This is a genomic window from Phreatobacter sp. (assembly GCF_016793595.1).
Taxonomy (GTDB): Bacteria; Pseudomonadota; Alphaproteobacteria; order Rhizobiales; family Phreatobacteraceae; genus Phreatobacter.
Genome location: NZ_JAEULY010000028.1, coordinates 1 through 48,187, shown reverse-complemented (window position 1 = coordinate 48,187; position 48,187 = coordinate 1). Strand labels below are relative to the sequence as shown.

The 48,187-nt window shown below is 66.6% G+C and carries 52 protein-coding genes and 1 pseudogene; 33 read left to right on the top strand and 20 right to left on the bottom strand.

What is annotated here, in order from left to right; all coding sequences use genetic code 11:
- The 10 genes from JNK84_RS22285 to JNK84_RS22240 form a co-directional block, all read left to right on the top strand.
- The coding region (locus JNK84_RS22285; protein ID WP_293428288.1) for a Flp family type IVb pilin at positions 1-128 on the top strand (128 nt) is incomplete at its 5' end.
- Between the two features lie 90 nt (positions 129-218).
- On the top strand, positions 219-356 hold the full coding sequence (locus JNK84_RS22280; RefSeq protein WP_293428382.1) for a hypothetical protein: 138 nt from the start codon (positions 219-221) through the stop codon (positions 354-356).
- A gap of 79 nt (positions 357-435) precedes the next feature.
- Positions 436-942, top strand: a complete 507-nt coding sequence (locus JNK84_RS22275; protein ID WP_293428380.1) for an A24 family peptidase — start codon at positions 436-438, stop codon at positions 940-942.
- A 161-nt stretch (positions 943-1,103) separates the two neighbouring features.
- Positions 1,104-1,928, top strand: coding sequence for a Flp pilus assembly protein CpaB (gene cpaB / locus JNK84_RS22270; protein ID WP_293428378.1), 825 nt, complete (start codon positions 1,104-1,106; stop codon positions 1,926-1,928).
- Positions 1,925-3,430 (top strand): type II and III secretion system protein family protein, encoded by a 1,506-nt coding sequence (locus JNK84_RS22265; protein WP_293428376.1) that lies wholly within the window; start codon positions 1,925-1,927, stop codon positions 3,428-3,430. Before cpaB ends, JNK84_RS22265 begins: the two co-directional genes overlap by 4 nt.
- 25 nt (positions 3,431-3,455) lie before the next feature.
- Positions 3,456-3,902: a CpaD family pilus assembly lipoprotein gene (locus JNK84_RS22260; RefSeq protein ID WP_293428374.1), complete on the top strand. Its 447-nt coding sequence runs from the start codon at positions 3,456-3,458 to the stop codon at positions 3,900-3,902.
- Between the two features lie 3 nt (positions 3,903-3,905).
- Positions 3,906-5,171 (top strand): AAA family ATPase, encoded by a 1,266-nt coding sequence (locus JNK84_RS22255; RefSeq protein WP_293428372.1) that lies wholly within the window; start codon positions 3,906-3,908, stop codon positions 5,169-5,171.
- A gap of 27 nt (positions 5,172-5,198) precedes the next feature.
- A complete protein-coding gene (locus tag JNK84_RS22250; RefSeq protein ID WP_293428370.1) occupies positions 5,199-6,674 on the top strand; it encodes a CpaF family protein in 1,476 nt (491 codons plus the stop codon).
- A 4-nt stretch (positions 6,675-6,678) separates the two neighbouring features.
- Positions 6,679-7,656 (top strand): type II secretion system F family protein, encoded by a 978-nt coding sequence (locus JNK84_RS22245; RefSeq protein ID WP_293428368.1) that lies wholly within the window; start codon positions 6,679-6,681, stop codon positions 7,654-7,656.
- Between the two features lie 15 nt (positions 7,657-7,671).
- On the top strand, positions 7,672-8,646 hold the full coding sequence (locus JNK84_RS22240; RefSeq protein WP_293428366.1) for a type II secretion system F family protein: 975 nt from the start codon (positions 7,672-7,674) through the stop codon (positions 8,644-8,646).
- A 16-nt stretch (positions 8,647-8,662) separates the two neighbouring features.
- Here the strand turns inward: JNK84_RS22240 and JNK84_RS22235 are convergent, their stop codons facing one another.
- The 5 genes from JNK84_RS22235 to JNK84_RS22215 all read right to left on the bottom strand — a co-directional run bounded on the left by JNK84_RS22235 (position 8,663) and on the right by JNK84_RS22215 (position 13,321).
- Entirely contained in the window at positions 8,663-9,265 is a 603-nt protein-coding gene (locus JNK84_RS22235) for a hypothetical protein (RefSeq protein ID WP_293428364.1), read from the bottom strand.
- A 67-nt stretch (positions 9,266-9,332) separates the two neighbouring features.
- A complete protein-coding gene (locus JNK84_RS22230) occupies positions 9,333-10,502 on the bottom strand; it encodes an MFS transporter (protein ID WP_293428388.1) in 1,170 nt (389 codons plus the stop codon).
- Positions 10,503-10,664: 162 nt separating this feature from the next.
- On the bottom strand, positions 10,665-11,039 hold the full coding sequence (locus tag JNK84_RS22225; RefSeq protein ID WP_293428362.1) for a DUF423 domain-containing protein: 375 nt from the start codon (positions 11,037-11,039) through the stop codon (positions 10,665-10,667).
- Between the two features lie 78 nt (positions 11,040-11,117).
- On the bottom strand, positions 11,118-12,272 hold the full coding sequence (locus JNK84_RS22220; RefSeq protein WP_293428360.1) for a DUF2778 domain-containing protein: 1,155 nt from the start codon (positions 12,270-12,272) through the stop codon (positions 11,118-11,120).
- Positions 12,273-12,430: 158 nt separating this feature from the next.
- Positions 12,431-13,321 carry an AraC family transcriptional regulator gene (locus JNK84_RS22215; RefSeq protein WP_293428358.1) on the bottom strand — a complete coding sequence of 297 codons (891 nt, stop codon included), beginning with the start codon at positions 13,319-13,321 and terminating at the stop codon, positions 12,431-12,433.
- A gap of 194 nt (positions 13,322-13,515) precedes the next feature.
- On the opposite strand from JNK84_RS22215, the gene JNK84_RS22210 reads away from it, so the two are divergent.
- From JNK84_RS22210 to pdeM, 4 genes are read left to right on the top strand one after another with little or no spacing between them, the layout of a single operon-like run.
- A complete protein-coding gene (locus tag JNK84_RS22210; protein ID WP_293428356.1) occupies positions 13,516-13,917 on the top strand; it encodes a LysE family translocator in 402 nt (133 codons plus the stop codon).
- A gap of 48 nt (positions 13,918-13,965) precedes the next feature.
- The gene (locus JNK84_RS22205; RefSeq protein WP_293428354.1) at positions 13,966-14,112 is read left to right on the top strand and encodes a hypothetical protein; all 147 of its coding nucleotides are present in this window, start codon (positions 13,966-13,968) and stop codon (positions 14,110-14,112) included.
- A gap of 59 nt (positions 14,113-14,171) precedes the next feature.
- Positions 14,172-16,748, top strand: coding sequence for a ligase-associated DNA damage response DEXH box helicase (locus JNK84_RS22200; RefSeq protein WP_293428352.1), 2,577 nt, complete (start codon positions 14,172-14,174; stop codon positions 16,746-16,748).
- 3 nt (positions 16,749-16,751) lie between these two features.
- The gene (gene pdeM, locus JNK84_RS22195; RefSeq protein WP_293428350.1) at positions 16,752-17,459 is read left to right on the top strand and encodes a ligase-associated DNA damage response endonuclease PdeM; all 708 of its coding nucleotides are present in this window, start codon (positions 16,752-16,754) and stop codon (positions 17,457-17,459) included.
- Here pdeM and JNK84_RS22190 read toward each other — a convergent pair whose 3' ends face one another.
- From JNK84_RS22190 to JNK84_RS22165, 6 genes are all read right to left on the bottom strand, one after another.
- Positions 17,460-18,059 (bottom strand): class I SAM-dependent methyltransferase, encoded by a 600-nt coding sequence (locus JNK84_RS22190; protein WP_293428349.1) that lies wholly within the window; start codon positions 18,057-18,059, stop codon positions 17,460-17,462. It abuts the gene before it with no gap.
- A gap of 93 nt (positions 18,060-18,152) precedes the next feature.
- Positions 18,153-18,875, bottom strand: a complete 723-nt coding sequence (gene dnaQ, locus JNK84_RS22185; protein WP_293428347.1) for a DNA polymerase III subunit epsilon — start codon at positions 18,873-18,875, stop codon at positions 18,153-18,155.
- Positions 18,868-19,470 (bottom strand): dephospho-CoA kinase, encoded by a 603-nt coding sequence (coaE, locus tag JNK84_RS22180; RefSeq protein ID WP_293428345.1) that lies wholly within the window; start codon positions 19,468-19,470, stop codon positions 18,868-18,870. The genes dnaQ and coaE overlap by 8 nt, the downstream gene beginning before the upstream one ends.
- Before the next feature lies 1 nt (position 19,471).
- The gene (locus JNK84_RS22175) at positions 19,472-20,302 is read right to left on the bottom strand and encodes a shikimate dehydrogenase (protein WP_293428343.1); all 831 of its coding nucleotides are present in this window, start codon (positions 20,300-20,302) and stop codon (positions 19,472-19,474) included.
- Positions 20,299-20,895 carry a Maf family protein gene (locus JNK84_RS22170; RefSeq protein WP_293428341.1) on the bottom strand — a complete coding sequence of 199 codons (597 nt, stop codon included), beginning with the start codon at positions 20,893-20,895 and terminating at the stop codon, positions 20,299-20,301. Before JNK84_RS22170 ends, JNK84_RS22175 begins: the two co-directional genes overlap by 4 nt.
- Positions 20,892-21,743: a pyruvate, water dikinase regulatory protein gene (locus JNK84_RS22165; RefSeq protein ID WP_293428339.1), complete on the bottom strand. Its 852-nt coding sequence runs from the start codon at positions 21,741-21,743 to the stop codon at positions 20,892-20,894. The genes JNK84_RS22170 and JNK84_RS22165 overlap by 4 nt, the downstream gene beginning before the upstream one ends.
- 349 nt (positions 21,744-22,092) lie before the next feature.
- On the opposite strand from JNK84_RS22165, the gene hemE reads away from it, so the two are divergent.
- The 8 genes from hemE (at position 22,093) to JNK84_RS22125 (ending at position 31,014) form a co-directional block, all read left to right on the top strand.
- Positions 22,093-23,148: a uroporphyrinogen decarboxylase gene (gene hemE / locus JNK84_RS22160; RefSeq protein WP_293428337.1), complete on the top strand. Its 1,056-nt coding sequence runs from the start codon at positions 22,093-22,095 to the stop codon at positions 23,146-23,148.
- A 23-nt stretch (positions 23,149-23,171) separates the two neighbouring features.
- Positions 23,172-23,666: a protoporphyrinogen oxidase HemJ gene (gene hemJ, locus JNK84_RS22155; protein ID WP_293428335.1), complete on the top strand. Its 495-nt coding sequence runs from the start codon at positions 23,172-23,174 to the stop codon at positions 23,664-23,666.
- A gap of 255 nt (positions 23,667-23,921) precedes the next feature.
- Positions 23,922-25,187 carry a transcription termination factor Rho gene (gene rho, locus JNK84_RS22150; RefSeq protein WP_293428333.1) on the top strand — a complete coding sequence of 422 codons (1,266 nt, stop codon included), beginning with the start codon at positions 23,922-23,924 and terminating at the stop codon, positions 25,185-25,187.
- A 46-nt stretch (positions 25,188-25,233) separates the two neighbouring features.
- The gene (gene mnmE, locus JNK84_RS22145) at positions 25,234-26,565 is read left to right on the top strand and encodes a tRNA uridine-5-carboxymethylaminomethyl(34) synthesis GTPase MnmE (protein ID WP_293428331.1); all 1,332 of its coding nucleotides are present in this window, start codon (positions 25,234-25,236) and stop codon (positions 26,563-26,565) included.
- A 125-nt stretch (positions 26,566-26,690) separates the two neighbouring features.
- Complete coding sequence (mnmG, locus tag JNK84_RS22140) at positions 26,691-28,568, top strand: tRNA uridine-5-carboxymethylaminomethyl(34) synthesis enzyme MnmG (RefSeq protein WP_293428329.1); 1,878 nt, start codon at positions 26,691-26,693, stop codon at positions 28,566-28,568.
- Positions 28,561-29,223 (top strand): 16S rRNA (guanine(527)-N(7))-methyltransferase RsmG, encoded by a 663-nt coding sequence (rsmG, locus tag JNK84_RS22135; protein WP_293428327.1) that lies wholly within the window; start codon positions 28,561-28,563, stop codon positions 29,221-29,223. The genes mnmG and rsmG overlap by 8 nt, the downstream gene beginning before the upstream one ends.
- 31 nt (positions 29,224-29,254) lie before the next feature.
- Positions 29,255-30,061: a ParA family protein gene (locus JNK84_RS22130; protein ID WP_293428386.1), complete on the top strand. Its 807-nt coding sequence runs from the start codon at positions 29,255-29,257 to the stop codon at positions 30,059-30,061.
- Positions 30,062-30,135: 74 nt separating this feature from the next.
- A complete protein-coding gene (locus JNK84_RS22125) occupies positions 30,136-31,014 on the top strand; it encodes a ParB/RepB/Spo0J family partition protein (protein ID WP_293428325.1) in 879 nt (292 codons plus the stop codon).
- Between the two features lie 86 nt (positions 31,015-31,100).
- Here the strand turns inward: JNK84_RS22125 and holA are convergent, their stop codons facing one another.
- The 3 genes from holA to leuS are packed head-to-tail and all read right to left on the bottom strand — an operon-like array spanning position 31,101 to position 35,295.
- Entirely contained in the window at positions 31,101-32,135 is a 1,035-nt protein-coding gene (gene holA / locus JNK84_RS22120) for a DNA polymerase III subunit delta (protein ID WP_293428323.1), read from the bottom strand.
- Positions 32,136-32,138: 3 nt separating this feature from the next.
- Positions 32,139-32,666 (bottom strand): hypothetical protein, encoded by a 528-nt coding sequence (locus JNK84_RS22115; RefSeq protein ID WP_293428321.1) that lies wholly within the window; start codon positions 32,664-32,666, stop codon positions 32,139-32,141.
- Position 32,667: 1 nt separating this feature from the next.
- Positions 32,668-35,295 carry a leucine--tRNA ligase gene (gene leuS, locus JNK84_RS22110; protein ID WP_293428319.1) on the bottom strand — a complete coding sequence of 876 codons (2,628 nt, stop codon included), beginning with the start codon at positions 35,293-35,295 and terminating at the stop codon, positions 32,668-32,670.
- Positions 35,296-35,477: 182 nt separating this feature from the next.
- Between leuS and JNK84_RS22105 the strand changes: the two genes are divergently transcribed.
- A complete protein-coding gene (locus JNK84_RS22105; RefSeq protein ID WP_293428317.1) occupies positions 35,478-36,149 on the top strand; it encodes a YggS family pyridoxal phosphate-dependent enzyme in 672 nt (223 codons plus the stop codon).
- A 9-nt stretch (positions 36,150-36,158) separates the two neighbouring features.
- A complete protein-coding gene (locus JNK84_RS22100) occupies positions 36,159-37,070 on the top strand; it encodes an MBL fold metallo-hydrolase (protein ID WP_293428315.1) in 912 nt (303 codons plus the stop codon).
- Positions 37,071-37,073: 3 nt separating this feature from the next.
- Here the strand turns inward: JNK84_RS22100 and JNK84_RS22095 are convergent, their stop codons facing one another.
- The 5 genes from JNK84_RS22095 to soxA form a co-directional block, all read right to left on the bottom strand.
- Positions 37,074-38,177 carry a YeeE/YedE family protein gene (locus tag JNK84_RS22095; RefSeq protein WP_293428313.1) on the bottom strand — a complete coding sequence of 368 codons (1,104 nt, stop codon included), beginning with the start codon at positions 38,175-38,177 and terminating at the stop codon, positions 37,074-37,076.
- A gap of 48 nt (positions 38,178-38,225) precedes the next feature.
- Positions 38,226-38,600 (bottom strand): ArsR/SmtB family transcription factor, encoded by a 375-nt coding sequence (locus JNK84_RS22090; protein ID WP_293428311.1) that lies wholly within the window; start codon positions 38,598-38,600, stop codon positions 38,226-38,228.
- On the bottom strand, positions 38,600-38,926 hold the full coding sequence (locus JNK84_RS22085) for a thioredoxin fold domain-containing protein (protein ID WP_367272382.1): 327 nt from the start codon (positions 38,924-38,926) through the stop codon (positions 38,600-38,602). Before JNK84_RS22085 ends, JNK84_RS22090 begins: the two co-directional genes overlap by 1 nt.
- A 136-nt stretch (positions 38,927-39,062) precedes the next feature.
- The gene (gene soxX, locus JNK84_RS22080; protein WP_293428307.1) at positions 39,063-39,680 is read right to left on the bottom strand and encodes a sulfur oxidation c-type cytochrome SoxX; all 618 of its coding nucleotides are present in this window, start codon (positions 39,678-39,680) and stop codon (positions 39,063-39,065) included.
- Between the two features lie 11 nt (positions 39,681-39,691).
- Positions 39,692-40,522, bottom strand: a complete 831-nt coding sequence (gene soxA, locus JNK84_RS22075; RefSeq protein WP_441343288.1) for a sulfur oxidation c-type cytochrome SoxA — start codon at positions 40,520-40,522, stop codon at positions 39,692-39,694.
- A 196-nt stretch (positions 40,523-40,718) separates the two neighbouring features.
- On the opposite strand from soxA, the gene soxY reads away from it, so the two are divergent.
- From soxY to JNK84_RS22030, 9 genes are all read left to right on the top strand, one after another.
- Positions 40,719-41,183 carry a thiosulfate oxidation carrier protein SoxY gene (gene soxY, locus JNK84_RS22070; RefSeq protein ID WP_293428305.1) on the top strand — a complete coding sequence of 155 codons (465 nt, stop codon included), beginning with the start codon at positions 40,719-40,721 and terminating at the stop codon, positions 41,181-41,183.
- 15 nt (positions 41,184-41,198) lie between these two features.
- Positions 41,199-41,528: a thiosulfate oxidation carrier complex protein SoxZ gene (gene soxZ, locus JNK84_RS22065; protein ID WP_293428303.1), complete on the top strand. Its 330-nt coding sequence runs from the start codon at positions 41,199-41,201 to the stop codon at positions 41,526-41,528.
- A gap of 63 nt (positions 41,529-41,591) precedes the next feature.
- On the top strand, positions 41,592-43,289 hold the full coding sequence (gene soxB, locus JNK84_RS22060; protein WP_293428301.1) for a thiosulfohydrolase SoxB: 1,698 nt from the start codon (positions 41,592-41,594) through the stop codon (positions 43,287-43,289).
- Positions 43,290-43,318: 29 nt separating this feature from the next.
- The gene (soxC, locus tag JNK84_RS22055) at positions 43,319-44,596 is read left to right on the top strand and encodes a sulfite dehydrogenase (protein ID WP_293428299.1); all 1,278 of its coding nucleotides are present in this window, start codon (positions 43,319-43,321) and stop codon (positions 44,594-44,596) included.
- Complete coding sequence (locus JNK84_RS22050; RefSeq protein ID WP_293428297.1) at positions 44,580-45,290, top strand: c-type cytochrome; 711 nt, start codon at positions 44,580-44,582, stop codon at positions 45,288-45,290. The genes soxC and JNK84_RS22050 overlap by 17 nt, the downstream gene beginning before the upstream one ends.
- Positions 45,287-45,613: a c-type cytochrome gene (locus JNK84_RS22045; protein ID WP_293428295.1), complete on the top strand. Its 327-nt coding sequence runs from the start codon at positions 45,287-45,289 to the stop codon at positions 45,611-45,613. Before JNK84_RS22050 ends, JNK84_RS22045 begins: the two co-directional genes overlap by 4 nt.
- 37 nt (positions 45,614-45,650) lie before the next feature.
- Positions 45,651-46,181 (top strand): DsrE family protein, encoded by a 531-nt coding sequence (locus JNK84_RS22040; protein WP_293428293.1) that lies wholly within the window; start codon positions 45,651-45,653, stop codon positions 46,179-46,181.
- Between the two features lie 26 nt (positions 46,182-46,207).
- Positions 46,208-47,482, top strand: coding sequence for an NAD(P)/FAD-dependent oxidoreductase (locus JNK84_RS22035; protein ID WP_293428291.1), 1,275 nt, complete (start codon positions 46,208-46,210; stop codon positions 47,480-47,482).
- A 111-nt stretch (positions 47,483-47,593) separates the two neighbouring features.
- A complete protein-coding gene (locus tag JNK84_RS22030; RefSeq protein WP_293428290.1) occupies positions 47,594-48,043 on the top strand; it encodes a c-type cytochrome in 450 nt (149 codons plus the stop codon).
- Between the two features lie 19 nt (positions 48,044-48,062).
- Here the strand turns inward: JNK84_RS22030 and JNK84_RS22025 are convergent.
- Positions 48,063-48,187, bottom strand: a pseudogene (locus tag JNK84_RS22025) (IS5/IS1182 family transposase); the annotation flags it as partial.

Below are 48,187 nucleotides of genomic sequence, written 5' to 3'. Positions count from 1 at the left end.
GCGCCACCGCCATCGAGTACGGCCTGATCGCCGCCGGCATCGCCGCCGTCGTCATCGTCGCGGTCAACACCATGGGCACCAACACGCTCAACGCCTTCAACAAGGTCAACACGAACTTCAAGCAGTGATCTGACGATCGCTCGCGAAGACGAATGCGGCCCGCCCAACGGCGGGCCGCCTCTTTTTCAGTTCCGACCCTTTGCAGTGACGGTGCCGGCATGACGAGGGGCGTACCACCTCGGATCGCACAGACCGACCGGCGCGCCGCGCCGGACGAGATGGCCGGCCTTGTCGCGCTATCGCTGGTCGCCGGCCTCGCGGCCGCCCTGGCCGTGCTCTGGCGTTCACTGGTCTGAAACCCGTCGCCGTGATGATGGCGTCCGGGCTGGGCGCCGAAACCAAGACGGATCGCGCCCGCCTTCCCGGGAGGAAGCCATGTCCGACCTCGCCATCCTGCTGATCTTCCCCGCGATGATGGCGTTCGCGGCGGCGAGCGACCTGTTCACGATGACAATCTCGAACCGGGTGTCCTTCGTGCTGATCGGCGGCTTCTTCGCGCTCGCCCTGATCTCCGGCATGGCCTGGGCCACGATCGGCATGCATGTCGCAGCCGGCGTGCTGGTTCTGGTGATCGGCTTCGCCTGTTTCGCCTGCGGCTGGATCGGCGGCGGCGACGCCAAGCTGGCAGCCTCCACGGCGCTATGGCTCGGCTGGTCGCAGCTGCTCGAATATGCGCTCTACTCGTCGCTCCTCGGCGGCCTGCTGACCCTCGGTCTCCTGTCGCTGCGCGGCGCGCCGTTTCATCCGCCGCTGCTGATGCGCGAGGGCTGGTACGCCCGAATCACCGACGCCAAGACCGGAATTCCCTATGGCATCGCGCTGGCGGCAGCGGGTCTGATCCTCTATCCCTCCAGCTTCTGGATGACTGGCGCGCTGCACTGAATCTCCGGCGCGCGCGAGGCCGGTGACTTTTCGTTAAGTCAAATTGCTCACCGGCGATTAACCATAAGTTGACCTTTCCCTGATCGAATCCGGCCTCATGACGAGGGCCTGTCCGCCCTCGCCGCGTGAGGGTCGGTCCAATGCGTCTGAAGCCTGCACAGATGGTGGTCATCGCAGTCGCTCTCGGCGCCGGCGGGTTCGCCGCTATCCTGATGGGTGGCCGCAGGCCGCCGCCGGCGGAGGTGCAGCAGGCTGCGCCCGCCCCGGAGGTGCCGTCCCTCGACGTGCTGGTCGCCAATGTCGACCTGCCGCTTGGCAAGATCATCCAGCCCGGCGACGTCGCGTGGCGCCGCTGGCCCGACGATGCCGGCACGGCCAATTTCATCGTCCGCCGCCGGGGTGACGCTGGCGCCGCCTCCATGGATGAGACGGTCGGCTCCATCGTCCGCTCTGCCTTCATCGCCGGTGAACCGATCCGCGCCGCACGCCTGGTCAAGGGCAATCGCGGCTTCATGTCGGCGATCCTGACGCCCGGCATGCGCGCCATCGCTGCCCCGATCGACGATCCCTCGCGGGGCGCCGGCGCCTTCATCCTGCCGAACGACCGCGTCGACGTGATCCTGGCCCGTCGCAACGGCAGCGCAGCCGCGCAGGCCGACGGCATGACCCACACGACCTCCACCGTGCTGCGCAACGTGCGGGTCCTCGCCGTCGACCAGGTGGTCGAGGAGCGCGGCGGCGAGAAGACCATCGTCGGCCGGACCGCGACGCTCGAACTCACGCCGGCGCAGTCCGAGACCCTGGCGCTCGCCCGCGAGCTTGGAACCCTGTCGCTGGCGCTTCGCAGCCTTGCCGATTCCTCGGTCGCCAACCTCGCCGGCGAAGGCGCGGGCGACGGCGAGGCCCTGTTCGGCAGCCAGGAAGGCCGCATGACCATCGTGCGCCACGGCGTGCGGTCCGTGACCACCCCGCAGGGGAATGAATGATGCGCTCGTCCTTCCACTCCGCTCCCGCCGCCGCGCCGCGCCGCGCCGCGAAGGTTCTCGCCCGGGTCGCCGGCGCCGCCATCTGCGCCCTCGTCTGCACGGCCGGCCTCGGCGAGGCCGTGGCTCAGGGCAGCACCACCGCGCGCCAGCAGCGGCCGGTCAGCGGCAACCAGATGGTCACGCTCGGCGTCGGCAAGTCCATTCCCGTCGAGCTTCCGCGCGATGCCCGCGACGTCATCGTCGCCAACCCCGCCATCGCCAATGCGGTCGTGCGCTCGGCCCGCCGCGTCTTCCTGATCGGCGTCGCCGTCGGGCAGACCAACGTCTTCTTCATCGATGCCGAGGGCCGGCAGATCGCCGCCTATGACATCGAGGTCGGCCGCGACCTCGGCGGTCTGCGCCAGACGCTGCGCAGCGTACTGCCGAACGCCAATATCGAGGTCCGCTCGGTCAACGACTCGGTCGTCGTCTCGGGCTCGGTCGCGACTCCGCTCGAGGCGCAGCAGGCGATGGACGTCGCCGCGCGGCTGGTCGGCGACGAGAAGAAAGTAGTCAACGCCATCTCGATCCGCGGCCGCGATCAGGTCCACCTCAAGGTGACCGTCGCCGAAATCCAGCGCACGCTGATCCGCCAGCTCGGCGTGCGCATGGATGCTTTCGATCCGACGTCGGCCATCGCCGGCGCGACCGGCAACGGCCTCGGCAATGCCGGCGGCTTCGTCTATGGCCTGCTGACCTCCGGCCGGTTCAACGTCAACAATATCGATCCCTCGCCGAACTCGATCCAGATCGGTTCGCGGGTCGGCAACAACGTCGTCACCAGCACGATCCGCGCCTTCGAGGAAAACGGCCTCGTGCGCACGCTGGCCGAGCCGACGCTGACGGCCATTTCCGGAGAGCAGGCCAAGTTCGTCGCCGGCGGCGAGTTTCCGGTGCCGACAGGTCGCGACATCACCGGCAACATCACGCTTGAGTTCAAGCCGTTCGGCGTCATCCTCGCCTTCACGCCGGTCGTGATGTCGGAGGGGCGCATCAGCCTGCGCGTCGGCGTCGAGGTCAGCGAGATCAACAACGACGTGTCGGTCCGCCTCGCCAGCGGCAGCAACTCCCAGGGCATCGTCGTGCCCGGCCTCAGGACGCGCCGTGCCGACACGACGATCGAACTGCCCTCCGGCGGCTCGATGGTCCTCGCCGGCCTCCTGCAGGAGCAGACCCGCCAGGCGATCGGCGGCATGCCCGGCGCCATGAACATTCCCGTCCTCGGCGCGCTGTTCCGCTCGCGCGACTATCAGCGCGGCCAGACCGAGCTGATGGTCATGGTCACGCCCTACATCGTGCGTCCCGTCTCGGCCAATCAGCTCGCCCGGCCCGACGACAACTATCAGGACCCGTCCGATCCGGCCGGCATGTTCATCGGCCGCCTCAACCGCATCTACGGAACCGCCGGCGCCCCCGCTCCCCGCGGACGCTTCAACGGCCCCGTCGGCTTCATCCGCGACTGATCAGGCTCCAAGCCAGAGGTTTCCCATGTCCCGCGTGCCCAACCGCCTCCCCGTCGCGAAGCTGGCCGTGATCGGCGCCGCCTTCGCTCTCGGCGGCTGCCAGTCGGTCGCCTCGATGCGCGATCCCTATCCGCACGACTACCGCCAGCGGCATCCGATCATGGTTGGCCCGCAGGGCGCCTATGTCGCCTCTCAGTGCGGCCTCTGGCCGAACGACCTCGGCGCGGCGCCTGGCTCCGACAGTCACCTGAACCGTCCGAGTTGGAACCACGGCTGCGCCTTCCAGCACAATCTGGCGGCGATCGTCGCCAATCCCAACGACCTGCTGGGCCCGCGCCAGGAAACCGAGATCGACGCGGCCCGCCGCCAGACGATCATGGGCCGGCATCGCCAGGGCACGGCCCCCGGACCGCAGATCGACCATCAGCCGATCCGGTCGCTCACCGACATCAAGCGCGAAATCAAGGGGTAGGACGTGGCGGACGAGGCAACGCTCCCGTCGGAGGCGCAGGGCGAGCAGATCGCGCCCGTTCCGCGCATCTCCCTGCAGGCTTTCTGCGAAACATCGGAACTGGCCGGCATCATCGCTGAGGCAGCCGAAGACAGGCGCATGGACAAAGCCCATGTGCGCGTCCAGATGGGCGGGGCTCCCGCGGCTGTGGAGGCGTACCGCACCGCGCCCACACCCAATGTCGTGATTCTGGAGACGACCGGCCGCAAGGGCGAGATTCTCGGCCATCTCGACGAACTGGCCGACGTCTGCGACGCCACGACCAAGGTCATCGTCATCGGCCAGGTCAACGACATCGTGCTCTATCGCGAGATGATGGCGCGCGGTGTCAGCGACTACATGATGGGGCCGACCGGCGTCCTCGACATCATCCGGACGGTCTCGGGCCTTTACGCCTCCGACGGCGCCAAGCCGGTGGGGCGGACCATCGCGATCATCGGCGCCAAGGGTGGCGTCGGCGCTTCGACCATCGCGCACAATCTTGCCTGGGCAATTTCGAAGGATATCGGCACCGATACCTGCATCGCCGACATGGACCTCGCCTTCGGCACCGGCGGTCTCGACTTCAACCAGGACCCGCCGCAAGGCATGGCCGACGCCGTGTTCTCGCCGGACCGCGTCGATACGGCCTTTGTCGACCGCTTGCTGTCACGCTGTTCGGACAATCTCTCGCTGCTGGCGGCCCCCGCCACGCTGGAGCGCGTCTACGACCTCGGGCCCGAAGCCTTTGACAGCGTCATCGACATCCTGAAGGCGACCGTTCCCTCGATCGTTCTGGACATGCCGCATGCCTGGACCGGCTGGACCAAGCGCGCGCTGGCCACCGCCGACGACATTCTCGTCGTCGCCGCGCCGGATCTCGCCAACCTGCGCAACGCCAAGAACATCATCGACCTCCTGCGCGCGTCGCGGCCGAACGATGCGGCGCCGCGCTACATGCTGAACCAGACCGGCGTCGCCAAGCGTCCGGAGATCAAGCCGGCCGATTTCGCCAAGGCGCTCGAATCCGAGCCCGTCGCGGTGATCCCGTTCGAGCCGCAGCTGTTCGGCACGGCCGCCAATAACGGCCAGATGCTGGCCGAAATGGAGCCGGGGCACCGGGTGTCCCAGCAGTTCACCGATCTCGCCCTCGCGATGACCGGACGCCACGACACGCGGAAGGCGCGAGCCGGCCTGCTCGGACCGCTGGCGCCGATCCTCGAGAAACTTCCATTCCGCAAGAAGGCCTGACGGCCCGGCCAACCTGTTCGAGGCAGCATGTTCGGTAAGCGCGGCACCACCGGATCGGGATCGGGGTTCCCCCCTCAGGGCGGAGCGACGACGATCGAGCGCGCGGTCACGCCCGCCGCGCCGCGCGCCGCGGAACCGGTGAAGATGCCGAGCATCGCCTCGCCGCCCATGGCGCCGGCCCAGGCCGCGCCGGCGCCCGAGGACCGCCAGCGGTCGTCGAGCTTCTACGAGACCAAGAGCCAGGTTTTCGGCGCGCTGATCGAGGCCATCGACCTGTCGCAGCTCGCCAAGCTCGACGGCGTGTCCGCGCGCGAGGAAATCCGCGACATCGTCAACGAGATCATCACGATCAAGAACATCGTGATGTCGATCGCCGAGCAGGAGGACCTGCTCGAGGACATCTGCAACGACGTTCTCGGCTATGGCCCGCTCGAGCCGCTGCTCGCCCGCGACGACATCGCCGACATCATGGTGAATGGGCCCAACACGGTCTATATCGAGGTCGCGGGCAAGATCTCGAAGACCGGTATTCGGTTCCGCGACAGCTCGCAGCTGATGAATATCTGCCAGCGCATCGTCAGCCAGGTCGGTCGCCGGGTCGATGAATCCTCGCCGATCTGCGACGCCCGCCTGCCGGACGGCTCGCGCGTCAACGTCATCGCACCGCCCCTCGCCATCGACGGCGCCGCCCTCACCATCCGCAAGTTCAAGAAGGACAAGCTGACGCTGGAGCAGCTCGTCAAGTTCGGCTCGATCTCTCCCGAGGGCGCGGAAATCCTTCGCATCATCGGCCGCGTCCGCTGCAACATCGTCGTCTCCGGCGGCACCGGCTCGGGCAAGACGACCCTTTTGAACTGCCTGACGCGCTACATCGATTCCGACGAGCGCATTATCACCTGCGAGGACGCCGCGGAACTCCAGCTGCAGCAGCCGCACGTGGTGCGCCTCGAAACCCGCCCGCCGAATCTCGAGGGCGAGGGCCGCGTCACCATGACCGACCTCGTCAAGAACTGCCTGCGTATGCGCCCCGAGCGGATCATTGTCGGCGAGGTCCGCGGACCCGAGGTCTTCGACCTTCTTCAGGCGATGAACACGGGCCACGACGGCTCGATGGGCACGATCCACGCCAACTCGCCGCGCGAGTGCCTGTCGCGCATGGAATCAATGATCGCCATGGGCGGCTATTCGCTTCCCGCCAAGACCGTGCGCGAGATCATCGTCGGCTCGGTCGACGTCATCGTCCAGGCCGCCCGTCTGCGCGACGGCTCGCGCCGCATCACCCATGTCACCGAGGTTCTCGGCCTCGAAGGCGACACGCCGATCACCCAGGACCTTTTCGTCTACGAGATGCTGGGCGAGGACGAGAACGGCAAGATCGCCGGCCGCCACCGCTCGACCGGCATCGGCCGGCCGAAATTCTGGGACCGCGCCCGCTATTACGGCGAGGACAAGCGACTGGCTGCGGCGCTCGATGCCGCCGATGTCGGCGAAGCCGTGAGGTGAGCCGATGGAATTCGATGCCATTGCCATTATCGGCCTCGCCACGGTCTGTGCGGGCGGCCTGGCCTATGCGCTGATCTATCCGTTCCTCTCCGGCGAGGTGAAGGCGGACCAGCGGCTCGATGCGGTCGCGCAGACCGCCGCGCGCCCGGTGCGCGGCAAGCTCGACGAGCAGACCGTCAAGCGCCCGAGCGTCGAGGAAACGCTGAAGGAACTCGACCGCCGCCAGAAGAACGCCGCGCGCCCCCCGCTTCAGACCCGCATTACCCAGGCGGGCCTGACCTGGACCAAGAAGCAGTTCTACATTCTGTCGGCCGTGCTCGGCGCCGTTGGCTTCATCATGCCGCTGATGGCCGGCCTGTCGCTCATACCGGCGCTCGCCTCGGCGGTGGCCTTCGGGTTCGGCCTGCCGCAATGGATCCTCAATTTCATGAAGAAGCGGCGCATGGCCGCCTTCCTGAACGAACTCGCCAACGCGGTCGATGTCATCGTCCGCGGCGTCAAGGCGGGTCTGCCGATCGGCGACTGCCTCAGGATCATCGCGACCGAAGCGCAGGAGCCGGTTCGCTCGGAGTTCAAGTTCGTGGTCGAGCAGACCGCGCTCGGCATCCCGCTGCACGAGGCGGTGCTCAAGCTCTACGAGCGCATGCCGGTGGCCGAGGCGAACTTCTTCTGCATCGTCATCTCGATCCAGCAGAAGGCCGGCGGCAATCTCTCCGAGACGCTCGGCAACCTCGCCAAGGTGCTGCGCGACCGCAAGAAGATGAAGGCCAAGATCGTCGCCCTGTCGCAGGAGGCCAAATCCTCCGCCGCCATCATCGCCTGCCTGCCGCCGGCAGTGATGATCTTCGTCTACATGTCGACCCCGCAATACATCTCGCTCCTGTGGACCACGGAACTCGGCCGGCTGATGCTCGCCGGCTGCCTTCTGTGGATGTTCACGGGCGTGATGGTCATGCGGAAAATGATCAACTTCGACTTCTAGAGGGGCTCGCCGACCATGCTGGGCCTCATAATCGAGAAGCTCCACGACCGCGATTTCATGATCCAGATGCTCATCGCCATCGCGGTGGGCGCGACCGTCATCACCTTCGCCATGCCGCTGTTCGCGGGCGACAATCTCGGGCGACGCATGAAGGCGGTGTCGGTGGAGCGGTCGCGCATCCGCGAGCGCGAGCGCGCGCGCATGGCCAACGGCGAGCGGGTTACCGTCCGACAGACCCCCAAGGCCTGGATGATGTCGATCGTCAATGGCCTGCAGCTGACCAAGCACCTCGCCCAGGACGAGGCGCGCGAGAAACTGATCCAGGCCGGCTATCGCGGCCAGGTGCCCTACATCGTGTTCCTGCTGTTCCGCATGGTGGTGCCGATCGTCACCTTCCTGCTGGCGTTGATCTATCTCTTCGTGATCAACGACATGCAGCAGCCGGCCATCGTCCGCGTGCTGATCGCGTGCTTTGCCGCCTATGTCGGCCTGCAATTGCCGATGCTGTTCCTCAAGAACCAGATCGACCGCCGCAAGACCTCGATCCGGCGCGCCTTCCCCGACTCGCTCGACCTGATGCTGATCTGCGTCGAATCCGGCATGTCCATCGAGGTGGCATTCAAGCGCGTCAGCCAGGAGGTCGGCTCGCAGTCGATTCCGCTGGCGGAGGAGCTGACCCTGACCACCGCCGAGCTCAGCTACCTGCAGGACCGGCGCCTCGCTTACGAGAACCTCGCCAAGCGCACCGATCTCGATGGCGTCAGGGCGGTGTCCATGGCGCTCATCCAAGCCGAGCGCTACGGCACGCCGCTCGCCAACACGCTACGCGTGATGGCGCAGGAAAACCGGGACATGCGCATGTCGGAGGCCGAGAAGAAGGCGGCCTCGCTGCCGCCGAAGCTGACCGTGCCGATGATCGTGTTCTTCCTGCCCTGTCTGTTCATCGTCATCATGGGCCCGGCTGTGATCCGCCTCATGGCCGCGAACTGACCGGCCCGGGGGAACGTCAGGTGGGGCCGGATTCAATCGGCATAGTGTCGATCGGCGCCACCTCGTCGGCATGGGCGTCTTTTCGGGACAGCTTCCCCGGGACGACTTCAGCCTTGGCGAGGCGCCGGTAAAGGTTGCGGTTCCGCCGGAGCGGCCACCAGTCGTAGAACAGGATCTGCGCCGGCCGCCAGTTGGCGACCCAGCCGAAAACCGAGATGCCGTCGCGGATGCCTTCGCGCCAGCCGTCGGGCAGCGGTGAATTGTCCACCAGCCGCGACAACGCCGTGCAGAAGGCCAGCACGCACAGGCCAATGGCGAGCGAGATCAGGCCGGTGCGGATCAGCTTGCGGAGGTTCATCGCCTCGTTGGCGGCAAGGCGCGTGAAGTGCTGACGCAGCACCGCCTCGACCTTGTCTGCGTCCTTGCGCGAGGCCGGCCGGCTTCGCAGGCACAGTTCGATCACGAAATGGTCGGAACGCGGTGCGTACCAGGCCTGCGAGGCAATGTACTGCGCGGCTGTCGCGTTGAGGCTGAACTCGTGGAACGGGGATGGGTCGAAAGTCGAGAACAACTGGTCGACATCGTGAACGTCGATGGGAATGCGGGTCATGCCCGTCATGCCTCGAATCCTCCTGCCCGTCTGAGCGCGACAATGGCGCGAAGCCCGCGACGCGTCGAGCGCGCATTCAGGTCCGCGCGAGCCGCTCGCGGCGCATCAGAAGCCATCCAACGATCGCGAGGTTCAGGAGGTTCCACAGGATGCCATTGACGAAGGCAGCCTGGTAGGAGCGCGTCACGTCGAAGATGACCCCGGAGATCCAGCCGCCAAAGGCCATGCCGATCAGCGTCGCCATCAGCGCGATGCCGACACGCGTTCCCGCCTCGCCCGCCGAGAAATACTCCCGGACGATGATGGCGTAGCTCGGCACAATGCCGCCTTGGAACAGGCCGAACAGGATCGAGAAGACGTAGAGCGGCGTCAGCGCGTCGGAAGTCAGGAACAGGATGAGGGCCAGTCCCTGCAGCACCGAGCCGAGCAGCAGCGTCGCCAGCCCCCCGATCCGGTCGGCGATGAAGCCCGATGCGACGCGGCTGACGATGCCGAAAGCCAGCATCAGCGACAGCATTTCCGAGCCGCGGGCGACGCCGTAACCAAGGTCGGCGCAATAGGCAACGATATGGACCTGCGGCATGGACATGGCGACGCAGCAGGAAATGCCCGCGACCGCCAACAGCGCCATCAGCGCATTGGGCGACAGGCCGAGCGCGGCGGGTGTAGCGCTGCGCGCCAGCCCCGAGCCGCTCGCGGCGGTCGGCGCCGGCTTCCGGAGCAGCAGCGCCAGCGGCACCATCAGCACGACGGCCACGACGGCGATCAGAATATGGGTTGTCCGCCAGCCATACGATTCGAGAGCGAAACGAACGACCTGCGGCCAGATCGCGCCGGCGAGATAGTTGCCGGACGCGGCGAGGGCCACCGCAATGCCGCGACGGCGCTCGAACCACATCGAGACATGCGCGAGCAGCGGCCCGAACACGGCGGCCGAACCGAACCCGATCAGGAACCCGTGAGCCAGGGCGAAGGCCCAGATGTTCGGCGCGAGCCCCGCCGCCACATAGCCACAGGCGAGCAGCGCAGTGCCAGCGAGAACCGGAACCATGATGCCGAAGCGATCGGTGAGCCGGCCCATGGCGACGCCGCCGAGCGCGAACCCCATCATGGCAAATGTGTAGGGGAGCGAAGCTTCGCCGCGACCGACCCCGAAATCGGCCTGCACGGCGGGAATCACCACGACGACCGACCACATGCCGACCCCGCCGATGGTGCCGAGCGCCAGACAGATGGCGAGGCGCATCCAGGCGGCGGGCCCGTCAATGTCGGAGACGGATTCTTCTGCGGCGGCGGTCTGCTGGAGCACGATCGTCTCGTCCGGCTGCGGGGCGTGGACGCTAGCACCCCGGCGCTGCTCAAGACAAAGGCAGCACAAGCCGGTCGGCTGTGCAGGAATGCCTTGCCGTCAGGAGCCGTGACGCCCGCCGATCAGGCCCGCGACGGCGACGAGAATCCATGCCGCGATCAGCAGAGTGCCGCCCGCCGGCGCGGCCATCGGGAATAGCGGCATGCCGCTGAACGTGCGCATGGCGATATCGCCGGAGAACATGACGACGCCGGAAACCAGCCCCCAGGCCGCGACCCGACCACAGAGGTCATGGATCAGGCTCGCCTTTCGCGCGGCGGCGACGGCGATGATCGCGGGAGCGTGCAGCGACAGCATGGTGGCGGCAACAGGCAGGCTCGTGCCGGCATAGGCGTGGGTCGCCATGGCGGCGAGCCCGATGCCTGCCGCGCCGATCAGGCCGGCGGCAAAGAGAAGAAGGCGCGTGGCGGTCATGGATCAGGCTCCGGGCGAGGCGCCGTCAAAGCACACGATTCCGATTCCGGAAAACCCCTCGGGGGCAGGATAGCTCTGTCAGCTGGTCGTGCGGGCAACCACCACGAGGCGGCGAATCTCGCCGCGCAGATAGGCCTGCAGGAAGCGATCGTAGTCCTTGATCGACAGGCAGCCGTTGGAATCGCCGCGCGGGCCCAGCAGATAGCTGTGCGCGAGAAGGCCGGTGCGACCGTGAATCGACTGGCTGCCGCCGGTCGGGTTGAGCCGTATGGCGCGAACGCCGTGGAACAGCGCCTCGCGCTCGACGAGATCATAGGTGTGCGGCGGGATCGGCCCCTCCATCCGCACATGGGCATAGCGCACGTCGTTCATCTTCGCGCCGAGGCCGGACTGAGCCTCCAGCCGCTCGCCGCTCGGCAGATACACGGTCCGCGCGGCGATATCGAAGATGGCCGTGCCCGGCGGCGGCTTGGGCACGACATTGAAGCCGAAGCCAAGACGCGTACCGAACGACGGCTGGCCGGCATCGGTCGCCGTTCCGGTCGGCGGCGCATAGGCAAGCTCCGGCCCGTTGGGCGAACGCGGATTGCCGAAAAGACGCTCGAGGAAGGAGCGGCCATCCGTCGCCTGCGCGGCAGGAGCGGCGGCGGTCTGAGCGCCGCGCGCGCCACGGCGGGTCGCGACCTGCGGCTGCTCGGGAGCGGATGCGGCGGGAATGTCGGTGGGACGCCGAACCGGCAGAGGCGCGGTCTCAAGAGCCGCCGACGCGGCTTCGTCGGCTTCATCAGCGGCGATATCGGGGCGCGCCATCGGCAGCGGCGCGGTGACGAGCGGCGCAGGCCCGGTCATCTGAGGCGCGAGGGACGGCGCTTCGACGGCATCGCTCCGCAGGCTAGCCAGGGCGAGCACGGGGCGGGAGGTGAGGGGCGCGACGGCAGCCACCGCTTCCGCAGATGTCGGCTGCCATGTCGCGGAGAGCGGCTGACTGGCGGCAAAGGTCGCGGGCGCCTGTCCCAGCGAGAAGGCAGGGTCGAGAAGGGCAGCGACAGGCGTCAGGCCAACCTGCGCGGCGGAGACATTCGCCCGGGCCCGGTCGTCACGCAGGACGTAGGTGGTCAGTCCGGCAAGGCCGGCCGAGAGGGTGAGGACGGTGACCCACGGAAAGCGGAAGGATCGGGCCCGAACGCGCGAAGGCGAGGCCAGTCCAGCGGCTTCGGCACCCCAATCACGCATCGGCCGTACTCTCGATACTTCCCGGCAACGAGCCCCTCCGTCCGATGCGCGCCGACCGACGAGCGCGCCGATTCCTCTCGCGGGAACCAGCGCCATCCTGCCGGATCGGCCGCCGTGTTGAAAGGGGCAAATCCGGCTTCCATAAGGCGGGAGAAGGGTTAACGCTCCGTGAAGTCATCCGGCGAGCGGCGGAATGCTCCCGGGCCGATGCCGAACCGCTCCTTGAAGCGCCGTGAGAACGAGGGCACCGAGGCATAGCCGCAGCGCTCGGCGATTTCGGCCATGCCGAGCCCCGTATCGACGAGCAGGCGCCGGGCCTTCGTCAGGCGCCAGCCGGTCACATAGTCCATCGGCGGTATGCCCACCTCCACGGCAAAGCGGGCGGCGAAGCGTGTGCGCGACATGCCGGCGGCCCGCGCGAGATCGCCTACGCGCCACGGATGCGCCGGGTCCTGATGAACAGCCCTCAACGCCGCCGACAGGCGGGGATCACCAAGCGCGCGGAGGAAACCGTGGCCATTCGTCGCGGAAAGGCGGCGCGTCGCCTGAACGAGGATGATCTCGACCAGCCGAGCCAGGATGGCATGCGCGCCCGGTCCTGACAGACTGGCCTCCAGCTCGATCAGCCGCAGCGCGGCCGTGATCCACGGCTCGGCGCCGAGATCGGCGGCGCGCAGATGAATGAGGGCCGGCAGACTCGCCATCAGCGGATGCGGCATGGCCTCGTCAAAGGCGAGAAAGCCGCAGACAAGAACGGCACGGAGCGGCCTTTCGCCGCCGGCCAGCACGCCGCCGCGCAGCGCACCCCCGGCGATCAGGTCTGCGAGGGAGATCGGCTGCGCCGACGGGTCGGTGGCGAGAATCTGGGCCGCGCCATTGGGAACCAGCGCCAGTTCGCCCTGCGCGAGCTCGATAGCCGCGCTCGCACCGACGGAAAGCCTGCAGGCTCCTGCCAGCGCCAGATGGAAGCGGATATGGCGGCGTTCCTCCGGAACGTGGACAGCCGCGCCACCGCCCAAGTTCGGCGCGGAAATAGAGCTGCGATCCAAGACGCAGAGTCGAAAACACATCCGATAGGACGTCAAGCTTGCCTGTTTGCATACCTGACTGGGACGATTGAATAAGAATAAGCAGCTAACGAAGACTGCATTTCACGTGAATCAGGGTCAAGGTCTCCGGCACCGCGACGAGGCGGGCGAACTCACCATCGGCGGGACAGCGGCATGGGTTGGCGGAACTAAAAATGACCCCTGACATGATCATCGCCTTGATCGGCTTCGCCTTCGTCATGTCGATTTCGCCCGGGCCCGGCAATTTCCTGCTGCTGGCCTCCGGCGCCAATTTCGGCTTTGCACGCTCGTTGCCGCTCCTGCTCGGCATTTCCGGCGGCTTCCTGTCGATGGTCTTTGCCGTGGGGATCGGGCTCGGCGCCATACTGAAGACCTATCCGGCCATCGATATCGCCTTGCGCATCGCCTCCAGCTTCTACGTCGCCTGGCTTGCGGTCAGAATCGCGCGCAGCCGGGCGCTTGGGGAAGGAGCAGCGGTTGCCGAGCCCGTCGGCTTCGCCGAGGCTGCTGCCCTTCAGCTCCTCAATCCGAAGGCCTGGACCGTGGCGTTGATCGTGACGGTCTCCTACACGTAGCCGGATCGGCTGCTGCCGAGCCTTGCCGCGGTCATCGCGATTTTCGCCGTGGTCAACCTGCCCTCCCTCGCCGCCTGGGTGCTGTCCGGAACGGAGCTCCGGCAGGTGCTGGCGAAAGGTCGGCGCATCGTGATCTTCAACATCACCATGGCCGTGCTTCTGGTGGCCTCGATGATCCCTACCCTCATGCGCTGACGACAGCCGAGCGCGAGGCGCGCCTTCCCCTGGCGCGCGTTCTCGTTTAGTTCTGGATCATGTCCGCCCGACGCGCCCCTGCGGAAGATGCAGCACTGCTGCCTGAACGATTCCGCAGCTGGTTCGCCGCGCGCGGCTGGGTACCGCGCGCACATCAGCTGGACCTTCTGAAGCTTGCGCGCGAGGGGCGCTCCGGCCTGCTCGTCGCGCCGACCGGCGCCGGCAAGACGCTGGCGGGCTTCCTGCCCTCGCTGGTGGAGCTGGCGGAGGGGCGCCCCCAGCGCCAGCCCGCCGGGCCGGCGGGCCGGACACCGCCGTCGCGCTCGCGCGGACTGCATACGCTCTACATCTCGCCCCTGAAGGCGCTCGCGGTCGATGTCGCGCGCAACCTCTACAAGCCCGCTGACGAGATGGGCCTGCCCATTCGCATCGAGACCCGCACCGGCGATACGCCGGCCTCGAAGCGGCAGCGGCAGCGGGCCGATCCGCCAGACATCCTCCTCACCACGCCGGAGCAGCTCGCCCTCCTGATCGCAAGCGCCGACGCGCCCTATCTTTTCGGCTCGCTGAGGCGCGTGGTGCTGGACGAGCTGCACGCGCTGGTCACATCCAAGCGCGGCGACCTCCTGTCGCTCGGCCTCGCGCGGCTGTTCAGACTGGCGCCGGAGCTGGCGGCCGTCGGCCTTTCGGCGACCGTCAAGGAGCCGGCCGATCTCGCACGCTTCCTCAGCCCTCAGGACGGGCGGCAAGCCGCGGCAGTGGTGATCGCGGAGCCGGGCGCGAAACCCGATGTCTCCATGATGGAGACGCGCGAGCGGCTGCCCTGGGCCGGCCATTCCGCGCGCCATGCGGCCGGTGAGATCTACGAGGCGATCAAGGCGCACCGTACGACGCTGATCTTCGTCAACACGCGCAGCCAGGCCGAATTGCTGTTCCAGCTGTTGTGGACCATCAACGAGGACGCCCTGCCGATCGCGCTGCATCACGGCTCGCTCGACGTCGCCCAACGCCGGCGTGTCGAGGATGCCATGGCCGCCGGGCGGCTGAAGGCCGTGGTATGCACCTCCTCGCTCGATCTCGGCATCGACTGGGGCGATGTCGATCTCGTGCTCAATATCGGCGCTCCGAAGGGCGCCAGCCGGCTGATGCAGCGCATCGGCCGCGCCAACCATCGGCTCGACGAGCCCTCCCGCGCGGTCCTGGTGCCGGCCAATCGCTTCGAGGTGATGGAATGCCGCGCCGCGCTGGAGGCGGTGGAGCGCGGCCACCAGGATACCGAGCCGCTGCGCACCGGCGCGCTCGACGTGCTCGCCCAGCACGTGCTCGGCACCGCCTGCGCCGGCCCGTTTGACGAGGCGGCGTTGCTGGCCGAAGTGCGATCGGCCGCGCCCTATGCCGCGCTTCCAGACAAGGATTTCGCCGACGTGGTCGCTTTCGTCGCCACCGGCGGCTACGCGCTGAAGACCTACGATCGCTTCGCCAGAATCCGCAGGGACGTGAAGGGTCTGTGGCGGATCACCCATCCGCGCGTCGCGACCCAGTATCGAATCAATGTCGGCACCATTGTCGAGGAGCCGATGCTGAAGGTTCGCCTCGTCCGCTCCGCGCGCCAGCGGGTCGGCACGGCGCCGACCGGACCGATCGGCCGCGGCGGCCGTGTCCTCGGCGAGGTCGAGGAATATTTCATAGAAGGGCTCGTTTCGGGGGACACCTTCGTGTTTTCCGGTGAGATCCTGCGGTTCGAGGCCCTGGTGGAGAACGAGGTTTATGTCTCGCGCGCCGCCGCCAGCGACCCGAAAGTACCCGCCTACGCCGGCGGCAAGTTTCCCTTGTCCACCTTTCTGGCGGAGGGCGTCCGGCGCATGCTGGCGGAGCCGGAATCATGGGCGCATCTGCCGGCCCAGGTCGAGGAATGGCTGCAGCTCCAGAGGCTCAGTTCCATCATTCCGCGGCGCGACGAACTGCTGGTGGAGACCTTTCCGCGGGCCGGCCGTCATTATCTCGCGGCCTATCCGTTCGAGGGCCGTCTCGCCCACCAGACCCTTGGCATGCTGCTGACCCGCCGCCTTGAGCGCTGGGGGCTGAAACCTCTCGGTTTCGTCGCCAACGACTATTCGATTTCCGTCTGGTGCCTCGACGACATGGGTGCAGCGATCGGGCGCGGCCGGCTGTCGCTCGCGGCGCTGTTCGACGAAGACATGCTGGGCGACGACCTCGAGGCCTGGCTTGCCGAAAGCCAGCTGATGAAGCGCACATTCCGCACCTGCGCGGTGATCGCCGGCCTGATCGAGCGGCGGCATCCGGGCAAGGAAAAGTCGGGTCGACAGGTGACCATCTCGACCGACCTCGTCTACGACGTGCTGCGCCGTCACGAGCCCGATCACGTGCTGTTGCGCGCTGCCCGAGCGGATGCGGCAACGGGATTGCTCGACATTGCCCGGCTCGGCCGCATGCTGACACGCATCAAGGGTCGAATCGTGCATAAGGATCTCGATCACACCTCGCCGCTGGCCGTTCCAGTGATGCTGGAGATCGGCAAGGAGCCGATCTACGGCGAGGCGGGAGACCGCTTGCTGGCGGAGGCGGAGGCCGTGTTGCTCGCGGAAGCGGGCCTTGCGGGAACGGGAGCCGACTGACCGATGAACCTCGCCCGGAGGCAGCAGGAACGGGACGATGCCGTCATCACGCTGGGCGGCGGTGCGTTCGTCGCCGATCCGTCCGGTGCGCTCTGGTGCGCCCGCACGTCGACGCTCGTCGTTTCCGACCTTCATCTGGAGAAGGGTTCGGCGGCAGCACGGCGCGGCACGCTGATGCCTCCCTACGACACCGCCCATACCCTCGATGCGTTGGGAGGGGCCATCGCGCGCTTCCGCCCCCGTCGCGTCATTTCGCTCGGCGACAGCTTTCACGATGACGGCGCGCTCGGCCGCATTGCAGCGCGGGACATGACCATGCTGGCGGAACTCCAGCGCGGCCGCGACTGGCTGTGGATCTCGGGCAATCACGACGAGGGTCTGTCGGGCGTTCTGCCGGGCGACCATGCCGATGCGTTCGTGGAGGACGGAATGCGCTTCGTCCATATCCCGCGTGCCGGGCAGGGCGGCGCGGAGATAGCCGGCCACCTGCATCCTTGCGCGAGAATCCAGACCCGTGCTGGCAGCCTGCGCCGTCGGGCCTTCGTCTTCGACGGCGAACGCCTGGTCATGCCGGCCTTCGGCGCCTATGCCGGCGGCCTGAATGCCCGCGACCCCGCGATCCTGTCGCTATTTGCCAGGAGCTTCTCGGTGCTGGCGCTGGGGCGCGAGCGCGTCTTCGCCATTCCACCCGGCCAGTGCCGGCCGGACTGATCACGATCCGCGGCGATAGACCCAGACGCGCGCCGGCGGAATGTTACGCCACACCCGCTCGGAAGGCTCGGCCGAGAAATTGGCGCCCTTGAGCGGCACGGGCGACACCACCGAATAGGTGAACTGGATGAAAGGCGCGCCCGGCCGCATCAGACCGAGCGCATCGTCGAGAAGCTGAAGTCTCACGGGCTCCGGACGGGTCATCAGCGGCAGGCCCGACACCACCGCGTCGGCCGGCGCGTTCAGTTTTCCCGCGAGCGTCTTCGGCAGCGAATAGGCGTCACCCTGCACGATGGTGGCTGTCGGGAAACGCTCGCGGAGCAGGCGGCAGAACTCGGCGGAATATTCCACCAGAACAAGCCGCGCGGGGTCGATGCCGCGCGCCACGAGGGCCGTCGTCATCGGCCCGGTTCCCGGGCCGAGTTCGACCACCGGGCCAGTACCGGCCGGATCGACATAGCTCGCCATCTTGCGCGCGAGTGCCGGCCCCGAGGGCGTCACGGCGCCCATCCTGAGGGGGTTCTTCAGCCAGCTCTTGAGGAATCGGGCATCGTCGTCTTGGCGACGCTCCGTCCGATGGCGCTGGACGGCACGACCCATGGAGTTTCGATCGACCATTTAACGGTCCGACTGAAGGGGTCCGCCGCGGACCCGACACAGGGGCGCAATACCTATCGGCATGTCATGAGAGGGTCAAGAACCGCCGCCCGTTGCGGCGGAGGGGCCGGTCAGGATGTCGAGCCAGATCGCCTTGTCGCCCAGTTCCGCGACGAGGCGGCCATGCGCCTCGATGTCGGCCGCCGAAAGGCGGGGGGCGAGCGGCTGCGGCCGGGCGCGGGCCGGCACATCGGCGCGCGCCGCGCGAACCGCTGCCGGCCGGGCCTCGGCGAGGCCCAGGGAGGTCTGCTTGCCGCCGATCAGTTCGATATAGACCTCGGCCAGCAGCTCGGCGTCGAGAAGCGCGCCGTGCTTGGTGCGCCGGGAATTGTCGATGCCGAACCGGGAGCAGAGGGCGTCGAGGCTGTTGGCGCCGCCGGGAAAGCGCCTGCGGGCGAGGCTGAGCGAGTCGATGACGAACTCTGACGGGAAGGCCGGGCGGCCGGTTCGCTTCAGTTCGGCGTTGATGAAGCCCATATCGAACGAGGCGTTGTGAATGACCAGCTTCGCGCCTTCGATGAAGGCCGAGAATTCGGCGACAACCTCGGCGAATTTCGGCTTGTCGCCGAGGAATTCCGACGAGAGCCCGTGAACGCGGAACGCCTCCTCCGGCATGGACCGCTCGGGATTGATATAGACGTGATAGGTGCGGCCGGTCGGGAAGTGATTGATCAGCTCGATACCGCCGATCTCGACCAAGCGGTCGCCGCGAAGGGGATCAAGCCCCGTCGTTTCGGTATCGAGAATGATCTCACGCATGGCGGGATTCTCCGTCTGCGGCAAAGGCCCTGATGAAGGCTGCGACCTGGCGGCGCGCCGAGGCGAAGTCGCGACTGGTATCGAGCACGACATGGGCGCGGCGGCGCTTTTCGGCATCCGGCATCTGGCGCGCCAGGATGGCGTCGAGCTTCTCGGCGGTCATGCCCGGACGGGCAAGAACGCGGCTGCGCTGCGCCGCGGCTCCCGCCGAAACGACGGCAACGACATCGACGCGGGAATTACCGCCGGTCTCGAACAGAAGCGGGATGTCGAGCACGATCAGACGGTCGCCACGCGCGCCGCAGGCCTGCCGAAAGCGAGCCTGCGTTTGCCCGACGAGGGGGTGAATGATCGCCTCGAGCGTCTTCATCGCGGCTCCGTCGCCGAGCACCGCCGCCCCGAGCCTGACGCGATCAACCGTTCCATCGGCCGTGGTGCCGGGAAAGGCCGCCTCGATCAACGGCACCGCCGCCCCGGAATAGAGTCTGTGCACCGCCGCATCCGCGTCGTAGACGGGAATGCCAGCCTCGCGGAAGAACGCCGACGTGGTCGACTTCCCCATGCCGATCGACCCGGTCAATCCGACGATGCGCATGTCAGTGCGCTCCGATATCGGCGGCGACCAGATCAAAGAGCGCGCGCGTCACGGTCGGGCGGACGCCGAACCAGCGCTCGAAGCCGGGCACGGCTTGATGCAACAACATGCCGAGCCCGCCGACGGTCGGGTGGCCGCGCTCGGCCGCCCGGCGCAGCAGGTCGGTGACCAGCGGCACATAGACGATATCGGAAACGATGGCGCCGGGCTTCATGCGATCGAGATCGACGGCCAGCGGTGGCTGCCCCGCCATGCCGAGCGACGTCGTATTGACCAGCAAATCGCATGTGGCGAGCGCAGATGGCAGGCTATCCAGGCCTACAGCCCTGACGCGACCGGGATATTGCCGGGCGATCAGCTCAGCCTTTTCCGCTGATCGATTCGCCAGCGTGACGATCTCGACGCCGCGTTCGATCAGCCCGTAGACAATGCCGCGAGCCGCACCGCCGGCGCCGATGACGACCGCATGAGCGCTCATCCTGTCCCAGACGGGCGCTTCGTCATCCAGATTGGCGATGAAGCCGGGAACGTCGGAATTCATGCCGACGAGCTTGCCGCCATCGACCCACACCGTGTTCACGGCCCCGACAGCCACTGCCGCGGGATCGACCTCATCGAGCAGCGCGAAGGCCGTTTCCTTGTGCGGAAGCGTGACGTTGCAGCCGGCATAGCCCTGGTCGGCCAGGCTGCGGAAGAAGGCCGCGAAATGCGCCGGCGGAACGCCCTCGCGCGTGTATTCACCGGCGATCCCCATCGTCTTGAGCCAGTGATTGTGGATGATCGGCGAGCGGACATGCTCGATCGGCCAGCCAATGCAGCAGGCGCGGGTCATGGCGTCGCCAAGCCTTCCTTGCGCAGCATGGCGAGAAGCGGCAGCAGCGGCATGCCCAGGATAGTGAAGTAGTCGCCCTCGACGCGATCGAAAAGCTGAATCCCGACCGATTCGAACTGGTAGCAGCCGACAGATGTCAAAACGCGATCTCCCATCGCCGTCATGTAGCGATCGAGGAAGGTGTCGGAAAAGGCCCGCACATGCATGGCGGCGGAGCTGACGGTGCTGGCCACGATCTGCCCGCCATGCGCCAGCGCGACGCCGGAATGAAGGTGATGGATTCGGCCGCGAAACGCTTCGAGATGCGCGCGCGCCTCGGCGAGCGAGCCCGGCTTGGAGAAGCGGCTCTGCCCCAGCGCCAGGGTCTGATCGGCGCCAATCACATAGGCATCCGGGCGGGCGCGACTGACTGCGGTGGCCTTCTCGTCGGCGAGCAGCCGCGCAATCTGGGCTGGCGAGCGACCCTCCGCCGCCCATTTGGCGTCGAGGGAACGTTCGTCAATCTCCGCCGGCACGAGATCGACGGTGATTCCGGCTCCCTCCAGCATGGCGCGGCGCGCTTCCGATTTCGATGCGAGAACGAGCGTGGTCACTGGTCCGCCCTCGCCGACAGGGAGCGCCGGTGGTCTTTCAGCAGCGAAATGATCGAGGCTGCGGTCTCCTCGATGGAGCGCCGGGTCACGTCGATGATCGGCCAGTTGCGCGCATTGAACAGCCGGCGTGATGCCGCGATTTCCTCGGCGACGGCCGTCCGATCGACATAGCTCGACTTATCCTGCGTCGCGTTGAGGCTGAGGATGCGGTTCTCGCGGATCTGCACGATCCGTTCGGGGCTGGCGAAGAGTCCGACGATCAGCGGCTTCTGGAGCAGATCGAGCTGCGGCGGCAGCGCAATGCCTGGCACGAGCGGCATGTTGGCGGTCTTCACGCCACGGTTGGCGAGATAGATAGAAGTTGGCGTCTTGGAGGTTCGCGAGACGCCCATCAGCAGGACATCGGCCTCCTCCCAGTTCTCGGGAAGCTGGCCGTCATCGTGCATCATCGTGTAGTTCAGCGCGTCGATGCGCTGGAAATATTCGGCGTTCAACATGTGCTGGGCACCGACACGAGGGGTCGAGGCCGCGCCCAGATAGTTCTGGAACATGGCCAGGACTGGTTCCAGCACCGACAGGCAGGGGCAGCCGAACTCCCGGCATTTGGTCGTCAGCCGGTCGGAAAGTTCGTGATCCACCAGCGTGTAGAGCACGATGCCGGGATTGGCCTCGATTTCGGTAAGGACCCGATCGAGCTGCTTCTGCGAGCGCACCAACGGATAGATGTGCTCGATGGCGGACACGGTCGCGTATTGCACCGCCGCCGCGCGGCCGACGGTCATCAATGTCTCGCCGGTCGCGTCCGAGACGAGATGCAGATGGAAGTAGCTCTCATGGCGGTGCGTCACCGGCTTCGCCCGCTCGCAATGGGGGTATGGACTGTGGACAAGTTCGGACAAGGCCATGCCCAGCGGGTCCCCGCAAGCCCGTGCCGGGACAAGTCAGGCGGCCTGTCCCCAACTTGTTCCACGACGGGGGCACCGGCCGACCTTTGGGAAGATCGTGGGAAGGTGCATCGACACGTCACATCGGTGGAAGCTATCTTTCTGATTCATGAAGCATTTAACGAAAATGATCGCGAGATCAGCAAGGCTTTGGTGAGCGGCCGCGACTGGGGATGGGTTGTGGATGGGACTGCGTTCCCCTAATCCAGCGCCAAGGAATCAAAGCAGATTCCTTCAAGACTTGTCTTGAGGGATGACCAGTGATCGGACCTCGCGCGTGGAAAAGCCGCTTCTCGCCGTTCTGCAGGGCCAGAGCCAAGCCTCTCCGCCGATCTGGATGATGCGCCAGGCCGGGCGCTACCTGCCGGAATACCGCAAGGTGCGTGAGGCTGCGGGATCCTTCATGGAGCTGTGCTTCAACCCGGAGCTTGCCGCCGAGGTGACCCTCCAGCCGTTGCGGCGCTTCGGCTTTGATGGCGCCATCCTGTTCTCGGATATCCTGGTCGTGCCCCATGCTCTCGGGCAGACTGTGACATTCGAGGTGGGAGAGGGACCGCGCCTTGAGGGACTGGTCGACCGTTTGGGGCTCGGCCGGCTCGCTTCGCGGCTCGATGAGGCGGTCGTCCAGCCGGTTTACGAAACCGTTCGGCGGGTGCGTCAGGATCTTCCTCCCGGCGTCACCTTCCTTGGCTTCTGCGGCGCTCCCTGGACCGTGGCGACCTATATGGTTGCGGGGCGGGGCGGTGACGATCAGGCCGCGGCCCGGATGTTCGCCTATCGCGATCCGGAGGGCTTCCAGTTGCTCATTGACCGGCTGGTCGAGACGTCCATCGACTATCTGGCGGGGCAGGTGGCTGCCGGCGTTGAGGTCGTGCAGATCTTCGACACCTGGGCTGGCGTTCTTCCCGATGCGGAGTTCCGCCGGTGGAGTGTCGAGCCGATCGCGCGGATCGTCGGAGGGCTGCGGCAGCGCGCGCCGGGCGTGCCGGTGATCGTGTTCCCGAAGGGGGCTGGCTCGCGGCTGGCGTGGATGCTTGAAGCCGGCCCGGATGCGGTCGGGCTCGACTGGGCGGCGGACGCGGCTTTTGTTTCACGTGAAATCCAGCCGCGCGTGGCCGTTCAGGGTCACATCGACCCACTGGCGCTGAAGGCGGGCGGTGCGGCGCTGGATGGTGCGGTCGATGCCGCTCTCGCCGCCTTCGGTGACGGCCGCTACATCTTCAATCTCGGGCACGGCATTCAGCCGGATACGCCGATCGCTCATGTTGAGCAGATGGTTGCGCGCGTCCGCGCGTGGCGGCGGGCCTGATCGACCAGAGAGAGGCATTGCGCATGCGCGCCGTGGTTTCCCTGCTTGTTGTCGCGGCTGCCTGCCTGGCGCTGGTTCTGGTGGCGTCGCCGGCCTGGGCGCCATGGCTGAAGGCGCTTCACGTCATCGCCGTCATCTCATGGATGGCCGGAATGCTCTATCTGCCGCGGCTGTTCGTCTATCATTGCGGCGTCGCCGCAGGGTCCGAGGCGTCCGAGACGTTCAAGGTGATGGAGCGTCGACTCCTGCGCGCCATCATCAATCCGGCCATGGTGATTGCCTGGATCGTCGGCTTGTGGCTCGCCTGGGTGGCGTTCCGGTTCCAGGGCGGCTGGCTGCATGCGAAGCTCGCGCTGGTTCTGGTGCTGTCCGGCCTGCACGGGCATTTCTCGGCGGCCGTCAGGGCCTTCGCCGAGGACCGCAATACCCGGTCTGCCCGCTATTGGCGGATTATGAATGAGGGGCCGACCGTCATCATGGTCTTCGTCGTGATCCTGGTGATCGTCAAGCCGTTCTGATCGGAGCCAGCGGCAGAGGACCGGATCGGCGGGCGGGGCTTGCATTCGCCACGCCTGAAGCCTATTCAGAAGGCCCTCCCAACGCAGACAGGACCGAGGGCAACGGCGCCGGCAGCGCGCGGTTCGACGGTCCGGACAGGGACACCCAGATCCCGTCCTCACGATCTGCGAGTTCAGTTCCCCGCACGTCCGCGCGTGGCTTCGTTCTCGCGAAAGCTTCGCGCACCCGGCCGTTTCCAGAGCTTTGCGGTTCCGATGCAGCAGATCAAACTCCAGGACATCAAGTCGAAGTCGCCGACGGAACTCCTCGCTTTCGCCGAGGAATTGCAAGTCGAGAACGCGTCCACCCTGCGAAAGCAGGAGCTGATGTTCGCCTGCCTGAAGCAGCTTGCTGCGCAGGAAACCGACATCATTGGCGAAGGCGTTGTCGAAGTTCTTCAGGACGGGTTCGGATTTCTTCGCGCCCCTGACGCCAACTACCTTGCCGGTCCGGACGACATCTACGTGTCGCCTTCGCAGATCAGGCGCTTCGGCCTTCGGACCGGCGATACGGTCGAGGGCCAGATTCGTTCGCCGAAGGAAGGCGAGCGCTATTTCGCGCTGCTGAAGGTCAATCGGATCAATTTTGAAGAGCCGGAAAAGGCCCGTCACAAGGTCAATTTCGACAATCTGACGCCGCTCTACCCGAATCAGCGGCTGCGGATGGAGGTCGAGGATCCGACCAAGAAAGACTATTCCGCCCGGATCATGGATGTCGTGGTGCCGCTGGGCAAAGGCCAGCGCGCGCTGATCGTTGCCCCGCCGCGGACCGGCAAGACGGTGCTGCTGCAGAACATCGCGCAATCCATCACGCGCAATCACCCGGAGTGCTACCTGATCGTTCTTCTGATCGACGAGCGTCCGGAAGAAGTCACCGACATGCAGCGCTCGGTGAACGGCGAGGTCATCTCCTCCACCTTCGACGAGCCGGCGACGCGTCACGTCCAGGTCGCGGAGATGGTCATCGAGAAGGCGAAGCGCCTGGTCGAACACGGTCGCGACGTTGTCATCCTGCTGGATTCGATTACCCGCCTCGGCCGCGCCTACAACACCGTGGTTCCCTCCTCGGGCAAGGTTCTGACCGGCGGCGTCGACGCCAATGCCCTTCAGCGGCCGAAGCGCTTCTTCGGTGCGGCGCGCAATATCGAGGAGGGCGGCTCGCTGACGATCATCGCGACGGCGCTCATCGATACGGGCAGCCGCATGGACGAGGTGATCTTCGAGGAATTCAAGGGCACCGGCAATTCCGAGATCATTCTCGACCGCAAGGTTGCGGACAAGCGGACCTTCCCTGCGATCGACATCACCCGGTCCGGCACCCGCAAGGAAGAGCTCCTGGTGGCGCCCGACATCCTCAAGAAGATGTATGTGCTGCGACGGATCCTCAACCCGATGGGTACGGTCGATGCCATCGAGTTCCTGCTCGACAAGCTGCGGCAGACCAAGGTCAATGGCGACTTCTTCGATTCGATGAACACCTGACCTGCGAAGGTCAGGCAGATCGATTCTGATCCGGAACGATAGGTTCATGGTCGCTTCATCCGACCATACCCGTCTTGGGCGAACGATTGTCGCGGTCGCGACACCGCCGGGGACGTCCGGTGTCGCGGTAATTCGGATTTCGGGCCCGGAAGCGGCCAATGTTCTGAAATCATTGGCGAATAGGCTTCCGTCCGCGCGCGAGGCGTCGCTTGTCGTTCTGACGGACCCGGCATCCGGCCAGCCGCTCGATCGCGCCCTCGCCCTCTGGTTTCCCACTCCTGCAAGTTTTACCGGCGAGGATGTCGTGGAACTCCAGGTCCATGGCGGACGCGCCGTGGTGGCGGCAGTGCTGGGGGCATCGCTCGCCGTGCCGGGCGTTCGGCCGGCGGAGCCCGGCGAATTCACCCGGAGGGCGTTCGAGAATGGCAAGCTGGATCTTGCCGCGGTCGAGGGTCTCGGGGATTTGCTGCAGGCCGAGACCGAGAGCCAGCGCCGGCAGGCCTATGCGCAGTATAGCGGCGCCTTGTCGGGTGCGGTTGCCACGGTCCGCGATGGACTTGTGAGTGTCCTCGCGCTGGTGGAAGCAAGCATCGACTTTCCCGACGAGGGCGACGTCGAGAGCGGCGTTCTCGCGGAGGCTCGGCAGCGGTTGCGCGATCTCGACCGACAGATCGGGAGGCTGATCGAGGATGGCCGGCGCGGGGAGCGGATTCGCGATGGCGTGACGATCGCCATTGCCGGGCCGCCCAATGCCGGCAAGTCGACCTTGCTCAACGTGCTCGCGCGCCGTGACGCTGCCATCGTCTCGTCGATCCCGGGGACGACGCGTGATGCCATCGAGGTTCACCTCGACCTTGGCGGTGTCGCGGTCACGCTGGTCGATACGGCCGGGCTTCGCGACAGCAGCGATCCCGTCGAGCAAGAGGGTATCGCGCGTGCGCGCCGCCGTTTGGAAGCCGCCGACCTTGTGCTCTGGCTGGAGGCTGATCCTGCCGCCGCGACCCCGGAAGGTCGTGCAAAGGTCTGGTTGATTCGGAGCCAGATCGATCGGGCGGCTGGTGGCAGCGGTGCACGCCACGCGATTTCGGCTGTTACCGGACGGGGCATGGACGCGTTCGTTGCTGATCTCACCGCGTTTGCGGCTGATGCTGCAGGCGGAGAACCGGCCATTCTCGTGCGCGAGCGGCATCGCTTGGCGATCGGTGAGGTTCGGGAACATATTGCCGCCGGGCTGACAGCGGGGGATTGGGAGGCGAACTCCGAGCTCATCGCGGAGCAGCTCAGGCTGGCGCTGGGCGCGCTGGGGCGGCTAACGGGTCGAGTCGGTTCCGAAGCAATTCTTGACGAGCTGTTCTCGGCCTTCTGCATCGGGAAGTAGGGTCGCGCCCGAGCGGTGTTTCACGTGAAACATGCCGATTCGGTTCCGCAACGGCTTCCGGGCGCTGCTCGGCTTTGACGCAGGCCCGCAGCTTGATTAGGACGAGGTTCGAGAGGCGCATATTCATGGACCAGCGCGCGCGATCCTACGATGTGATTGTCATTGGCGGCGGCCATGCCGGCTGCGAGGCTGCGGCCGCGGCTGCGCGCATGGGCGCGCGCGCGGCGCTGCTGACGCATCGCTTCGACACGATCGGCGCCATGTCCTGCAATCCGGCTATCGGTGGATTGGGCAAGGGTCACCTGGTGCGCGAGGTGGACGCGCTCGATGGCCTGATGGGTCGGGCGGCGGATGCGGCGGGTATCCAGTTCCGGCTGCTGAACCGACGCAAGGGGCCGGCGGTGCGCGGCCCCCGAACCCAGGCGGATCGCCGGCTCTATGCTGCGGCGATGCAGGGCTTTATCCGCGAGGAAGCCGACCTCGATGTAATCGAGAGCGAGGCCGCCGGTCTGCGCATTGAACGCGAGCGCATCTCCTCGGTCGATCTTGCCGATGGCGGCGAGCTTCGCTGCGGGGCCGTGGTGATCGCGACGGGAACGTTTCTGCGCGGACTCATTCATGTCGGCGCCAAGAACTGGCCCGCCGGCCGGGCCGGAGACCGGGCGAGTGTCGCGCTGGCCGAGAGCCTGATGCGTCACGGCTTTTCCCTCGGCCGGCTGAAGACTGGGACTCCCGCCCGACTGGACGGTCGCACGATCCGCTGGGACGAGGTCGAGATGCAGCCGGCCGATTCGGAACCGGAACTTTTTTCGACTCTGTCAGACGTTATTGTGAACCGGCAGATTGAGTGCGGCATCACGCGGACGACGGCGGAAACCCACCGCATCATCGAGGAAAACCTGTCGCGCTCGGCCATGTATGGCGGCCGGATCGAAGGGGTGGGGCCGCGCTATTGCCCGTCGATCGAGGACAAGGTGGTGCGGTTCGCGGATCGGGACAGTCACCAGATATTTCTCGAGCCGGAGGGGCTCGACGACCCCTCCGTTTATCCGAACGGATTGTCGACCTCATTGCCCGAGGACGTGCAGCTGGCATTCCTGCGCACGCTTCCAGGCCTCGGGAGTGTCGGGATCCTCCGCTATGGCTATGCGATCGAGTACGACCATATCGACCCTCGGGAGCTGACGCCTGGCCTGGAGACCAGGCGCGTGCAGGGACTGTTCCTCGCGGGGCAGATCAATGGCACGACAGGCTATGAGGAAGCGGCGGCACAGGGTCTTCTTGCCGGCATCAATGCCGCGCGCCGTGCCGCGGGCAGCGATTCCATCGGGTTTGGCCGGGATGAGGCCTATCTGGGCGTGATGGTCGATGACCTGACCACGCGCGGGGTCTCCGAGCCCTACCGCATGTTTACCTCGCGCGCGGAGTTCCGTCTTTCGCTGCGGGCGGACAACGCGGATCAACGGCTGACGGCGCGCGGCGAGGCGCTCGGCTGCATTGGATCGGAGCGGTCGATTCGGTTCCGATCCAAGATGACTGCCATCCAGTCGGCGCGGTGTCGGCTGGAGGAGCTGTCGCTGACGCCCAATCAGGCGCAAGCCAAGGGCATCGCGGTCAACCTCGACGGCATCAGGCGCTCCGCATTCGAGCTTCTGTCCAGGCCGGATGTGAACTGGGCCGATCTCTGCCGGGCATGGCCTGATCTGGCCGCGCTTGACCCGCGGATCGGCGAGCAGATCGAGATCGATGCGCACTACTCGGTCTATCTCGATCGGCAGAGGGCGGAGGCCGAGGCTTATCGTCAGGACGAGGCGCTGCCGCTGCCGCCGGATTGGGACTATGCCGCCATACCCGGACTATCGAATGAGATTCGCGCACGGCTGGAGCGGCACCGGCCCGCGACGCTTGGTCAGGCGGCGCGCCTGGAAGGCATGACCCCCTCCGCGTTGACACTGCTTTCCATCTGGGCCCGGCGCAGCGCGGCATTGGTCAGCAATGGCTGAGACCGGGAATCTGGATGCGGCCTTTGCCGCGGCGAAGCTGGCCGGCGTGAGCGTTTCACGTGAAACAGCCGGGCGGCTCGCGCTCTATGTGGCTCTGTTGCGCAAGTGGAACCCGGTCAAGAACCTCGTCGCCGCCTCGACGCTCGATGAGATCTGGACGCGTCATATCGCCGATAGCCTCCAGCTCCTGCTTCATGCGCCGACGGCCCGGGTCTGGGTCGATCTTGGCTCTGGCGGTGGTCTGCCCGCGCTGGTGATCGCCGCTGCGCTCGCAGATATTCCGGGCGCGTCGGTGCACTGCGTCGAAAGCAAGCTCGGCAAGGCAGCGTTTCTGCGCGAGGCAGCGCGCCAGATGCGCGTCCCGGTGACGGTGCATGCCGATCGGATCGAGACTGTGATCGGGCGCTGGCCAACCTCGATCAAGCCTGATGTCGTGAGCGCAAGGGCGCTCGCGGCACTGCCCAAACTCCTCTCGCTCGCAAGTCCCCTGTTGAAAACCGGAGCCGTCGGTCTCTTTCCCAAGGGACAAGATGTTGGGTCTGAATTGACCGAGGCCGCTAAATATTGGAAGCTTGACTACATCACGGTGCCGAGCGCGACGGACAGATCCGGCCATATCGTCACCATCCGGTCAGCGGTTTTTCTCCCAACCTGATCCCACGAACGTCGGGCGGTTCGTCATGGCGATGCTATCCTCGTCTCTTTCATCGGCTGGCCCGCGTGTGCTGGCGCTCGCCAACCAGAAGGGTGGCGTCGGCAAGACAACGACCGCCATCAATCTGGGGACGGCGCTGGCGGCCATCGGCGAGCGCGTGCTGATCCTCGATCTCGATCCGCAAGGCAATGCATCGACCGGTCTCGGCATCGATCGCCGCTCGCGCCAGAGCTCGACCTACAATGTTCTCGTCGGCGATCGGACCTTGTCCGAAACGATCCGTGAGACATCGGTCCCCCGGCTGTTCATAGCGCCCTCGACCATGGATTTGTCCGGCGTCGAGTTGGAGATTGCCGGGGAGCGCGACCGCGCCTTCCGTCTGCGAAAGGCGATCGATAGCCTGCGCGGCGATTACAGCTACGTTTTGATCGACTGCCCCCCTTCGCTGAATCTCCTGACGATCAATGCGATGTCGGCGGCCGATGCCATTCTCGTGCCGCTTCAGTGCGAGTTCTTCGCCCTTGAGGGCCTGTCGCAGCTGATCAAGACGGTCGAGCAGGTGAAGGCGACGCTCAACTCGCGCCTGACGATCCATGGCATCGTGCTAACCATGTACGACGCCCGAAACAATCTGTCGGCGCAGGTCGTCGACGACGTCCGCCAGTTCATGGGCGACAAGGTCTACCAGACGATCATTCCGCGGAACGTGCGGGTGTCGGAGGCGCCGAGCTACGGCAAGCCGGTGCTGCTCTACGATCTGAAGTGCGTGGGCAGCCAGGCTTATCTCCGGCTCGCCTCCGAAATCATCCAGCGCGAAAAGATGCTGCGGGCCGCGTGATGTCGGATTCGATTCGGACTCGAACCGAGCTCGGCTCGGAGATCATATCGCTTGCGTCGCGAAGGGATCAGTCAATGGCGGAAGAGGCGGGACGGTCGCGGCTCGGCCGTGGTTTGGCAGCCCTGATCGGGGATGTCGGAGAGGAAACGGCGTCGGTCGACCGCGTGCGGGCAAGCCGTCGCGTGCCAATCGAGTTTCTACGCGCCAATCCGCGCAATCCGCGGCGGGTGTTCAAGGACGAGGAGCTCCAGGAGCTGGCGGATTCGATCCGCGAGCGGGGCATCATCCAGCCGATCGTCGTTCGCACCGTTGCCGGAGCGGCGGATGCTTACGAGATCGTTGCCGGCGAGCGGCGCTGGCGGGCGGCTCAACGCGCCGGGCTGCACGAGGTGCCGATCCATCTGGTTGAGGTCGGCGACCGCGAGGCGCTGGAGCTCGCCATCATCGAGAACGTCCAGCGCGCCGATCTCAATCCGCTCGAGGAAGCGATGGGCTATCAGGAGCTGATCGAGCAGTTCGGCTATGCCCAGGGCGATCTCGCCAAGATCATCGGCAAAAGCCGCAGCCACGTCGCCAATACGCTGCGCCTGATGAAGCTGCCGGATTCGGTGCAGGGCATGCTGCGCGAGGGACAACTGACCGCCGGGCACGCGCGCGCGCTGCTGGCGCACGACCAGCCGGAACGACTGGCGTCGGAGATCATCGAGCGAGGCCTGAACGTCCGCCAGGTCGAGGCGCTGGCCCAGGAACAGGTCGAGAAGACCACGGGTCGTGTCGCCAAATCCCGCGACCGGGCCGAGAAGGACGCCGATACCAAGGCGCTGGAAAAGGCGCTCGGTGATTCGCTCGGCATGATCGTCAGCATCGACCATCGCGGTGCCGGCGGTGAGTTGCGGATCCGCTACAAGACGCTGGAGCAGCTGGACGATCTCTGCCAGCGCCTGCGCGGATAGGGCAAATCCGCCCGCCCAGGGCCGATTTTTCCGGATATTTTGCTATTCCGGAGACCTTGGCGCGTGCCCCGCGCGGGCATGCGCCGTCACCGTTTGCGGCCAGCCGCCGCTGCCAGAGCGATCGCCATCAAGGTGCGGCTGGTGATGGCCTGAGCCAGGTCGGCCTTGGCGCGCGTGTCGAACGTGGCTTCCGCGATGCGAATGATGAAGCGCTCCAACCGGTCGCTCGTCCAGAGCTGCAATTGGCGCTCGACGGCGGCCTTCCGGCTGAAATGCAGCGGCGGCTGGAAGCTGCCAAGCGCATTTGCCGCGGGCTGGCCGGATTCCACCGCCAGACGCGCCTTGTGCAGCATGGACAGATGCCGGCTCATTGTCGTCATGACCTGCGCGACGGGCACGTCGGCGGTCACCGCGCGCGCAAGCAGGCGCTCGAGCGCGGGCGCGAGGCCGCCAGCCGCCGCATCGACGATCTCGCTGACGCCGAGTTGCAGCGTTTCGCCGGCTACAGCCTCGACATCGGCGACGGTGATCCGTCCGGTGCCGTGGGCGTAAAGGCAAAGCTTGCGGATTTCGCCGCGCGAGGCCGCGCGGTCGCCGCCGAGCAATGAGACGAGAAGCGTCGTCGCTTCCGGTTCAACGGAAAGGCCGGCCGCCCGCGCCTCGTCGGCGACGAGACGCTTCAGGTCGCCCTCGTTGTCGGGATAGCAGGCAATGACGGCGGCATGCGCCGAGCGCTCAGCCTCGGTTCGCAACGGCGCGGTGCGCTTGAGATCGCCGGCCTCGATCAGTACGACGCTGTCTGATGGTGGCGAGCGCAGCACCTCGGCGACAGCGGGTCCGATCGGCTTCTCGCCAGCGCGCACCCAGACGAGGCGCTTGCCACCGAACATGCCGATCGTATGTGCTTCCTCCGCGAGCCGGCCCGGAGCCCCGGTCAGGCTGTCGCCGTCGATGCGGATGACCGAGAAGGGATCCTCCAGATCGGCGGCCGTCGCCTTGGCAACGGCCCGCGCGCGTTCGGATACGAGGCCGGCATCGGGTCCATAGATCAGGACGACGGGCCGCCTGGCGTCGGGGGCCGCGAGAAAGCGATCGATCTCCGGGCCCTTGAGGATCGCCACGGCCTATCTCGGCCGGGTCGCGTACCAGCCGGCAACCTGCGTGACGATCGTTTCCGCGAGCGACTTGGCGGCGCGCTCCTGCGCCTCGATGAGGGCCCGGTCGGAGGCGAGGCGTTGTGCCGTGCGGTCGAACGATGCTGTCGCGAAGGCCGAGCCGCGATGAATGGGCTGCGGCGCGCCGACCGGCGTGATCGTATAGTCGCCGATCAGCGTCACGGCCTGCGCCGAAGGCCGGCCGGCCGCCGTATTGAGCACCAGCGGCACCGTATCGACGCGCAGATTGACGCGCAGGATATGACTTGGCGCCGCCGCGCGACCGCCGCCGCCCTGCGTCAGGTAGATGAGCTCGTTGCGGAGCACGACGCCGTTGCGACCGCTGATTTCCGGGATATCGAGCTCCCGGAGCGACGCCTGGGCATTGCGCCCGCCCGAAACGACAGTCGGGTCGCCATAGAGCGGCGTGAAGCAGCCGCCGAGCAGCGCGGACAGGCCCGCGACGGACAGGCCGCGGATAACGGATCGACGTGACATCTCAGCCGACGACATTCACGATCCTCTGCGGAACGACGATGATCTTCCTGACCGGCCGGCCTTCGAGCGCCCTGGCGACGCCGTCGAGGGCCAGCGCCGCCGCCTCGATATCCTTTTGGGCCGCGCCGCGCGCGATCGTCAAGTCCGCGCGCTTCTTGCCGTTGACCTGTACCGGCAGGGTGATCGTGTCCTCGACGAGAATCGTCTGGTCGATGACCGGCCAGGGCTGTTCGGCGGCAAGGCCGCCATGGCCCAGCGCCGTCCAGCACTCTTCCGCGAGATGCGGCATCATCGGCGCGACCAGACGGACGAGAATGCTGCCCGCCTCCGACAGGGCGCTGACCATGTCTGGCGCGGCCGCCGCCTCGTTCCGCAGCCCGTCAAGCGCGCGGGCGAGCGCGTTGGACAGCGTATAGATATGGGCCACGCAGCGATTGAAGCCGAGCCGCTCGACATCGGCCTCGACGGCGGCGAGCGCCTGATGGGCGGCGCGGCGGACTGCGGTTGCCTCCTCGCCGAAGGCACCGTCACTGCCAGCGGCTCCCTTTGCGAAGCCGGCGATCTCGCCGACGATGCGCCAAAGGCGCTGCACGAAGCGGCTGGCGCCTTCGACGCCGGCCTCGGTCCAGATGACGTCGCGTTCGGGCGGCGAATCCGACAGCATGAACCAGCGGGCGGTGTCCGCGCCGTAGGTGTCGATAATGTCGTCGGGATCGACGACATTCTTCTTGGACTTCGACATCTTCTCGATCGAGCCGATCTCGACCGCGGCATTCGAGCCCTTGAGCACGGCGCGGCGCTGATCGCCCTCGCCGGCGATCGTCACCTCGGCTGGCGTCACATACTGGCCGTCCGGACCGCGGTAAGTCTCGTGGACGACCATGCCCTGCGTGAACAGTCCGCGGAACGGCTCCTCGACCGAGCCATGGCCGGTCGCTTTCATGGCGCGCGAGAAGAAGCGCGAATAGAGCAGGTGCAGAATCGCATGCTCGATGCCGCCGATATACTGATCGACGGGCAGCCAGGCGTCTGAGACGGCTGCATCGACCGGTGTATCGGTGCGCCAGGGGTCGGTGAAGCGGGCAAAATACCAGGACGAATCGACGAAAGTGTCCATCGTGTCCGTCTCGCGCCGCGCAGGCTTGCCGCAGGACGGGCAGGCGACATGCTTCCACGTCGGATGACGGTCGAGCGGGTTGCCGGGCTTCGAGAAATCGGCGTCTTCCGGCAGCAGGACGGGCAGGTCCGCATCCGGCACGGGCACGGAGCCGCAGGCTTCGCAGTGAATCACCGGAATCGGGCAGCCCCAGAAGCGCTGGCGGGAGATCAGCCAGTCACGCAGCCGGTAATTCACCTTGCGGGTCGCCACGGGCGCATTGCCAAGGCTGGTCGCCTCGAGGCGCTTCGCGACCTCCGCGAAGGCGGCCTCCGTGGTCATGCCGTTCAGGAAGCGCGAATTGATCATCACGCCATCGCCGTCGTGCGGAACGTCGGTCACCGTGAAATCGTCGCCGGCGTCGGCGGGACGCACGACCGTCGCGAAGGGCAAGCCGTACTTGTTGGCGAACTCCATGTCGCGGGCGTCGCCCGACGGGCAGCCGAAGATCGCGCCTGTGCCGTAGTCCATCAGGATGAAGTTGGCGACGTAGACTGGCACCTCCCACGACGGATCGAAGGGATGCACAGCTTTGATGCCGGTGTCGAAGCCGAGCTTCTCGGCCGTTTCCAGCGTCGCGACCGAGGTGCCCATCCGCCGGCATTCGTCGGAGAAGGCAGCAAGCGCAGGATTGGTCTCGGCGGCAGCCTTCGCCAGCGGATGGTCGGGGGCGATCGCCATGAACGCGGCGCCGAACAGCGTGTCCGGCCGCGTCGTGTAGATTTCGAGTTCAGAATGGCCGGCGGGTGCAGTGCCGTTCTTCAAAGCCCAGCGGACCAGAAGGCCCTCGGATCTGCCGATCCAGTTCTTCTGCATCAGCCGGACCTTGTCCGGCCAGCGGTCGAGCGTGTCGAGCGCCGACAGCAGCTCGTCGGAAAAGTCGGTGATCTTGAGGAACCACTGGGTCAGGTCGCGCTGTTCGACAAGCGCGCCGGAGCGCCAGCCGCGGCCATCGATGACCTGCTCGTTCGCAAGAACCGTCTGGTCGACCGGATCCCAGTTGACCTTGGCCGAGCGCCGCTCGGCGAGACCGGCGCGCATGAAGTCGGCGAACAGCTTCTGCTGGTGGCGATAATAGCTGGGGTCGCAGGTGGCGAGCTCGCGCGACCAGTCGAGCGACAAGCCCATGCTCTTCAGCTGCGCCTTCATCGTGGCGATGTTGGCATAGGTCCACTCCTTCGGGTGGACCTTGGAGGCCATGGCGGCATTCTCGGCCGGCAGGCCGAAGGCGTCCCAGCCCATCGGGTGCAGCACGTTGAAGCCCTTGGCGCGCTTGTAGCGCGCCACCACGTCGCCCATCGTGTAGTTGCGCACGTGGCCCATATGGATGCGCCCCGAGGGATAAGGAAACATCTCGAGGACGTAATATTTCGGCCGAGGATCGTCGTTCTTCGTCTCGAAGATCTTCTTCTCGTCCCAGACCGCGCGCCATTTCGGCTCGGCGGTACGGGCATTGTAGCGTTCAGTCGACATGATGGGCGGTTCGGCGGTCCGAAAAGGGGTGTTGAAAGCGAGCGCGGACAACACACGAAAGGTGTCGACGGGTCAAGGATTTGCCGGGCTTCGGTGGGCTGCCGCGCATCAGCGACCGGCGCGAAGGGTGGCTCGCGGCCGAGGCTCGTGATAGCCGGGAGGCCTGTTCGGGAGCCTCCAGCATGTCAGACGCCGTTTCCCGCCTCGCCGGGGTGAAAGACGCCATCGCCAAAGCCGAATCGGATGCGAAACGGCCTGCCGGTTCGGTCGCGCTCGTCGCCGTGTCGAAGACTTTTCCGGCCGAGGCGATCGAGCCGGTCCTGGCGGCCGGGCAGCGCGTCTTCGGCGAGAATTATGTGCAGGACGCCAAGGCCAAGTGGCCGGAGCTTCGACAGCGTTATCCCGATGCGCAGGTCCATATGATCGGGCCGCTGCAGTCGAACAAGGCAAAGGAGGCGATCGGGCTGTTCGACGTGATCGAGACGCTGGATCGCCCCTCGCTCGCCCGCGAACTGCAGAAGGAGATCCAGAAGGCTGGCGGGACGCGCGCGCCGCGCTTCCTGGTGCAGGTGAACACCGGCGCGGAGCCGCAGAAGGGGGGCGTCGTGCCCGAGGAGGCGGACGCCTTCGTCAAGGCCTGTCGCGAGCAGTATGGGCTCGCCGTCGAGGGGCTGATGTGCATTCCGCCTGCCGACGAGCCGCCCGCGCCGCACTTCGCGCTGCTGACGACGATCGCGCGGCGCAACGGCCTCAAGGTCATCTCCATGGGCATGAGTGCTGACTATCCCGTGGCCATTGCCATGGGCGCGACCCATGTCAGAGTGGGCAGCGCGATCTTCGGTTCGCGCGGATAGGAGGCGGCGATGGCTGGGCTATCGAGGCGAGCGGTTCTGGGCTCGGCTGCGGCGCTCGCTGTCGGCACGGGCGCTGCTTCGGCGCAGACCGCCACGGCAGCTTTCGGCTCGGCGAAGCTCTCCATCCTGTCCGACGGGTCGATCACGCTGCCGGGCACGTTCCTCGCACGCGCGGCTCCGCGCGCGGAGGTGGAAGCCCTCCTGACGGGCGCGGGCCTGCCGACCGATGTCGTGACCAACAGTCTCAACGTGCCGGCCGTGACAAAGGGCGATGAGGTCGTGATGTTCGACTGCGGCGCCGGCAAGAACTTCCTGCCGACGACAGGCGCGCTGCCGGACTCGATGAGCGCGGCGGGCATCGACCCGGCGAAGGTCAAGCATGTCCTGCTGACCCACGCCCACCCCGACCATCTCTGGGGGGCACTCGACGAGTTCGACACGCCGGCCTGCGCGAACGCAACCTATCACCTGTCGCAGGGCGAATGGGACTTCTGGTTCGCACCGGACGTGTTCTCCAAGCTCCCCGAGGACCGGCAGGCCTTTGCCGCCGGCGCGCAACGCGTGCTGAAGGCGCTGGAACCGCAGCTGAAGCGCTTCAAGCCCGGCGACGAGGTGATCCCGGGCGTCGCGGCCATCGACACGCCAGGCCATACGCCCGGTCACGTTTCCTTCGAGGTCAGGCTTGGCGGCGAGCCGTTCGTCATCGTCGGCGATGCCTTCACCCACCCGGTCGTGTCCTTTGCCCGGCCGGATTGGGCGACGGGCCTCGACCAGGAGGGCGACAGGGCCGCTGCGAGCCGTCGGCGGCTGATGGACAGGCTCGCCGCCGAGAAACTGCCGTTCACGGCCTATCATCTGCCGAAGGGCGGCATCGGCCGGGTCGAGATTGCCGGCAGCGCCTTCCGCTACGTGCCGGCCTGATGCCTATTCGGCTGGCTCGCGCTCATCGCGGGAGCGGCTGAACGCCGCGCGCAGCCAGTCGGTCAGCGAGCCCTCGACGAGAATGGCGATACCGATGCGGGCGCCAAGCACCATGCCGCCGACCGTGATCGGCCAGGAAATGGCGAGCAGCGAGCCGGCGGTCAGGCCCTGACCGATCGTGCACCCGCCCGCCAGGACGCCGCCGAGGCCCATCAGGACGGCGCCGAGCAGATGACGACGCATCTCGCGCTGATCGTCGAAAGCCTCCCAGCGGAATTCCCGCGCCCACAGGGCGGAGGTGCCGGCGCCGAGCGCGACGCCGAAGACGGTCATGACGCCAAAATCGAGCAGGCTGCCGTCATTGGCGACGAGACCGTAGAGGGCGCGCGCGACAGGTGCGACGAAGGTCAGGCTCTGGACGCGGATCTGGTCCGCGAAGGGATCGGCAAGGAGGCCGGTCGTGGCCCAGCCGGTCACGACGCCAAGTCCGAGAATGACCGCGGCGGTGACGAGGCGTGGCGAATGGCGCAGGCGCTGATCGCGGCCGGCGGCGACCAGAAGGAAGGCGGCGGCGGCCAGGCTCAGCGGCAGGGCGAGGCTCCACCCCGTGCCGGTGTCCACGATGTTCGGAATGCTGCCCGCGACGCCCTGTGGCATGGGCAAGGCAAGACGCTCGATCCCGTCGATGCGCAGGCCCGCAAGCGCGCCGCGGAGCGCCGCATAGGCTACCGCGCCGAAAACCATCAGCGTGACCAGCGCTCGCAGATCGCCGGTGCCGAGGCGTACGAGCGATCCGAAGGCGCAGGTGCCGACCAGCGCCATGCCGAGCCCGAACATGATCGCGCCGGCGAGCGCGCCTGCCAATGCGAAACGACTGGGGATGTAGGTGGTGGTCGTCGGGTCGAAACCGGCGAGAACGAGCGTCTGCGTGCCGAGAATGGCGATGCCGAGCGTCAGTCCGAATGCCTTCAGGCGGCGCCAGCTGCCGCCGACCAGCGCGTCCTCGACCGCGCCGAACGTGCAGAGCCGGGCGCGCTGGACCGTGAAGCCCGCCGCAAGGCCCACGGCAAGCCCGATCATGCCGACGGCAAGGGCCGGCAGACCCATCATCATTCCTCCCATCGGGGCTCGATTCGGCCCCGTTCCGCTCGTCGTTCAGGAGGCGGTCTTGGAGCCGCCCTTGCAGAAAATGTCGTAGATGACGCCGATCACCTGCCGGACATGCTCGTTGGCGAGGCTGTAATAGACGGTCTTGCCGTCGCGGCGGGTGGTGACGAGATCGTCGAAACGCAGGCGCGCGAGCTGCTGCGAGACGGTTGGCTGGCGCAGCGAGAGGATGTTCTCGAGTTCGCCGACGGAACGCTCCTTTTCGGCCAGCAGGCAGAGCAGCAGCAGGCGGCTCTCGTGGCTGAGCGCCTTCAGGAAGTCGCTGGCGTCACGCGCATTGCGCATCAGCGTCTCGAGCTCCGGCGAATGTTCTTCGCCGGACCGCAGCGCTTCCTCGACGGCCTTCGGGACGATGGCGGTCATCAGCCGGACCTTCCCCCGATCGGGGCGTTATGGGGCGCTGGCTCGCGGCCCTCGCGATGGTCGCGGACCATCTTGGTGAACAGGCCCCAGAACGTCGCCGCGTCGATATAGCCGATCAGCCGGCCGATTTCGCGGCCCTGATCGACCAGCACGAAGGTCGGCGTGAACCGGACCGGTGTCTTGAAGGCGATATCGCGGGGATGGCTCTCGCGGTCGAGATCGATCCGCCGAAGCGGGGCATATTCGCCTTCCTCCGAGCGGACATAGCCGGGGGCGACCTCGCGGTTCCAGCGGGCGCACCAGGGGCAGCCGGCGCGTTCGAACATGAGCAGCTCGGCTGCGCGCGCGCCGCCGGACGGCGCGAGCGACCCGATCAGGAGCAGGGCAAGAGCGAGGCGGCGGACATATTCCATAATCGATATATAACCTATCGACGAAGCCTAGTCAGCCGCGACCTGATGCTCACTGGTTCACGGGCGATTGCCGGTCGAACAGATAGGCGAGGACGTCCTTGATCTGGTCGATGGTCAGCACTTTCATCGCACCGAAGCGCGGCATGTTGGAACAGGCGACCGCAGCCTGCGAATTGTAGATCTTGATATAGGCGTCGCGGATCAGTTCGGGATCATAGTTCCGGTCCCGCCCATAGGCCGCCAGGCTCGGGCCGAGCGTGCCGTAGCTGACCTCCTTCGGGTCCATCTGGTGGCAGGCGAAGCAATTGCCGCCCGCCACCGTGCCGGCAGGATCGGAGAACTGCCCGCCGCGGCCGTTATTGGCGACCTGGAAGCCCTTGCGCCAGTCACCGAGGAAATTGCCGTCGGGCGGCAGGACGACGGTGGCGCGCTCACGCGCCTGGATGGCGTCGGCCTCCGCGGCCGAAACCTGGTTGCGGCGCTCGGTGCAGGCGCGTTGGGTGTCGTCGAGCCGGGCGCGCGCCTGCCATTCCGGCGATACGCGCGAGAACATGGCGCGCATCATCGTGTCGATGCGGGCGGCATCGGCCTGCGGCCGGTCCTGTGCGATGGCGGAGGTGGCGGCGATCAGCAGGCCACCGGCGAGGGCGAAACGAAAGAGCTTCATGGCCGCCTCGCTCAGCGCTTGATGGAGGGGACGTTGATCTCGCCGCCCGCCGCCTGTTGGTTGAGATACATGGTGAGCGCGGTCAGCCCGTCGGCGCCGTAGTTCGGCTCCGGCCAGCGCTGCTGGCGGAAGCAGTCCCAGAGACGATGCTGCATGGTACGCAGCGCGCTTTGCGAGACGCGGTAGGTCGGCCAGGAGCCCATCGTCTCCTGCGCGGCCTTGCCGGGCGTCGAGAAGTCGGGGAGGCCCTGCAGCCGAATCCGCTTGCCGGGCTCGGCATGGCAGGTTGCGCAGGAGAAATCCATGACGCCGGCGCGGCGGTAGAACATGGCCTCGCCCATGGCCAGCATCTCGCGCTCGCGAGGGTGCGTGGTCTGCGGCTGGATGGCCATGCCGTTCGACTTGTTGGCGATGAAGGCCACGAGATCCTCCATGTCGGAGGCGCGGCCCGGACCGGAGAAGCGGCGGCGAATCACATCGGCGGTGTCGAGGCCCTGAATCTTGTCCATGCACCAGAGCAGCCGCTGCTCGAGATCCATGACCTTGTCGGCATCGGCGAAGAAGCGCGGCAGCCTGGCGAAGGCGCCTTCGAGCTTGCCCGGCCCTTCACCAAGATCGCAGGTCTCCAGCGAGACATTCTTCGTGCCGCGGGCCTGACCCCACAGGGCCTCGCCGCGATCGACCGCGAGATAGCCGGGATTGGCCATGGGATCGTTGATCATGGCGCGATAGCGCTCTATCTCGCGCTCGCTGTCGTCCTGCGGCTGTGCGGTCACCCCCGCAATCCCCGCGCATGTGGCCGCCACGGCCGCCACGGCGAGGATCCACCCCATCCGGCGCATCGCAATCCTCCCTGTCATCCGTTCCGGTCGCCCTCTGCCGGGGCGATCCGCATGCGATCGTCTTTCGCGCTTTACATTCACGAAAAACGATATATCGATATGTCTAAGCGTGCAGTCGCAGAACTGCGCCGTCAAGAACAACATTGAACGGTTCCAGTGAAACGCGTTCAATGAGGGAAACATCAAGGAGGTCCCGATGGCGGGTCCACATGCTCCCCGCACGAGGCGCGCGGTTCTGCGCCTTGCGGCGCTGGCAGCCGCGGCAGCGGTGATCGGCCCGGATTTGGCGCGGGCCGACGCCAAGGCGGTCGAAGCCGAGCTCAAGAAACTGTTCGACGGCAAGACCATGGCCGAGGGCCGGGTGAAGCTCGACGTGCCGCAGATCGCCGAGAACGGCCTCGTCGTGCCGATCACGGTCGAGGTCGAGAGCCCGATGACCGAGCAGGATTATGTGAAGGCCGTGCACGTGTTCGCCGACGGCAATCCGCTGCCGGGCGTGCTGAGCTTCAGGTTCTCGCCCGCGGCCGGCCGCGCCTCGGCCTCGACCCGCATGCGCCTTGCCCAGACGCAGAACATCATCGCGGTCGCCGAAATGTCCAACGGCGCGCTGTTCACCACCAAGGCCGAGGTGAAAGTCACCATCGGCGGCTGCGGCGGCTGAGGGAGGTTTAGCGCCATGTCCACCAGACCGACCCCCCGCGTCCGCGTTCCCGGCAACATCAAGGCCGGCGATATCGTCGAGGTGAAGACGCTGATCTCGCACGAGATGGAAAGCGGCCAGCGCCGCGGTTCCGACGGCAAGCCGGTGCCGCGCAAGATCATCAACCGCTTCACCGCCACCTTCAACGGCAAGCCGGTTTTCGAGGCGGAATGGCACCCCGCCATCTCGGCCAATCCCTATCAGTCCTTCTTCTTCAAGCCGACCGAGAACGGCGAGCTGAAGATGGTCTGGAAGGACGATGACGGCGCCGAATACACCGCGACCAATCGGATCACGGTGAGCTAAGGGCTTTCCGGGCGGCGCGAAGGCGCGCCCGGACCGCATCCGCATCCAGAACAGGATATGACGATGATCTCGCGCAGGCATTTCCTGCAAGCGACGGCGGCTGCCCATGCGCTGAGCCTTGCCTCGGGGCTCGGGCCGCTCGGCCGCGCGGCCGCGCAGCAGCGGTTCACCGAAGCCGACATCCTGCGCTTCGAGCCAGTGGGACAGGTGACGATCCTGCACGTCACCGACATCCACGCCCAGCTGGTGCCGCTGCACTTCCGCGAGCCCTCGGTCAATCTCGGCGTCGGGGATGCCAAGGGCAAGCCACCACACCTGACCGACGCGGCCTTTCGCGCGCATTTCAGGATCGCCGCCGGTTCGGCGGATGCCTTCGCGTTAACCGCCGACGATTTCACGCAACTGGCGAAGACCTATGGCCGGATGGGGGGCATGGACCGCGTCGCCCGGCTGGTGAAGGCGGTGCGCGCCGAGCGCGGCGCCGACAAGGTGCTGCTGCTCGATGGCGGCGACACCTGGCAGGGTTCCTGGACCTCGCTGAAGTCCAAGGGTCAGGACATGGCCGGCGTCATGGAAGCGCTCGGCACCGATGCGATGGCCTCGCACTGGGAGTTCACCTATGGCGAGGAGCGGGTCAAGGAGCTCGCCGAGAAATCGAAGGTCGCTTTCCTCGCGCAGAACATCCGCGACAACGAATGGCAGGAGCCGGTCTTCGCGCCGCGCAAGATGTTCGAGAAGGGCGGCGCGAGGATCGCCGTCATCGGCCAGGCCTTTCCGCGCACCCCCATCGCCAATCCACGCTGGATGATTCCGAAATGGGAGTTCGGCCTGCGCGAGGATGACGTTCAGAAGCAGGTCGAGGAAGCGCGCGCCGAGGGCGCCGATGTCGTCGTGCTGCTGTCGCACAATGGCTACGATGTCGATGCCAAGCTCGCGAGCCGCGTGAAGGGCATCGATGTCATTCTCACGGCCCATACACATGACGCCATGCCGGGCGCGGAGCGGGTCGGCGATACTCTGCTCATCGCCTCCGGTTCGCACGGCAAGTTCGTGTCGCGGCTCGATCTCGACATTCGCGCCAAGAAGATCGCCGGCTTCCGCTACAAGCTGATGCCGGTCTTCTCGGACGCCATCGTGCCGGATCCTGCGGTGAAGACGTTGATCGATACGATCCGCGCGCCGTTTGCCGCGGAACTGTCACGCGAGGTCGGTCGCACGGACAGCCTTCTGTACCGGCGCGGCAATTTCAACGGCACGTTCGACGACCTGATCGCGCAGGCCATGCTGGCGGAGCGCGACGCAGAGATCGCGCTATCGCCGGGCTTCCGCTGGGGCGGCACGCTGTTGCCGGGCGACCCGATCACTTTCGAGGCCATCTCCAACGCCACCGCGATCACCTATCCGGCATGCTACCGGATGCAGATGACCGGCGCGCAGCTCAAGGAGATCCTCGAGGATGTCGCCGACAATATTTTCCACCCGGATCCGTATTTTCAGGGCGGTGGCGACATGGTGCGCGTCGGCGGCGTCGGGTACGCGATCGACGTCTCGGCATCGATGGGCAGCCGGATATCCGGGCTGACGCTGCTCAAGACCGGCCAGCCGCTGGAGGCATCGAAGGCCTACACCGTTGCGGGCTGGGCCAGCGTCAACGAAGCGACGCAGGGGCCGCCGATCTGGGAGATCGTGCAAGCCCATGTGGCGCGCCAGAAGACCATCCGCATCGAGCCGAACACGGCGGTGAAGGTGACGGGCGCATGAGCAAAGCCCTTGATCCCAGGGAGGCTACCATGCCTCGCGAAATAGCGACGTTGAATCGGCGCGGCTTCCTTGCCGCAACGGGACTGGCCGGTGCCGGTGTGGTTGCCGGCACGCCGCGTGCCTCGGCGGCCCCGCCGGCCGCGCCCGAACCCCTGATCACCGACGTTCAGGACTGGGCGCGCACGCTCGGCGACGGCGTGCAGGCGCGGCCCTATGGCAGCCCCTCCCAGTTCGAGAAGCATGTCGTCCGGCGCGACGTGGAATGGCTGACCGCCAGCCGCGAATCCTCGGTCAACTTCACGCCGTTGCACGAGCTCGATGGCATCATCACGCCGTCGGGCCTGTGCTTCGAGCGGCATCACGGTGGAATTGCCGAAATCGACCCCGCCAAGCATCGCTTGATGATCAACGGTCTGGTCGACAAGCCGATGGTCTTCACCCTCGACGACCTCAAGCGCTTTCCCGGCCGGGTGAATCGCGCCTACTTCCTCGAATGCGCCGCCAATTCCGGCATGGAATGGCGCGGCGCGCAGCTCAACGGCTGCCAGTTCACCCATGGCATGGTTCACAATGTCTGGTATTCCGGCATCCCGCTGAAGAGCCTGCTGGACGAGGCCGGCCTCAGGACCAACGCCAAGTGGCTGCTCGCGGAAGGTGCCGATTCCTCCGGCATGACGCGGTCGATCCCGCTCGACAAGGCGCTGAAGGACTGCCTCGTCGTCTGGACGATGAACGGCGAGATGCTGCGCCCGGAGCAGGGTTATCCGCTGCGCCTCGTCGTGCCCGGCTGGGAAGGCAATATGTGGGTGAAGTGGCTGCGCCGGATCGAGGTCGGCGACCAGCCCTGGCACCATCGCGAGGAGACGTCGAAATATACCGACCTGCTCGCCGATGGTCGCTCGCGCCGCTTCACCTTCATCATGGACGCGAAATCCGTGGTGACGAATCCCTCGCCGCAGGCGCCCCTGAGGCACAAGGGGCCGAATGTGCTCACCGGCCTCGCCTGGTCGGGCCGTGGCGCGATCAAGCGTGTCGACGTGTCGCTCGATGGCGGCCGCAACTGGCGGACGGCGCGGATCGACGGGCCGGTCATGCCGCTGTCGTTGACGCGCTTCTACGTCGATTTCGACTGGAACGGCCAAGAGCTGATGATCCAGTCCCGCGCCATGGACGAGACCGGCTACGTGCAGCCGACCAAGGATGAGCTGCGCCGGGTGCGCGGCACCAACTCGATCTACCATAACAATGGCATCCAGACCTGGCTGGTGCGCCCGAACGGGGAGACCGAGAATGTCGAGGTCGGCTAAGCTTCTCGCCGCCGCCGCGATGCTCGCGATGGCCGGCGGTGCGACGATGGTTCTGGCGCAGCAGCGGCCGGCGCAGCCGCAGCGTCCCGCCGTGCAGGCGCCGGCCAAGACCGGCCTCGGTCGCGAGGCGCACCCGGCCGAGGTCGCCGCCTGGTCCATCGCTGTCCGCCCGGACGGCCAGGGCCTGCCGGCGGGGCGCGGCACGGTGAAGCAGGGCGAGGAAATCTACCAGACCCAGTGCGCGGCCTGCCATGGCGAATTCGGCGAAGGCGCTGGCCGCTGGCCGGTTCTGGCCGGCGGCCGGGGCTCGCTGACCGGCGAAAACCCGGAAAAGACCCTCGGCTCGTTCTGGCCCTATCTGTCGACGACCTTTGACTATGTCCGGCGGGCCATGCCCTATGGCAATGCGCAGTCGCTGTCGAACGACGAGGTCTACGCCCTGACCGCCTATCTCCTGTTCCTCAACGACGTCGTGCCGGAGACCTTCGAGCTGAGCCGCGAGAACTTCACCTCGGTGCGGCTGCCGAATGCCGGCGGCTTCTACGACGACGACCGCGAGACGACCGAACGCGCGTTCTGGCGGGCCAACCCCTGCATGACCAACTGCCGGCCCGGGCCGGCCCGCGTCACGGGTCGTGCCCGCGTCATCGATGTCACGCCGGGCGACCGGCCCGCCGGACCGAGGGTCGAATGACGGTTCGCCGGCGTTCCCCCGCGCTGGCGATTGCCATGCTGACCTGCGCGGCTCAGCCGGCATCGGCGCAGACGCGCGGCGATCGCACGCTCGGCGAATATCTGTCGTCGGAATGCGTCACCTGCCACCAGATCTCAGGCCGGCAGGATGGCGCGGTCCCGGCCATCGTCGGCTTGCCGGAAGACGCCTTCGTCGCCCTGATGGCAAGTTACAAGCGCCGCGAACGGGACAGCCAGATCATGCAGACTATTGCGGGACAGCTGTCGGAGGAGGAAGTTGCTGCACTCGCAGCCTATTTTGGAAGTCTCATCCCGCAACGTTAGTCCATTGTCGCGGCCGGCTGAAACAAGGAGACGCCGCATGTCCGACATCGACCGAAGGCTCCATCTCGACAGACGATTGCTTCTGGGCGGGCTGACGCTCGCCGCATCGGCTTCGGCCGCATCGGCGACGGGCGCGACCCCGGCGCTGTCGCTTGCCGAGCTGAAGAAGGAGGCGGATATCGCCTGCCTGTATCACTGCGACTTCGGCGAGACGCCGCGGTTCCAGCAGATGATCACCAATATCGGCAATCACTATTCCGCCCACGGCAATAATCCGCTGGAGTTGCAGCTCGCCATCGTCGCCCACGGCGCCGGCGTGAAGTTCTTCCTCGAAACGCTCGAGGGCACCCCGTGGCAGAATGACGCCGCCGCGCTCGGCGTCTTCGATCGGGTCACGGCGCAGGCCAGCAACGGCCTCAGGGTCCATCTCTGTGACATCACCTTCCAGCGGCTGAATCTCGACCGCGCCAAGGTCCGCAAGGCCGCGTTCATTTCCTTCGTCCCGTCGGGGGTCGCGACCGTCGCGGCCTTGCAAAGCAAGGGCTTCGCCTATCTGAAGGTGGGTTGAGGCGAAAGAACATCAGGAGGGACATCATGACATTCAATCGCAGACAGTTTCTGGCCACTTCGGCGGCTTTCGGCGCCACGGCGCTCCATGCCCCGGCCGTGCTCGGCCAGGCCAAGCCCCGCGTCGTCGTGGTCGGCGGCGGACCGGGCGGCGTGACGGCCGCCAAATACATCGCCAAGGACAGCGCCGGCGGCATCGACGTCGTCCTTGTGGAGCCGCAGCGGCAGTTCACCACCTGCTTCCACTCGAACCTCTATCTCGGCGGCTACCGCTCGTTCGAGTCGATCACTCACGGCTACGACAAGGTTTCGTCCGCCCACGGCTTCCGGATGAACCATCAGGCGGCCACGCGGGTCGATCGCGAGAAGAAGGAGGTCGTGCTCGCCGATGGTTCCCGCCTCGGCTACGACCGCCTCGTTCTCTCTCCGGGCATCGACCTGAAATATGACTCCGTCCCCGGTTGGGGTCGCGAGCACGAGGAGACCATGCCTCATGCCTGGCGCGCAGGTCCCCAGACGCAACTCCTGAAGGCGCGGCTCGATGCGGTGCCGGATGGCGGGGTGATCGTCATGATCGCGCCGCCCAATCCCTATCGCTGCCCGCCCGGCCCCTACGAGCGCGTGTCCATGATGGCGCACGCGCTGAAGGCGGCCGGCAAGACGCGCTCCAAGATCATCGTGCTGGACCCGAAGGAGAGCTTCTCCAAGCAGGGACTGTTCCAGGAAGGCTGGGAGAAGCACTATCCGGGCCTCGTCGAGTGGATCGGCCCGAAGGTGCATGACGGCATCAAGTCGGTGGACCCGAAGACCAACACGGTGGTCACGGGCTTCGAGACCTATTCGAACGCCGCGCTGGTCAACGTCATCCCGGCGCAATGGGCGGGCGCCATCGCGCGTGATGCGGGTCTTGCCAATGCCTCCGGTTATTGCCCGATCGATCCGGCGAGCATGAAATCGTCGGCCGACGCGAATATCTACGTGCTGGGCGATGCGTCGATCGCCGGCGACATGCCGAAATCCGGCTTCTCGGCCAACAGCCAGGCCAAGGTCGCGGCGCTGATGGTGCGCGGCGAGCTCGTGAATGCCCGCACGTTCCCGGCGCGCTATACCAATACCTGCTGGAGCCTCATCGAGACCGACGATACCGTGAAGGTCGGCGGCCGCTACGAGGCCAAGGACGGCAAGATCGCCGCCGTGGAGACCTTCATCTCCAAGACCGGCGAGGATGCCGCGCTGCGCAAGCAGACCCAGGAGGAGAATATGGGGTGGTATGCCGGCATCATCGCCGACATGTTCACCTGAGATACGGTGCCGGCGTTGGCGCGCCATGCTATAGCGCGGACGCCCCCGATCGTCGCGACCAATGCCGGGAGGCGGTGCGCCTCCCGGGGAATAGCCCGAAGGACATCATCGATGCGCATCGCCGTTTTCGCCGCCGCCATTCTCGGCCTGACCGCAGCAACCCCTCTCGTCCTCGCACAATCCCCGACACCGGCGCCGGCTGCTCCCGCCGCCGCGCCCGCGGCGGGCGATGCCGCCGCCGGTGAACGGGTCTTCGCCCAGTGCCGGGCATGCCATCAGGTCGGCGAAACCGCGCGCAATACCGTCGGGCCGCAGCTCAATGGCCTGTTCGGCCGTCAGGCCGGCTCTGTGCAGGGCTTCAACTACTCGCCGGCCTACAAGACGCCGGCGGTTGCCGAGAAGGTCTGGTCGGAGGAGAATTTCGCGACCTATATCCGCGATCCGCGCGCGGTCACTCCCGGCACGCGCATGGTGTTCGCGGGCCTTCGCAATGAAGGCCAGATCGCCAATCTCGTCGCCTATCTCAAGCAGTTCGCGGCAGACGGCAAGCGCACTCAGTAACGGCCGCTAGGGTCCGGACTCAATTGAGCCAGTATGCGGTTGTTGCGGCGATGAGGACGGTCGAGAGGTAGTTCCGGGCGAGCTTGTCGTAGCGGGTTGTGACGCGCCGGAAGTCCTTGAGCCTGCACCACATGCGTTCGACGC

What these genes read in the sequence shown, in the direction of transcription:
- JNK84_RS22090 (WP_293428311.1), bottom strand. Translation starts at nt 38,600, where the DNA reads ATGACCGCCATCGTCCCGAAGGCCGTCGAGGAAGCGCTGCGGTCCGGC.
- hemE (WP_293428337.1), top strand. Translation starts at nt 22,093, where the DNA reads ATGACCAGTGATCGGACCTCGCGCGTGGAAAAGCCGCTTCTCGCCGTT.
- hemJ (WP_293428335.1), top strand. Translation starts at nt 23,172, where the DNA reads ATGCGCGCCGTGGTTTCCCTGCTTGTTGTCGCGGCTGCCTGCCTGGCG.
- JNK84_RS22190 (WP_293428349.1), bottom strand. Translation starts at nt 18,059, where the DNA reads ATGGGTCGTGCCGTCCAGCGCCATCGGACGGAGCGTCGCCAAGACGAC.
- JNK84_RS22245 (WP_293428368.1), top strand. Translation starts at nt 6,679, where the DNA reads ATGGAATTCGATGCCATTGCCATTATCGGCCTCGCCACGGTCTGTGCG.
- soxZ (WP_293428303.1), top strand. Translation starts at nt 41,199, where the DNA reads ATGTCCACCAGACCGACCCCCCGCGTCCGCGTTCCCGGCAACATCAAG.
- JNK84_RS22100 (WP_293428315.1), top strand. Translation starts at nt 36,159, where the DNA reads ATGGCTGGGCTATCGAGGCGAGCGGTTCTGGGCTCGGCTGCGGCGCTC.
- JNK84_RS22210 (WP_293428356.1), top strand. Translation starts at nt 13,516, where the DNA reads ATGACCCCTGACATGATCATCGCCTTGATCGGCTTCGCCTTCGTCATG.
- soxY (WP_293428305.1), top strand. Translation starts at nt 40,719, where the DNA reads ATGGCGGGTCCACATGCTCCCCGCACGAGGCGCGCGGTTCTGCGCCTT.
- JNK84_RS22225 (WP_293428362.1), bottom strand. Translation starts at nt 11,039, where the DNA reads ATGACCGCCACGCGCCTTCTTCTCTTTGCCGCCGGCCTGATCGGCGCG.
- JNK84_RS22220 (WP_293428360.1), bottom strand. Translation starts at nt 12,272, where the DNA reads ATGCGTGATTGGGGTGCCGAAGCCGCTGGACTGGCCTCGCCTTCGCGC.
- soxX (WP_293428307.1), bottom strand. Translation starts at nt 39,680, where the DNA reads ATGAAGCTCTTTCGTTTCGCCCTCGCCGGTGGCCTGCTGATCGCCGCC.
- JNK84_RS22030 (WP_293428290.1), top strand. Translation starts at nt 47,594, where the DNA reads ATGCGCATCGCCGTTTTCGCCGCCGCCATTCTCGGCCTGACCGCAGCA.
- soxA (WP_441343288.1), bottom strand. Translation starts at nt 40,522, where the DNA reads ATGCGCCGGATGGGGTGGATCCTCGCCGTGGCGGCCGTGGCGGCCACA.
- JNK84_RS22050 (WP_293428297.1), top strand. Translation starts at nt 44,580, where the DNA reads ATGTCGAGGTCGGCTAAGCTTCTCGCCGCCGCCGCGATGCTCGCGATG.
- JNK84_RS22260 (WP_293428374.1), top strand. Translation starts at nt 3,456, where the DNA reads ATGTCCCGCGTGCCCAACCGCCTCCCCGTCGCGAAGCTGGCCGTGATC.
- JNK84_RS22230 (WP_293428388.1), bottom strand. Translation starts at nt 10,502, where the DNA reads ATGCGCCTCGCCATCTGTCTGGCGCTCGGCACCATCGGCGGGGTCGGC.
- JNK84_RS22130 (WP_293428386.1), top strand. Translation starts at nt 29,255, where the DNA reads ATGCTATCCTCGTCTCTTTCATCGGCTGGCCCGCGTGTGCTGGCGCTC.
- JNK84_RS22280 (WP_293428382.1), top strand. Translation starts at nt 219, where the DNA reads ATGACGAGGGGCGTACCACCTCGGATCGCACAGACCGACCGGCGCGCC.
- JNK84_RS22115 (WP_293428321.1), bottom strand. Translation starts at nt 32,666, where the DNA reads ATGTCACGTCGATCCGTTATCCGCGGCCTGTCCGTCGCGGGCCTGTCC.
- JNK84_RS22085 (WP_367272382.1), bottom strand. Translation starts at nt 38,926, where the DNA reads ATGTTCGAACGCGCCGGCTGCCCCTGGTGCGCCCGCTGGAACCGCGAG.
- soxB (WP_293428301.1), top strand. Translation starts at nt 41,592, where the DNA reads ATGATCTCGCGCAGGCATTTCCTGCAAGCGACGGCGGCTGCCCATGCG.
- pdeM (WP_293428350.1), top strand. Translation starts at nt 16,752, where the DNA reads ATGAACCTCGCCCGGAGGCAGCAGGAACGGGACGATGCCGTCATCACG.
- dnaQ (WP_293428347.1), bottom strand. Translation starts at nt 18,875, where the DNA reads ATGCGTGAGATCATTCTCGATACCGAAACGACGGGGCTTGATCCCCTT.
- JNK84_RS22275 (WP_293428380.1), top strand. Translation starts at nt 436, where the DNA reads ATGTCCGACCTCGCCATCCTGCTGATCTTCCCCGCGATGATGGCGTTC.
- JNK84_RS22095 (WP_293428313.1), bottom strand. Translation starts at nt 38,177, where the DNA reads ATGGGTCTGCCGGCCCTTGCCGTCGGCATGATCGGGCTTGCCGTGGGC.
- mnmG (WP_293428329.1), top strand. Translation starts at nt 26,691, where the DNA reads ATGGACCAGCGCGCGCGATCCTACGATGTGATTGTCATTGGCGGCGGC.
- JNK84_RS22175 (WP_293428343.1), bottom strand. Translation starts at nt 20,302, where the DNA reads ATGACCCGCGCCTGCTGCATTGGCTGGCCGATCGAGCATGTCCGCTCG.
- leuS (WP_293428319.1), bottom strand. Translation starts at nt 35,295, where the DNA reads ATGTCGACTGAACGCTACAATGCCCGTACCGCCGAGCCGAAATGGCGC.
- JNK84_RS22125 (WP_293428325.1), top strand. Translation starts at nt 30,136, where the DNA reads ATGGCGGAAGAGGCGGGACGGTCGCGGCTCGGCCGTGGTTTGGCAGCC.
- JNK84_RS22250 (WP_293428370.1), top strand. Translation starts at nt 5,199, where the DNA reads ATGTTCGGTAAGCGCGGCACCACCGGATCGGGATCGGGGTTCCCCCCT.
- JNK84_RS22265 (WP_293428376.1), top strand. Translation starts at nt 1,925, where the DNA reads ATGATGCGCTCGTCCTTCCACTCCGCTCCCGCCGCCGCGCCGCGCCGC.
- JNK84_RS22040 (WP_293428293.1), top strand. Translation starts at nt 45,651, where the DNA reads ATGTCCGACATCGACCGAAGGCTCCATCTCGACAGACGATTGCTTCTG.
- JNK84_RS22045 (WP_293428295.1), top strand. Translation starts at nt 45,287, where the DNA reads ATGACGGTTCGCCGGCGTTCCCCCGCGCTGGCGATTGCCATGCTGACC.
- JNK84_RS22105 (WP_293428317.1), top strand. Translation starts at nt 35,478, where the DNA reads ATGTCAGACGCCGTTTCCCGCCTCGCCGGGGTGAAAGACGCCATCGCC.
- JNK84_RS22240 (WP_293428366.1), top strand. Translation starts at nt 7,672, where the DNA reads ATGCTGGGCCTCATAATCGAGAAGCTCCACGACCGCGATTTCATGATC.
- rho (WP_293428333.1), top strand. Translation starts at nt 23,922, where the DNA reads ATGCAGCAGATCAAACTCCAGGACATCAAGTCGAAGTCGCCGACGGAA.
- rsmG (WP_293428327.1), top strand. Translation starts at nt 28,561, where the DNA reads ATGGCTGAGACCGGGAATCTGGATGCGGCCTTTGCCGCGGCGAAGCTG.
- JNK84_RS22235 (WP_293428364.1), bottom strand. Translation starts at nt 9,265, where the DNA reads ATGACGGGCATGACCCGCATTCCCATCGACGTTCACGATGTCGACCAG.
- mnmE (WP_293428331.1), top strand. Translation starts at nt 25,234, where the DNA reads ATGGTCGCTTCATCCGACCATACCCGTCTTGGGCGAACGATTGTCGCG.
- coaE (WP_293428345.1), bottom strand. Translation starts at nt 19,470, where the DNA reads ATGCGCATCGTCGGATTGACCGGGTCGATCGGCATGGGGAAGTCGACC.
- JNK84_RS22200 (WP_293428352.1), top strand. Translation starts at nt 14,172, where the DNA reads ATGTCCGCCCGACGCGCCCCTGCGGAAGATGCAGCACTGCTGCCTGAA.
- soxC (WP_293428299.1), top strand. Translation starts at nt 43,319, where the DNA reads ATGCCTCGCGAAATAGCGACGTTGAATCGGCGCGGCTTCCTTGCCGCA.
- JNK84_RS22035 (WP_293428291.1), top strand. Translation starts at nt 46,208, where the DNA reads ATGACATTCAATCGCAGACAGTTTCTGGCCACTTCGGCGGCTTTCGGC.
- cpaB (WP_293428378.1), top strand. Translation starts at nt 1,104, where the DNA reads ATGGTGGTCATCGCAGTCGCTCTCGGCGCCGGCGGGTTCGCCGCTATC.